The sequence below is a fragment of the Verrucomicrobiota bacterium genome, from assembly GCA_016871675.1.
Lineage (GTDB): Bacteria > Verrucomicrobiota > Verrucomicrobiia > Limisphaerales > VHCN01 > VHCN01.
Genome location: VHCN01000023.1, coordinates 1 through 44,589, shown reverse-complemented (window position 1 = coordinate 44,589; position 44,589 = coordinate 1). Strand labels below are relative to the sequence as shown.

Genomic DNA, 44,589 nt, shown 5'->3' with positions numbered 1-44,589 from the left:
GTGGTGTCGTTCACGAACTTGCCGTCGCGCAGCCGGATGTAGGGACCGCTCTTCTCGGTGCGCCCGCCCCAGCCGCCGACGCCGATCATCGTGTTGTATTCCGGCCACTCGGGGAAGGAGTTGTTCGCCGCGTGCACGGTCACAAATCCGCCGCCGCCGCGGACGTATGCCACGAATGCCTTTTGGGTCTCCTCACTCCACGGCTCACCATTGTAGTTGGACACCAGCACGTCGTTCCCCGCGAAGCGCGGCTTGAAGCCCGCCATGTCGCCGCCCTTCGCCGGGCTCGTCGCGACCTCGACCGTGAACCGGCCCGTCGTTTCCAGAATGCGCCGGATGACGGGCGTGGTGCTTTTCCAATCGTGATTGTTTTGTCCGTCAATGATGAGCGCCTTGAGCGGGGCGGCATGGGAAGTCGCGGCAGCGACGGCGGACACCACGAGCGCGGAGAGGAATCTGTTCATCCCCGCATCTGGCCACACTGCGCCAGCCGAAGCCAAGCAAATCTCCGGCTCCCGCGTCCGCGCAACCCGGACTTTTGAGTGGTGTTCTTTCCAACGTCGGCTACATTCGCCCCATGACACTCGCCCGCAACCTTCGCGGCCCCGGCGCCAGCGCGGCTCTCGCGCTCATGCTCGGCGTTGCGGCTTCGGGCGCGGACAACAAGGAGCAGTTCAAGGTCATCCTTGAACGCAATCCGTTTGGGCTTAAAGAGCCGGTGGCGCAACCGGTCGTCCCGACCCCATCCCCGGAGCCGCCAAAGACCGTGAAACTGAGCGGCATCGTGTCCATCATCGGCCCGCCGCGCGCGATGCTCGTGCGACAGGAACCCGGCCAGACCAAGCCTGATTACCTGACCTTGCGAGAAGGCGAAAAGGACGGCGCCGTCGAAATCATCCGCATTGATGCGGACGCCGGCGAAGTCGAGATCGTCAATGGCGGGGTGAAAAAGGTCCTTAACTTCAAGGACGACAAGCCCACGGGGCCTGCGCCGGCAGTTGCAGGGATTCCCGGCGCCACGAGCGGCGCACAGCCCCTCGGCGGCGTGGTTCGGAACACACCGCAGCCCACGGCGAGCTGGATACAGCCGGGATCCTCCGGCGCAACACCGGGCGTCGCACCCGCCGCGCCGGCAGGCGGCACTGCCGGCCCCGTCATGCAACCCGACCTTCGCCCCACTCCCTCACGCCAAATCCGCACGACGATCCAACCCCAGGCCAATGCGGTCCCGCCCGCCCCGCCGCAGATCGACCCGGTGAAGCAGGAACTTATGATGCGCGGGATGGAGATCTACCATAAGGACGCCATCGTCCGCGGCGACTTTCCCCCCTTCCCGACGTCCGCCCCGCCGCCCGCGCCGCCCGTGCCGCCCGTTCCGCCCGTTCCGCCCGTTCCCTGAGAAACGGCTCCGCTCGGGCCCGGCTCTAAAATCCCCGTCCGCGGTGAACCCGGTTCCCGCTTCGCGCTACTTCCGCGGGGCCAGCCTCTTCTCCACCGGATGCCGTTCCAGCACGGCGAACCTCGGCAAACCGCCCTCGATCGGCACCACCACTTCGCCCACCACCAGCGGGCGGACGTAATCCACGAACTTCCCGTTCACCATCATCCCGTCCGCGACAATCCACTCCCGCGGGACCAGGTGCTCGACGTTCGCAATGTCGCCCAGTGGCTGAAGCCCCGTCGTCCACTGGTAAGGCGCGTCGGCTGAGCGGACGATCTTGACCATGAACCCGCTCTGCCCGCCGACGGCGGCGCGGACGGCAGCCTGGCCGCAAGCCACGGCTTCCGTGGCATCCGTGAGACTCGCGAAATGCGCCGCTGCGCGCTGGGCGTAGCCGAGCTTCACCGTGCGCGTCTTGACCTTGAGCGCCCCCTGGACCAACTCGGCGAGCCGGTCAGCCGAGCCTCCGAGCGCCGCGTGCCCGAATGCGTCCACTCGTGACTTGTCCACGCCCACCTCCTCGCCGGAAGGATACTTGATGCCCTCGCCCGCGACGACGACGCAATGTCTCCGCGCATCGACCGACTCCCTTACCTTCGCGAGAAAGCCCTGCTCATCAAACGGAACCTCCGGCAGCAGGATGATGTGCGGCGCGTCGTCCAGTTCGCGCTTCGCGACGACGGTCCCGCCCGCGATCCAGCCCGCGGCCCGTCCCATCACCTCGATGATGCAGCAGAACCCATCATCCGTGGCCATGCTCTTCACGTCGGCAGCCACTTCCATCACCGTTGCCGCGACGTATTTCACCACCGAGCCGTAACCCGGACAGTGGTCGGTATGCGGCAGGTCATTGTCGATGGTCTTGGGCACGCCGATCACCCGCAACTCCCAGCCGCGCACCAGCGACTCCTCGTAAATCTTGTGTGCTGTGTCCTGCGAGTCGTTACCGCCCACATAGAAGAAATACCGGATGTCATGCGCCTGAAACACCTCGAACAGCCGGTTCATGTCTTGAGCGGCCCTCTCCGGGTCGCCCTTGAAGTTGATCTTGTAACGGCACGTTCCCAGCGCGGCCGCGGGCGTGTGCTTGAGCCCCTCGATGGTGCGGGCCTTCTCTTCGTTGAGGTCGATCAACTCCTCGTTGAGAATCCCGAGGATGCCGCTGAGACCACCGAGAATCTCCCCGATGCACCCGTGCCTTCCTGCCTCCTGGATGACGCCCGCCACGCTGGCATTGATCACCGCCGTTGGGCCGCCCGACTGCGCAACGAGGAGATTTCCGGCAAGTTCACTCATGGTGGAGGTGCGTTCGCGCCCGACGCGAAAAATCGGGCGCGACGATGCCAACCGGCCGGGGACGTGTCAAAGAGGGATTTGCCAGTCGTTCATTCCGTCCCGAAAGGACGGCGACCAGCAGCCACGGGGGAGGGCGAAATTCAGGAATCTGCCTTGCAGGGGCGGCGGTGGGTTCCGTCGCTCATCAAGCCCGCCCCCAGAAGAGTTGACTCTCCCAAAGGCGGGCTTGGGCGACAGAACCACAACCATCCAGTTGCGGCTCGAAATGCTCCGTCACTTCGCCAGTTCGATCTTGCTCGCGGTCACCAGCAGTCTGCCGTCTTTCTTCTCGCACGTGCCGGTCACTTTCACGGGCTTGATCTCCTTGCAAATCTCCTTGTGGAACGCGCTGCTCACGCTGTTCTCCACGAGGTAATACGTCGTCTTCTTGCCGTCCTTCTCCACGGTCACGGCGTTCTGGCACTTGTCCGTTTCCTTGAGGCAGCACTTGGCGCAGCAACCCTTGCCCGTGATCGTGATTTCCTTGCCCTTTCCCTCGGCAAGGACCGATGTGACGCCGAGCATGAGCGCGGCCGCGGTGAAGAGTGCGATGATTGGTATCTTCATGAGGTGATGGTCGTAGGAACGGTGGACAGGCTAAAACATCCGCGCGCGATGACTTCGCATTTCTTGCCAAGCCCCGGCTGTCTCTTGGCTTGCGCCGGCGCAAAAACTTCTTCCCTTTCCGTCGTTCACTTTTACAGTTCGCGCACGATTCATCGTTCGCGACAGAGCCCCCACCACAACCGCCACCCTCCCGACCATGGCCGCTGACACGTCCCCCGTTGCAAAAATCGAAGCCCCGCCACTCAAGCCCCTCGCGCTCAAGTCGCGCCTCGCCCCGACGCCGCGCAACCAACCGAAGTATTCCGTCACCATCAAGAACGCGGCCGGACAGGACGTTGTGCTCGCCGACCCGCGCGCGACCCGCGCGCTCGTGGCGCTGATGGACATCCACGCCGTGGTCGGCGGCGCGGCGTGTCATTGGGGCGGACCGGCGGCGTTCGCGGAAGTGATGGCCGCGATTCACGCGATCATGTTTGCGACCGGGGGACGCGAGTGGCACGAGGCGTTCAACTTCAGCAACGACGCCGGGCACACCGAGAACGGTGTCTATGCGTTGCGCGCGAACTATGGCTTCGACGGGATGACCTTCGACGATTTGCGCGGCTTCCGAAGCATCAAGTCCAAGCTCACCGGCCACGGCGAGTCGCACCTGAATCCCGGGGGCGTGCTGCTCAGCAACGGCCCGCTCGGGTCAAGCCTGCCGCAGGCGCAAGGACTCGCCATCGGCGACCGCGTCGCCGGGCGCGACCGAGTGACGATCTGCACCGTGAGCGACGGGGCGGCGATGGAAGGCGAAGCCAAAGAGGCCTTCGCCGCCATCCCCGGCCTCGCCGCGAAGGATCGCGTGAACCCGTTTGTGCTCGTGCTCTCCGACAACGACACGAAACTCTCCGGCCGCATCACAAAAGATTCCTTCTCGATGCAGCCCACGATGAACGCGATGACGACACTTGGCTGGAATGTCATCCGGGTGGACAAGGGCCACGATCTGCCCGCGGTTTACGACGCGGTCGAGAAGGCCGTCGCCGCGGCGCGGGCCAATCCGCGCCAACCCGTGTGCATCTGGCTCAAGACCGTGAAGGGTTACGGCATCAAGTCCACCGAGGAAAACGCCGCCGGCGGCCACGGCTTCCCGCTCGCGAACGCCGAGAAGATCGTGGACTGGATCCACGAGATTTACGGCGGCAATCCGCCGGAGGAATTCGCCGGGTGGGCGAAGTCGCAGCGCGCCGATTGGGAAAGGAAGGAAGCCGAGAAAAAGGCGAAGGCCGCCGCCGCGCCTGCTTCCGCCTCACCCGCTCCGAAGAAGGACAAGGTGCAGGCCGGCCTCGCGAAGGGCGCGATTCGCGCCGCGCAGGACGGTTTTCCAGTTTACTCGATTTCATCCGACGTGCAGGGCTCGACGGGAATCAGCACGTTCCAGAAGGCGTTGCCCGACCGGTTCGTCGAGGTCGGCATCGCGGAGGCGAACATGGTGAGCGTCGGCGCCGGGTTCTCCAAGGCCGGGTTCATTCCCATCGTGGACACGTTCGGCCAGTTCGGCGTCACGAAGGGCAATCTTCCGCTCACCATGGCCGCACTGTCGCAAGCGCCGGTCATCGCGATGTTTTCGCACGTGGGCTTTCAGGATGCCGCGGACGGTGCGAGCCACCAGGCCACGACCTACCTCGCGGCCGTCAGCGGCATTCCGCACACGACCGTCATCTGCCCGAGTTGCTCGGATGAAGCCGAGGCGTTCATGTATGAGGCCATCAAGCGGCAGGCCACCGACCGCGCCGCGGGCAAGGACGGCGAGACCTACATCTTCTTCGTCGGTCGTGAAAACTATCCCCTGCGCTGGGTGGACGGCCCGGTCTGCCCGTGGGGCCGCGCGCAAGTGCTCCAGACAGGCGCGGACGTGGTGCTCATCGGTTGCGGCGTGCTCGTGAACAAAGCCATCGAAGCCGGCCGGAAACTCGCCGGGCAAGGCGTGAAGGCGACGGTCATCAACAATCCCTTCGTGAACAAAGTGGACCTCGAAACCATCGGCGCAGCGGTGAAGGCCGCGGGCGGCCGGGTCGTGACCATCGAGGACCATCAAGCCGTCGGCGGCATGGGCGCGCAAGTGAGCCACGCGCTTTCACAAGCGGGCATCGCGCACCGCATCAAGACCCTCGGCATCCACGGCGAATTCGGCCAGTCCGCGTATCTGGCGGAGGAACTCTACGACCGGCACGGATTGACCTCGGACAAGATGGCCGCGGCGGCGATGGAGTGGGTGAAGTAACCGTTCTTGCGCACCACGTGGCCCTATCGAGACACGGGCGATTTGCTATCGCAGGCGCCACGTGATGCGGCCCTTGCTCAAGTCGTAAGGCGACATCTCCATCTTCACGCGGTCGCCGACCGTGAGGCGGACCCAGCGCTTGCGCATCTTGCCGCAGATGGTGGCGAGGACGAGATGTTTGTTGGTCAGTTCGACGCGGAACATGGTGCCGGGGAGCACCGATTGGATGCTGCCTTCGACTTCAATGTGCTCTTCCTTCGTGGGCAAGTGTGCGCTCATCAATGGCGGTGAATTGTGGTTGAGTGGGTCGTTTGACTGCTTGGCTTGAAAAAGACCGGGGCCCGGTTGAACCGGGCCCCGATCCGTGAATCCAGTGGGACTAGTAGCGGTTCGACCCGCCCCCGCCGCGGTAGCCACCACCGCCGGGGGGACGCTCCTCGCGCGGACGGGCGATGTTCACCGTCAGGGCGCGGCCGTCGAGTTCCTTCCCGTTCATCGCCGCAATGGCCTTCTGGGCTTCCTCGGCGGACGCCATGGTCACAAAGCCAAAACCGCGCGGGCGGTTCGTCATGCGGTCCATCATCAGGTTGGTTTCCGTGACCGTGCCGTGCGCGGCGAACGCGTCCTGCAGGTCGTTTTCAGTGGTGTTGAAGGAAAGATTTCCCACAAACAGTTTGTTACTCATGTGATGTCTTGCTGTCCGACAAACGAGCACTTTCCGAAGCTGTTCCCGACCATCGGGTTTCAAATCATCACTGAACCAGGTTCACCTGAAGATTCACCATGCACCGAAAGAGACAAGCCATCTAACAGACCCGCGTAGGGTGACGGGTCCAGGCCAAACCGCAACTAATATCGTCAACAATCTTCGGCCGGTCTCAGGGGATCTCCGCTTCAAACAAGCCCGTAAGCGGACGTCCCGACACTTTCACCTGCACCCAGATGCGGTAGCGGCCGGGTTGCGGGAACTCGTAGGGAAAGGTCACGGATTCCACGGAACCCTGCGCGTGGGGTTTGGCCATGGACAACGTGGCGGAGTTCGTGGACGAACCCGCGGGAGGGCGCGCCAACGCATCGCGTTGGTCGCGGCGCTCGAAGGCCTGTTGCGCCGCCATCGAGACGGTTCCCACGGGATGCAAGTGGGCGAAGACCTTTCCATCGGCGCGGCGCACGGCGGCGTGGCCGAACATCCCGATGTAAGGCTCGAGTTTCGCGGGCGAGCCATCAGGTGCGAGCACGCGGAAGCGCAGCGAAACCTCGCGTGTTGCCACGAGTGGCGCGGAGTCTTCCCAGACGAGCGTGAAGCCGCCGTCGAGCGGGCACCGGCGCTCGCCGCCTGCCGCTGGCTGACCGAGTCCCGCGCGATTCCCGACGTGCCACGAGTCGTCGGGGTCGGGCGTTTGATACCAATTCACGTTCGCAACATTCGCGACGGGCGTGGAGCAGAACGGGTCGGATGCGGTTCCCGGCGCGGTGGTGGCTGCGCCGGTGTTGGTTCGCGGGAGCGAGTAGGCGATCCGACTTCCCGTCTGCTTCACTTCGACATTCGCCGTGAGCGTTTGCGCGAAGCCGCTCTCGTGAGTCACGTCGGCGATCACAGCGTAACGACCCGGCGGGACTGGTGGCACCACGCATTCGAACGTCGTGCCGTTCCGTTGCACGGGATGCAGATGGGCGAAGACGTCCTGCTCCGGTTCTCGAAGCAGGAACAGATGCATCATCTTGCCGTGATCGGGTATCACGGGGGACCAGAAGCGCGCGTTGCGGCCGGTGTTGTCCACGCGCAGTCGCAGCACATCCACCTCGCGCTCGTTGCGGATGTCCGCCGTGACGGGCAATGGTTGGTAAAGGCGGTTGTTGCGGTAGTCGCGGTCCACGCGATCCCACCAGAGCTTTCCGCCGGTGACGCCGCCCGCGATGACCACAAAGGCAATACCGCTGCCCATCCACGCGGCGAGTCGCGCACCTTGCGCCGGCGCGCCACCCGGCTCCGTCAAGGCATCGCTGAAGGCGGCGCCGGTCAGGCGCACGGCGAGGACGAACAGCAGGGTCGCCATCGCTGAAAGCACGACGCCCATCACAGGCGGCATGTCGCGTCGCACGGTGGCCACGGCGTTCACGGGGACGATGAGTTCTCCGCCGCCATCGTCGGCTTCCACGTTCACAAGGACGCTGTAAGCGCCGGGCGCCATGAGCCAGAGTTCGGCGGAGTAACGGTTGGTTTCACCGGGAACGAGTTGTGCCACATCCGGCGGTGGCGCGCCCTTCTTGCCGGCCGCCCAGAACACGGGCAACGCCGTTACGCGGCGGACTCCGGCGCCCTCGACCTTGATGTTGATCTCCGCAATGCCAGGAATCACCGGCGGCGGCCGGATGACGACACGCACCGGGTGCGCGCCGCAACGGCCGTCGAGGATCACGTTCGGACTGCCGATATGCGCGGCTGCACCCAACGGGAAGAGGAAGGCCCCAACGGAGCACAAGACGCGGAAACGCAGAAGCAACCTTGTCACCGAAAAGGACCCGGCTGCCCGGCGACAACTTTGCTCCGGCCGCGTCGCGCCCCGGGATGCCTCGGATCGCGGCGCGTTCCGCCCCGGGCCCTGCGATGATTGTGCTTCCTCGTCGGCCATCATCGTCGCACGCGAACCATCCAGTGACCGAGCCAGAGCCCCCAGCGCGCGGCGAGCACCGCCACGCCGAATGCCAGCAGCAGTCGCGCGGGTGTGACCGGCACGGTGCCCCGCTTCCAGAACTCGTTGGTCCAACTCCCTTGCGGCACGAAGTAGGGCCATTTGCCGTCGCGCGCGAAGAACCAGTTGTCCGCGGCATCGCTCATCAAGAACGCCGCGAAGGGCCATTGCACAGCCAGCAGCACCCCAAGAAAAACGGCTCCGAGAGCCGCCGCGAGCACCCACTCCTTCCACCAGTCCGTGGCGAACGGACGCAGCAACGACGAACCTAGGTCGCGCCGAAGCGACGCAGGCCAGAACCGCATCACGAGATCGATCGCGAGCGCGGGAATCACCAGCAGAATCGGAAACGCAGGCGGCACCATGTGCGTGACCTGGCGATACACCGGCGCGAGCTTCGGCGTCGCCGCGAAAAGCGGCAGCACCCAGATCATCCCGCAGAGGATTCCCATGTAGGTAAGCGCCGCGACCGTTGCGGGCCAGCGGAGCGACGATGCGCGCGACACCAGCACGACGAGCGGCAGGAATTGCAACGTCGCGGCGATGTAGAAGACGAGTCCCCGATGTTGATTCGGAAAGCTCTCCTCCGTGATGAACACGGCGTTCATCGAGATCATCACGCCGGTCATGAGCGTAAACAGCAGAGCGAGCCGCGCTCGCTGTGCGCCCTCGCTCCGGTTCTGCCACGCCAGCACGAGCAGCAGGCAACCGAGCGCCACGCCGAACATCCCGACCGCGAGCAGCGAGTGCGGCGGGCTGATGATCTGCACATCGAGCCCGTAGGCGTTGTGCCACCAGTCGTCGAACGGCGCGCTCGTGACCATCGCCAGCGCGCCCCAGATGGTGGCCCACGCCCCGAGCGGCGCGTGCGCCCCGAAAATGCGCACCGACGACGCGCGCTCCTCCGCGGTGCCGAAGAAGGTCGTCTTGAACGCCAGCCAGCCGCACGCGAGGCCGGGCACGATCCCGCCAAGTTGAATCATGATATGCGCAGCCGTCCAGAACGTGTCGCGCCCGACCGTCGAGTGCCACGAAATGTCCCACAACACACCGATCGGGATGCACGCCGCGCCGAGCACCACGATCACGCAATGCCACGGGACGGCCGAAGCCGCGGCCCGTCGTTGCGCCGCCGCCTCGGCGGGCAGGATGGCGGAAGGAGTTTGCATGATGGATGCCGGCGAGGCGACGTGAAGTGTGTCGTGTCCTCCGCTCTGTCTCAACGCCATTCGTGCTTGGGATACTTGCGTTGAAGTTCCGACTTCAACCGCGGGTAGTGGGAACTCCAGAAACTCGCGAGGTCCTGGGTGACCTGCACGGGCTTGTTGCCGGGCGAAAGGATGTGCACAAGGACGGCCACGCGCCCCAGGGCGATGCGCGGCGTCTGATTCACATCGTAGAGATCCTGGATTCGCATCGAGACGTAGGGCGCGACGCCCGGTGCGTAGGTCACCTTCGGCGTGCGGCCGTTTGCAAGCGTGAGGCGTTCGGGCGCGTGCTTGTCGAGCGACTGGCGTTGCGCGTCGGAGAGCCACGAGACAACCGCGGGCTTCACCTCCTTGTCGCGCAGGTCGCGCGCGCTGGTCGCACCAAGGCAAATCTGCTCGATGATCGCCTGCCGGTTCTCGTCACTGATTGGCGGCAGGTTGAGTTCGGGACAGTGAGTGCAAAGAAGCTGCAGTCGCTGGAGCCACTGTTCGACCGAGTGATCCCACCGTTCGAGCTGCACGCGCCCGGCGACGACCTCGGCGGCAAGAAGCCGGGCCGCCGCCTCCGGAGGCGGGGTGCCGAGCCGTCTGGCGGACAACGCGAGGCCTCGGAATTTGACAATCTCGGCGGCCTGCACACGGCGCTCCCGCGAATCGTATGCCACGTGCTGCGTGGCCTCGAAGTCGCCGGGGAACACCTCGCGAAGCCATGGCTCCTCGACCGCCGTCGCGAGCGAGAGCAGCGTCCGCACCTCGTCATCCCGTCCCTCGATTTCGCGGACTTCGGCGGCCACGAAAAGCGCCGTGTGGGTCACGCAACTCTCACGGGCGAGCACGCCCCGCCGTCCGTGAACCAGCTCGCAGCGCAGGGTGCCCTGGTCCACACGGCGCGCCACACGATCGCTGAAGCCGATGAGAATGCACTTCTGCAGCGCGTCGTCCGGCACGTCGCGCGGGGCGGTATCGAGTCCCTCGTCCTTCGCGATGCGCAGAAACTGATCGAGCAGCGGGCCGACCTGCCGGGCCGTCACCATGTGGATGCCGAGCCGGCGGCACGGTTCGGGCCGGAAGTTGTGCTTCACCGCGTAGGTCCACGCGCGCATCAGGATCCAGAAATCCGAGGACGCCTTCTCGCCGAGCAGGTCTTCCCGATAGTCGCGCACGTCCTTGCCCACGTTGCGCTGGAGCAGGTCGCGCCCCTGGGTGAGTGCCGCGACCAGACAGGCTTGGTGGACACATCCATGGTCCTGCGCGGCGAGCAACATGCGCGAGTAGCGCGGGTGAACCGGGAACGCGAGCATGCGGCGGCCGAGTTCGGAGATGTGTCCGTCATGGCCGAGCGCACCGAGGTCGGTGAGCAGTTCCTCCGCGTGGGCGAGTGCGATTTCATCGGGCTTCTCGAGCCAGCGAAACTTCCGCAGGTCCCCGACGCCCGCCGCTTTGAGCGTGAGGACGATCTCCGCGAGATCGAGCCGCTTGATCTCGGGGAGCTCGTGCGGGGCGCGTTCGTCGTGCTCCGGACGCGACCACAGGCGGACGCATTTGCCCGGCGAGGTGCGTCCCGCGCGGCCGGCGCGCTGGTCGGAGCTTGATTGGGAAATCTTCTCGATGAGCAGCGTGTTGATGCCGCGGTTGGCGTCATAGCGCGCGAGGCGGGCGAGCCCGCTGTCGATGACAAGTTTCACGCCGTCAATCGTCACGGACGTCTCGGCGACGTTGGTGGCCACGACGACTTTCGGCTGGTCGTAGCGCGCGACGGCAGCGTCCTGGTCGCGTGGAGGCAGTTCGCCGTGAAGCGGGAGCAGGATGTAACCGCGTGATTCGGCCGAGTTGCGGAGAGCTTCGAGGGTCTGGCTGATTTCGTAGCCGCCGGGCATGAACACAAGCACGTCGCCGCTCCCGCCGGAGCGCACGTGCGCGATGAAAGCGTCCGCGGCAAGTTCCCACGGCGGCGGGGCGTTCTCACCGAGCCTGTGCGGCAGATACTCGACGTGCACGGGGAAAACGCGGCCCTGCGATGCAAGCATCGTGCACGGCCACATAAAGTCCTCGAGCGCCCCGGCGTCGAGCGTCGCCGACATCACGAGGATGAGCAGGTCGGGGCGCAGCGTTTCCTGAAGTTCGAGAGCGCGGGCGAGCGTGATGTCCCCGTAGAGGTGCCGCTCGTGAAACTCGTCGAAGATCAGCGCCTGCACGCCCTGCAGCTTCGGGTCGTTGAGAAGCCGGCGCAGAAGAATGCCTTCCGTCTCGAACTTGATCCGCGTGACGTCACTGGTGAAGTTCTCGAACCGGACCTGATAGCCCACTTCCCGGCCGGCTTGCACACCCATCTCGAATGCGACGCGATGCGCGAGCAGGCGGGCCGCGAGCCGGCGCGGTTGCAGGATCACAACCTGGCCGTCGCCGAGCAGGCCGTGCTTGAGGAGCATCTGCGGGACTTGCGTGGACTTTCCCGAGCCGGTGGGAGCCTGCAACACGAGGCGCTTGGTCGCCTTGAGCGCCGAGAGAATGTCGGACTCGATGTCGTAGATGGGAAGGCGGTCGGCCATCGGCCGGGCGTTGTATCGCGGTGGAGATGCTGACGCGAAGGCAAAATCGCGAACTCAAGTCCGCTATGGCGACGCGGGCTTCGTCTCGTTCGAAGCCGGTGGCGAGTCCTTGAACAGCACCGCGAAGACGACGATCAGCGCGCCCGACATTGCCGCGGGCACAAACCAGATGTGCTGCCACAAGTGCGCGTGCCCGTCGGGAACAGCGGGATACGTCAACGCACCCGCCGTGACGCCGGCGAGCCATGAGCCGACGAACATCCCCGCGCCAAGCGTGACGAACGCGTGGAACCCCTGCGTCGCCGCGCGGATATCCTCCGTCGCCCGCTGGTCCACATACATGCGGCCCATCACGAAGATGTAGTCGTAGCACATCCCGTGCACGGCGATCGCGATGTAGAGCATCCACGTCGCGTCGCGCGCGGCGTCGAATTGCGTCAACAGGCCGAATCGCACCGTCCACGCGACCATGCCGAGGATGAGGATGCCTTTGACGCCGAGGTGCCGCAGCAGAAATGGCAGCAGCAGCAGGAACACCACGTCCGACACTTGCGCGCCCGTGAGCTTCATCGCGGCGTTGGTGATCTTGAGCTCGCCCATGAATGCGTGCATCCAGTTGAAGTAGAAACTCAGCGGGATGCAGATCAGGAACGAGCACAGGATGAACGTGCAGAAGGAGCGGTCGCGCATGAGCTTGAGCGCGTCCAGGCCGAGCATCGTCCGCACACTCACCGGCGCGCTGGCGCCCTTCGGCGGCGTGTGCGGCAGCGTGAACGAGTAGAGGCCCATCACCAGCGCCGCTCCCGACGCCAGTCGGAACATGCCCGCGTTGTCCTCCAGCTTGAACGCGCTCAACGCAAACCCCGCCGCGATCCAGCCCACGCTCCCCATGAACATGACCAGCGGGAATTCCTTCGAGGGGTTCTTCGAATGATGCAGCGTCAGCGCGTTCGTGAGCCCGTGCCCCGCCATGTAAGTGATCGTGTAGGCGATGAGCGCCGGATAGAACGCGCCAAATGACCGCGTGGTGGAGACGTAATAGAGCAGTGCCGCCCCCGCGAGGTGCAGGCAGCCGAGCAACCGTTGCGTGGCGAAGAACCGGTCGGCGATGATCCCCGCGAAAAACGGCGACACCATCGCGCCGATCGCGGTCGTCCCGTAGGCCAGCCCGATCTGCCCGCCGGGGAACTTGAGTTCGTTGTTCAGGTAGGTGCTCAGCGTGACATACCACGAGCCCCACACGAAGTAGTGCAGGAACACCATGAACCAAAGGCGCAGGAAGAGCGTGAAGGACATGCGTCGGAGTGTTGGAGGACGCGCGTGTTCTACGGGTTCGAGGCGGCGCGGTCAATGAATTCGACGGGCCGGATGGAGTGCGCGACGCGAAGCTCTGAAGTATTCAGTGTTCAGTGTCCGGTATTCAGTGTTCAGTTTCGGGCGTTCATCGCGCGGCACGAGGCCTCGCGGGCTGAACACTGAACACTGATTACTGAACACGTCCGGTGACCGCCTCCGAGCCGCCAACTTCTTCGCGCTGGCCTGTCGTCCTCTTCTCCCTTGCCGCCTTCTTCCTCCTGCTCGGCACGCGCGGGTTGAACGAGCCCGACGAGGGACGCTACGCCGAAATCGCGCGTGAGATGATCGAGCGCGGCGACTGGCTCGTGCCGCATCTCTGGTATGTGCCGCACCTCGACAAACCGCCGGTGACCTACTGGCTTGTCGCGGCGTCGCTGAAGCTGTTCGGCTTGAACGCCTGGGCCGTGCGGCTGCCGCTCGCGCTCGCCGGCTTGAGCGGCGTGTGGGCGGCGTTTCTTCTCGCGCGCAGCATCGCCGGCGCGGGCGCGGGCCGGACGGCCGCGCTCGTGCTCGCAAGTTCCATGCTCTTTTGGGCGATGGCGCGGATGCTCACCACCGACATTTTCCTCACGCAGTTCATCACGTGGTCGCTCTATTTCTTCTGGCGAAGCTGGCGCGAACTCGACGCGCTGAGCGACGAGGATGAGGACGCCCGCGGCCGCGCGGGTCGCAAGTCATTCCTCTGGCAAGTCGCCGCGTGGGCCGCGCTCGCGGGGGGCTTTCTCACGAAAGGTCCCGTCGCCGTGGCGATCCCATTCGCCGCGGTTGTTGCGCTGCTGGTGTTCCGGCGGGCGGACAAGGTCCGCTTGAACATCCTCGTCATCGGCGCGGTGGGCGGCACGCTCATCTTTTCCCTGCTCGCGCTGCCGTGGTATTTCGCCGTGTTCAAGGCCGTGCCCGGCTCGTTCGATTTCATGGTGAAAGGGCAGGCCATCGGCCATTCGCTTGGCGGCATCGACAACCGCGGCAAGCCGTTCTACTTCTTCATCGGCGTGCTGGCGGCGGGCTTCCTGCCGTGGACGCCGCTGCTCGGCTGGCTGTGGCGCCGCGCGCACTGGCGCCTGCTCGGCAAGGCGCACAGGGACGCGTGGGTGCTTCTGACCGCCTGGGCCGCATTCACGTTCGTGCTGTTCTCCCTCACGCGCGCGAAGCTGCCGGCTTACATCGTGCCGATGTTCCCCGCGCTCGCGGTGCTGGTGGCGATGAGGTGGAGGGAGGGGTTCGAGGAATGGGGACAGGAAGCACTCGCCTCGAGGCTGCGCACCGCGACGGCGTGTTGTGCATGGCTGCCGTTGATCACCCTGCCGCTCGTGTTCAAGTTCGCGTTCAAGTTGGATGATCAACCGTGGATGCGGACCGGGATGGGTTTGGGCTGCTTCATGGTGGTTGCGGTCGCGTTCTTTGCTTCTCGCCATTGGAACGTGCGGGGTTTCCCACTGCAACCCGCGGCCATGAGCGCAGTCGCGCTCCTCACCGTGCTGTTTTGGACTCCAGAAATCGAAACCCGCCTTCGCAGCAACCAGACCCTCGCGCCGCTGGGCGCCGCGCTCCGCGCCGAAGTCAGGCCGGGCGATGCCATCCTCTGCATGACGCGCATTCCGCAGGGCCTGCCCTTCCACGCTTTCCCCGCCATCAACGCCACGAACCGTCCGTTCATCCACGGCTTCCCCATGCACCGCGTGCCCTTTGCGTTTCCCGGCAACGCCGACCGCATGAAGCCCCTGCTCATCCCGGATGAGCCCTCGCTCTCGACGTTCCTCGGCGGCGACCGCCGCGTGCTCGTCGTGGGATTCAAGGGGGATGTCGAGAAAGTCCGCCGGCTGCTTCCGGATTCGACACCGAGGCTGGTTCTCGCATCCGGCGAGTGGGAACTGTTCAGCAACCGTTGAAGCGCACCGGGGCGCTGAAGCACGGCGCGGTGACTTCCATGGTGTGCGCCGGCAGAGCGCAGCGGCGACCGCGCTTGGGGACGCATCGGCGAAAGCGGCGACGCGACGGACTTGCCGGCGCACTCCAAAGCACCCGCGCGATTCACCTGCCGCTTTTCTGAGTGAATTCACCGGCGCGACCTGTAATCTCCTGCGCACCTATGAAGCGACTTCTTCTCCTCCTTTCCGCCGTGGTCGCACTCGCGATCCCCGCTACCGCCGCCGCGCCCTTCGAGCTGAAGGACGGCGACCGCGTCGTGTTCCTCGGCGACACGCTGATGGAGCGCGAGCAGCATCACGGCTGGATCGAGCTGATGCTCACCACGCGCTTCCCCGACCGGCGCGTGACCTTCCGCAACCTCGGCTGGAGCGCGGACCTCCCGGACGGCGAGTCGCGCCTAGGACTCTCGCTCGGGCAGGCCGGCAACGAGCCGCCGGGCGAAGCGTGGAAGCTCATTCAAAAACAAATCGAGGAGACCAAACCGACAGTCGCGTTCATCGGCTACGGCATGGCCGCGTCGTTCGCGGGCGAAGCGGGGTTGGAGAAGTTCAAGGCGGACTACAACCGGCTGCTCGATGCGATTGAGAAGATTTCGCCGGGGTGCCGGTTTGTGTTGCTGTCACCCATCAAGCACGAGCAAGTGCCGTGGATGTCGCTAGACCCGACGAAGCACAATGAACAACTGAAACTTTATGTTGATGCCTGCCGTTTGATTGCGAAGGAACGCAGTGCATTCTTCGTGTCGCTTTTTGACCGGGGGCCGATGCACTTCTCTTTATATGAGGCAACGCGAGAGTCGACTGGAAATGTCAGCCGAAGTGAAATCTTTCAGACAGAGAACGGAATTCATCTGGGGGAACTCGGCTATCACCAGACAGCTCGGTCTTTGGAACTGGCTCTCTTCGGAACGCGTCACACACTGAATCCTGGATTTTCTGCGCACATGCAGCATTTGCGGCAGTTAATCCTCCGCAAAAACGAGTTCTTCTTCCACCGCTCCCGCCCGGCGAACATGGCTTACATCTTCGGCTTCCGGAAACGCGAGCAGGGCAAAAACGCCGTCGAGATGCCGCAGTTCGACCCGCTCATCGCCGCCGAGGAGAAGAAGATTCGCGAGCTGTGCAAGCACTTGAACGACGCGAGCTTCAAGCCCGGCCCCGAACTCCAGCCCGCCGCGCTGCTCGGCAAGGCCGCCGCCGCCAAGCACACGCCGCAGCCCACGCCCGAGTTCACCGTGGCGGAAGGTCTCGAAGTCACGCTCTGGGCCGAGAACCCGCACCTCGCCAAGCCCATCCAAATCAACTTCGATCCGCAGGGCCGCCTCTGGGTCGCCAGCAGCGAGGTCTATCCGCAAATCGAACCCGGCCAGGCCGCGCACGACAAAATCGTCGTCCTCGAAGACACCAAGGGCGCGGGCAAGGCCGACAAGGCCACAGTCTTCGCCGACGGCTTGCTCATCCCCACCGGCCTCGCGCCCGGCGATGGCGGCGTGTATGTCGCGCAGAGCACCGAGCTGCTGCACTTGAAGGACACCAACGGCGACGGCAAGGCCGACGTGCGCCGGGTCGTTCTCTCCAGCTTCGGCACCGAGGACACGCACCACAACCTTCACACGCTGCGCTGGGGGCCGGACGGCCGGCTGTGGATGAGCCAGTCCATCTACACGCGCAGCGAGGTCGAGACGCCCCACGGCGTCGTGCGCCTGCGTTCGGGCGGCGTGTTCCGCTTCGAGCCGTCGTCGCTGAAATTGGAAGTCGTCTTCAAGGGCTGGGTGAACAGTTGGGGCCACCAGTTCGACGAGTTCGGCCAGAGCTTCATGACCGACGGCGCGGGCGGCGGCGGCATCAACTGGGGTCTCCCCGGCGGCATGTATGTGACTTACGCCCGCGCGCGCCGCATCCTCCCGAGCGTCAGCCCGGGCGGCTACCCGAAGTTCGCCAGCCTCGAAATCATCCGCAGCCAGCACTTCCCCGCCGACTGGCAGGGCCGCCTGGTGACGTGCGACTTCCGCGCGAACCGCGTGACGAGTTTCAGCATCACCGAGCAGGGCGCGGCCTACATCACCAAGCAGGAGACCGACATCTGCCGCACCTCGAACAACACCTTCCGGCCGATTGACGTGAAGCTCGGCCCCGACGGTGCGCTCTACATCGCCGACTGGAGCAACCCGATCATCCAGCACGGCGAGGTGGACTTCCGCGACCCGCGCCGCGACCACGAGCACGGCCGCATCTGGCGCGTGGCGATGAAGGGCAAGCCGGTCCTGAAAAAACCGGAGCTGGTGAAAGCCGGCACGAGCGCATTGCTCAACGAACTGATTTCGCCCAACCACTTCAACGCCTCCCAAGCCACGCGCCTCCTCGTGGAGAAAGGCGCCGACGCCGTCGCGCCCGAGCTGAAGACCTGGACCGCGAAGCTCAAGACCGAGAAGGAGCAGCTCGCTGCACTGTGGATTCACCAGTCCCTGAACATCCCCGCGCCGGAGCTGGTCACCAAGCTGCTCGCCGCGCAGGACGGCCGCATCCGCGCCGCCGCGGTGCGGGCGTTGAGCTTCGCCACGGCTGCGCCCACCAAACCAGTGCTGGTCGCCGACGCGAACGGGACCGCGAGCACGTATCTCGCGGACGCCAGCGCGAGCTTCGCCGAGAGCGACACCGTCGCGCGACTCACCAAGCTTGTCGCTGACCCGCACTCGCGCGTGCGCGTCGAGGCCGTCCGCGCGCTGGCGAAGTTCCCGTCCGCCAAGTCCGCTGAGCTCGTGCTCTCCGCCGTGGACACCATCGGCACGGACCCGTTCCTCGACTACGCGGTGTGGCTTTCCATCAACGAGCTGGCGCAGCCGTTCCTCGCCGCGCTGGAGTCCGGCGCGTGGGGGCCCAACTCACCGGCGAAACAAGCGCAGCTTGAGTATGCGATGAAGGCGCTCGACCCCGCGCTGGCGTCATCCAGCGTCGCGAAGATTCTCGCCGCCAAGCCGCTCACCAAGGATGGCTCCGGCCCGTGGATTGAACTCATCGGTGCCGCCGGCGGTCCGGCGGAAATCAACCGCCTCTGGGAGCAGGTCGTGAAGCGCGACTTCACCGACGCCGCGCTCAACCGTGCGCTCGCCGCGCTCACCTCCGCCGCTCGCCTCCGCAATGTGAAGCCCGCGGGCGACGCCTCGCGCGGCCTCGCGCTGCTCTCCTACGCGAACCTCGCCACGCGCGTCGCCTTCGTGAACTTGCAGGGTGCGTGGAAGAATCCCGGCGCGGCTTTCGCCGAGATGGTGAAGCTCGCCGGCACAGAGAACACGCCCGCCGAGGTCCGCACCGCGCTCTTTGGTGCGTTCCGTGAGTTGGGCGCGATTGGCCCCGTGCTGGGCGCGCTGCAACCGCTGGCAGCGAAGACTTCGCCCGCGCCCGTGCGCCGCGCCGCCGCCGTCACGCTCGCGTCGCTCCAGCCCGCGAAGTTCGCCGACCTCGCGCTCGACGAACTGGCCGAGACGAAGACCGAAGCCGAGGCGCTCGACCTCTGGCGCAGCGTGCTCGCCACCAAGGGCGCGGCCAAATCGTTCGGCGAAAAAGTCGGCAGCCGCACCGCGCTGCCCCCGCACGTCGCCAGCTCCGGCCTCCGCGCCGCCCGCGAAGGCGCGCAGCCGGACGCCACGCTCGTCGCCTCGCTCACCAAGCTCGCGAACATCACCGCACTTTCGCCCGACAAGCTCACGCCCGCGAAGCTTAAGGAACTGGCCGACCTCGCCGTGAAATCCGGCGACCCCGCGCGCGGCGAGCGCGTGTATCGCCGTGCGGAACTCGGCTGCGTGCTCTGCCACAGCATCGGCGGCGCGGGCGGCAAGGTCGGTCCCGACATGACGAGTATCGGCGCAAGCGCGCCGGTGGATTACCTCGTCGAGTCCGTGCTGTTGCCGAACGCGAAGATCAAGGAGGGCTTCCACTCGACCGTCATCACGACGAAGGACGACCAGGAGTTCAGCGGCTTGCTCGTGCGCGAGACGGGGCAGGAGGTCGTCGTCCGAAACGCGCAGAACGTGGAAGTCTCCGTGGCGAAGAACAACATCGCCCGGCGCGGGAACTCCCAGTTTTCGCTCATGCCCGCCGGCCTGCTCGACACGATGCCGGAGGCCGAGCAGCTCGACCTCATCGCGTTCCTCTCGAAGCTCGGCAAGCCCGGCAACTTCGACGCGGGCAAGGGCGGCGTGGCGCGCGTGTGGCGCGTGCTGCCGGTCACGCACCGCATGAGCCAGGACGGCATCGAGCCGTTCACGAAAGGCGATTTCACCGGCAAGTGGGACCAGTTCCACAGCGGCTTTGCTGGCGGGCTCGCTTGGGGCACGACGACAACCCTCGTGAACGGCGCGCTGTCGAAGCCCGAGTTCGAGGAACTCGCGAAGGCGCCGCTGCACGTGACGGTGAATCACCTCGTCGCCGGCACAACCTTCACAGCCTCGAAGCCCGGCCCCGTGACGCTCGTCCTCGAAGGCGGGGACAAGCCCGATGTGTGGCTTGACGGCAAGCCCGTCAAGCCCTCGCCGAGCGGCGAAATCAAGACGACTGTCACCGCTGGCGCGCACACGATCGTGCTGCGCTTCGACGCTCAGAAGCCGCCCGCCTCGACACGAGTGCGGTCGGCGGACGTGACGTTCAGCCTGAACTGACATCGCCTCCATTTGCACCCCGATGCAGCGCGTGAGAGTCTCACGCCTCGAAAGCAGCCGGCATCGTTGGCATCGGCCACATCGCCTCTGGCATCGCGCTCGTGGCGCTGCACGATGCTGCGGGCAAGGGCCCGCGTGCCGGAGGCATCGAAGAGTTTTGACGGGAGGGGACCTGGCTCCGGCGCAGGAATGGCGCGAGTCAAGAGCGCGCCGTTGCGCCGCGCCGAGTTTCTTGTTTTCACCCTTTGGACCAGGTGTATCATCGCCGCGCCGCCGGACCATCGGCGGAGCGATTTTGTCCGTTCGCGCCGCGTCCACTCCGCCCCAGATGAGCCAGAAGAAGCAAATGAAAGCGGTGGGCGTGATGCCCACCCGCCGCCAAGTCGCGCTGCTCGACCACGACGAACCCGCCCTGACGGGCCCGAGCCAGTTGAAGGTCCGCACGCTCGACGTCGGCATCTGCGGCACGGACCGCGAGATTTGCACGTTCGTCTACGGCGCGCCGCCCGCCGGTTCGGAGTATCTCGTGCTCGGCCACGAATCGCTCGGCCAGGTCATCGAGGTCGGCTCCCGCGTCAAGCGCATCCAGGTGGGCGACCTGGTGGTGCCTTCCGTGCGCCGGCCCTGTGACGACGCGCACTGCCGCCCCTGCCGCGCCGACCTTCAGGACTTCTGCGCCACGCACAAGTTCGTCGAGCGCGGCATCAACCAGACGCACGGTTACATGACGGAGTTTTACGTGGACGACGAGAAGCACTTCACGCTCGTCCCGCCCACGTTGCGTGACTTCGCAGTGCTCGCCGAACCGCTGACCATCGCCGAGAAAGGACTCGCGCAGGTGTGGCGCATCCAAAGCCGGCTGCCGTGGGCTTCTGCCAAGCCGGGCAGGCCGGGCAATGGGCTCCGCGCGGTCGTGCTCGGCGCCGGGCCCATCGGCATCCTCGGCGCGATGACGCTCGTCTTGAACGGATTTGAAACGTGGGTTTACTCGCGGTCGCCAAAGCCAAATGACAAAGCCGCGCTCGTCGAGAGCTTCGGCGCGAGATACATCTCCGCGCAGGAGAAGACGCCGCAGGAACTCGCCGCGATGGTCGGCAACATCGACCTCGTCTACGAGGCGCTCGGCGTGTCGCACGTCGCCTTCGGCGTGATGGAAGTGCTCGGCCTCAACGGCGTGTTTGTCTTCACCGGCATCCCCGCACCCGAGGGCCACATCTCAGTGCCTGGCAACGTGCTCATGCGCAATCTCGTGCTGAAGAACCAAGTCGTCGTCGGGACGGTCAACGCGGACAAGGCCGCATTCGAGAACGCCATCCGCGACCTCGGCGAGTTCAAGAAGCGCTGGCCCAAGGCGCTCGCAAACGTCATCAGCGCGCGCCATCCCGTCGAGAACTTCCGGGACCTCCTCGTCGCCAAGCCCACCGGCATCAAACACGTCATCACCTTCAGCAAGTAGCTGGAGCCATCGCCCTTTTCGCATGAGCACATCCAGCCCCTGGCTCGACATCACCGTCACCTTGCGCGACGGCATGGTGCACTGGCCGAATGACCCCGAGTGCCGCGTCTCACTGCACGTCAAGCTCGGCGACCCTGTGCCCGACCAGCCCGGGAAAACCATCCCGTGCAATCTGACGAAGCTCTCGCTCTGCGCGCACACCGGCACCCACATGGACGCCCCGCGGCATTTCATCCGCGACGGCCGCACGATGGAGTCCATGCCGCTCGACGCCGTCATCGGCCCGTGCCGGGTCATCGCACTCAAACACAAGTCCGCGATCACGGTGGAGGAATTGAAGCCGCACAAGCTCAAGCGCGGCGAGCGCGTGCTGTTCAGGACGCGCAACTCCACCCGCTCGTGGCGGCTCGCGAAGACCTCAACCTTCGATGAGCAGTTCATCTACATCCCGGCCGACACAGCGAGCTACCTCGTCGAGCGCGGCGTGATGACGGTGGGCGTGGATTACCTGAGCGTCGGCGGGTGGCAGAAGGACGGCGTCGAGTGCCACCAAATCATGCTCGGCGCGGAAATCTGGATCATCGAAGGCCTCGACCTTTCGAAGATCAAGCCCGGCCACTACGATCTCGTCTGCCTCCCGCTGAAAATCCTCGGGGCCGACGGCGCACCGGCGAGGGCGGTGTTGCGGGCGAGGAAGTGAAGCCCCGCGACGCGCGGCGGCGCGTCACGCGAGGATGTCGCGGATCACCTCGCCGTGCTCGATGTCGAGGCGCTTTCGACCTGGGATTTCCAGCCGGCGCGAGTCGAGCCCGAGCTGCTTGAGCAGCGTCGCGTGCACATCCGTCACATAGTGCGCGGGCTCCACGGCGTGAAACCCGAGTTCATCCGTCGCGCCGTGCACGACCCCGCCCTTGATCCCGCCGCCCGCCATCCACACGCTGAAGCCGTAGGGATGATGGTCGCGCCCGTCCGAGCCTTGCGACCCCGGCGTGCGGCCGAACTCCGTCGCGAAGACCACGATCGTCTCGTCGAACAGGCCGCGCGACTTCAGGTCGCGCAACAGCGCCGCGCACGGCTGGTCCACCTGCCGCGCGAGGTTGGTGTGATTCGCCTTCAACCCGCCGTGCGCGTCCCACGCGCCCGCCGCGCCGTCGCCGTGCTGGATTTGCACGAACCGCACGCCACGCTCGATCATCCGCCGCGCCGCGAGCAATTGCGTGCCGAACGCCCGCGTCGGTTCGCTCTCCGTCCCGTAGAGTTTCTTCGTCTCCGCGGATTCCTTCCCCAGATCCATCACCTCGGGCACCGCCATCTGCATGCGGTAGGCGAGTTCGTAGGATTTGATGCGCGCGGCGAGGCTCGCGTCGAGCGGATGCCGTTGCGCCGCGAGGCGATCGAGCTTGTTGACGAGGTTGAACTGGATTTCCTGCTCCGCCGCGCTCACGTCCGCCTCGGGCTTGGCGTAAGCCAGTGGCTCGCGAGGGTCGATCTTCAATGGCACCGCATCGTAGGCCGGACCGAGATAGTGGCCGTCGCGCGTGTCGAAGAACCGCGGGCCCATGTTCACGAACTGCGGGAGGTTTTCGTTCAGGGTGCCGAGCCCGTAGTTCACCCACGCGCCGATCGTCGGCACCGGCGGCTCGAGCATGTGGCGGCCGGAATGGAACTGCACCTGCGCGCCGTGGTTGTCGTCCGTCGTCCACATCGAGCGCACGATCGCGATGTCGTCCACGCATTCGCGGATGTGCGGGAAGAAGTCGCTCACCTCGATGCCGCTGCGCCCGGCCTTTTGGTAGCCGACTTGCAGCGGGTAAATCTTGTTCCGTTGCTGGCCGTTGGCGTCGTTCACCACCACCACGCGCACGCGTTTGCGCTTCTCCGGGTCGTTGATGCCCTTGAACGGCGTCTCCTCGAAGGTCTTCCCCGCGTAGTGGTTCAGCGCCGGCTTCGGGTCAAAGCTCTCCATGTGGCTCACGCCCCCGCGCATGAACAGCCAGATCACGCTCTTGGCCCGCGGCGCAAAGTGCGCGGTGCCGGTCGGCGCCTGCCACGCCGCGTCCGAACCACGGGCCTCGCGCGCAAGCATCGTGCCGAGCGCGAGCCCGCCGAAGCCAAGCGCGGTGCCGTGGAGGAACCCGCGACGGGAAACGACATCCCGCCGTTTCACGAAACACTCGCGCTGGTTGTTCATCGGGGCCTTTGGCGGCACGGGACTTGGACGCGCCGGCGGCTGCCCGCCCATCAAACGGAATTCGAACCGGCCCGTCGCAGCACAGCGGGGCGACTTTGATCGCAGCGAGTCATCGCCCGTCTTCACAACTCGCGCCGGGAAACTTGAACACCCGCGTCCAAAACCCGGGACTAGATCATGTGGCAACACATCGCGTCGCGGAGCTTCGGCTCAAACCACGTGCTCTTCGGTGGCATCAAGCCGCCGGCGTCCGAAATGGCCATCAAGTCCTCGATGCTCGTCGGGAACATCGAGAACGCGCACGCGGCGTCGCCCGAGTTGACGAGCCGTTCAAGCTCGGCCGTGCCACGGATGCCGCCGACGAACTGGATTCGCGTGCTCGTGCGCGGGTCCTCGACGCCGAACAAGGGCGCGAGCACGACCTTTTGAAGCAGCGTCACGTCGAGCTTCTCGACCGGGTCGCTCGTCGCGGTGAACTGCGGCCGGAAGTGCAGCGTGCGCCATGAGCCGCCCAGGTAGAATCCCAGCTCGTGCTTGCGCGAAGGCTTCGCCGCGCCCGCGTCCTTGATCACAAAGACGGAGTCGAGCGTCGCGAGCAACTCCCCCGGCGAGCGGCCGTTGAGATCCTTGAGCACGCGGTTGTAGGGCAGGATTTGCAACTGGTCATGCGGAAAGATCACCGTGAGGAAACGATCGCTGTGACCCGCAGCCTTGCGCGCTGCCGACACGCGCGCGGCCGCGGCGCTGCGATGATGACCGTCCGCGATGTAGAGGCACGGCACACGCGCGAACTCGTCCTCAATGCGGCGCAGGTCGGCGGCGCCCGCAAAAACCCACGCGGAATGGCGAACGCCATCGGGCGCGGTGAAATCAATCTCCGGCGCCGCCGCGGTGCGCGTCGTCACAATCTCGTTGAGCGCAGCGGTCGCCCGGTAGGTGAGGAAGACCGGACCGGTCTGCGCGTCGAGCGCTTCCATGTGGCGGACGCGGTCGTCTTCTTTGTCGGGCCGCGTGAGTTCGTGCTTTTTGACGATGCCGCGCTGGTATTCGTCGCAACTCGCGACCGCGACGATGCCGGTCTGCGAGTGCGCCCCCATCACCTGCCGATACGCGTAGAAGCACGGCTGCGCGTCCTGCCGCAGCGCGCCTTGAGCGATGAGGCGCCGGAAGTTCTCGCGACCCTTCGCATACACCCCGGGCGCGTGCACGTCGGTGCCGGCGGGCAGGTCGATCTCCGGCTTGCTGACGTGCAGGAAGCTGAGAGGGTTGCCGGCGGCCATGGCGCGCGCCTCGTCGGACGACATCACGTCGTAAGGCAGCTCGCAGATGCGCGCCGCGAGCGCGGGAACGGGCCGGAGCGCGGCAAAGGGTTTCACGGTCGCCATAAAGCGCGGCGACGATAGGAACCGTCCGCGGCGGTTGCACGTCAAAAGCGCACGCCGCGCGCCTCGTCGCGATCGAAGTGCCCGTTCACGAGAAAGTGGACCGTTTGATGGCGTGCGGCCGGGTTCCGCATCATGAAGGTGTGGGACGAGTGCACCACCACGTGGTCCTTCATGCCGGCGATGCGGGTCGCATTGACCGTCACCTTGCTGTCATTCGGCCTCTCGTCGAGCAGGAATCCGCCGAACAGCGGGCGGTCCCCCGCGATGACACCGAGCTCAAAGTTCGCCGGACCAAGCCGCGCGGGCAGGTCATCGGGGCCGGTGCCGAGCCGCGGCAGATTCGGCCCCACCACCCACCGCACGACGTCGCAGCACTTGAACCAATCCGCGAGGGTGCTGCCGCGGTTCGGCGGGCCGAGCATCACCACGCGGCCGAGGTTGGTGAAGGTGTGCGTGGCGAGGTGTTGCCGGAGAAGAATGCCTCCAAGCGAGTGCGAGACGAAGTGGACCTTCGCCGTCCCGGCGGGAATGCGACGTGCGAGTTCCCGCGGAAGGTAATCGTCTGCGATGCGCTCGACCGGCACGCGCCACGAAGGGTAGCTGAGGTTTACCACGTGATAGCCCGCGCGGCGGAGGTCGCGCTCGATGGGTTTCATTGAGACCGGAAACCGCCCCAGCCCGTGCAGGAGGACGACACATTCGCGGCGTTCCGAATTCGTGGGGGCGCCGTGCGCCGGCCCGGTTGCGGCGAAGCAGAGCAGCGTGAACGAGATGAGCATGAGCAGCGGCATGGCGTCACATCAGCTTCTGCAACTCGCGATGGTTCACCTTTCCCGTGCCCAGTTTCGGAATTTCCCGGACAACCCTGATCTCTCGCGGGACGCAGAGGTTTGACAGGCCTTTCGCCTTCACCGCTTCGCGGATTTCACCAAGCTGGAGCCGTGATTCGTTTGACACGGCGATGAGCCGCTCGCCCTTGTCTTCGTCCGGCACGGCGATGACGGCCACGGCGCAGCGCAGGCCGTATTGCGGGAACGCGCCGGCCAGCGCGTCCTCGACGGCGGTGAGGCTGACCATTTCGCCGCTGACCTTGGCAAAGCGCTTCATGCGTCCGCGGATGGTGAGCGAGCCGAGCGCGTCCACGCTCACGATGTCGCCGGTGTCATACCAGCCGCCGTGCGATTGGAAGACCGCGTTCGCGTCGGAGTTGATGTAGCCGCGCATGACATTGGGCCCGCTCACGAAGAGCCGCCCCGCTCTCAGCCCGGCCGCCGCGAGCGCAGGGTCGTCGCTCACGCCCTCGACCGGTTCAAGCTTCATTTCCATTCCGGGCAACAGTCGTCCCACGGTTCCCCAACGCGGCGCCAGCGGCGTGTTCAAGCTCACGCACGGCGCGCACTCGGTCGCCCCGTAGCCTTCGAGAATGCGGATGCCGAACTTTTGCGCCCACGTGGTCGCCGTCGCCTCCTGCAGCTTTTCCGCCGCGGCGAACAAGTAGCGCAAGCTGCGAAAGTCGTAGGGATGCGCCTTGCGCGCATAGCCGTTGAGGAAGGTGTTGGTGCTGATGAAGACGGTGCAGTTGGACTCATACACCGCGGCCGGCACCACGCGATAGTGCAGCGGCGACGGATACAGAAACACGTGCATCCCGCGCACGAGCGGCAGGAACGTGCCGACCACGAGCCCGAAGCTGTGGAAGAGCGGCAGGCAGTTGAAGATGCGGTCGCCGTCGTGAAGGTCCGTGATGGCAAGCATCTGGCGGATGTTGGCGAGGATGTTCCGGTGCGAAAGCTCGACGCCCTTCGGCACACCCTCGGAACCGGAAGTGAAGAGCACGACCGCGGCGTCCGCGGGCGAGTGAGAAGCGTCCGGTGCGGGGTGCGGAGTGAAGTAGCTGCGGGCGAGCGCGGCGAGTTTGCCTGCGCTCGTGATGTCGGCGCGGACGTCTTCAAGGTAGATGAGCTCGATGCCGGCTTGCGTGAAGGGCTCGGGCTTGAGCCGCGCGCGCTCGAAGAAGAGCCGCGACGTGACGACTTGCTTCAATCCCGCGAGTTCGCAGCACGTGAGCATCACGGTCGGGCCGGTGGAGAAGTTCAGGATGGCTGGCACTTTGCCGAGGCTCCACAACGCAAGCACCGTGACAGGGAAGCTGTTCACATTCGGCAGCAAGATGCCGACACGCGAAACTGAAGCTCCCCGCTCCACCCGCCCCGCAAGCGCCTTCGACAGGACGCGCACGCCGACCATCAGCTTGCGATACGTCAACTCCGTGCCGCTCGCGTCCTCCATCACCACGTGGTTGGGCACTTGCGACGCGGTCTCGGCCACCGCGGACAGCACGTCGCCTGCTCCGAACGCCATCTCCACACGGAACTGCTGCTCGACCATGCGGTCGCGCAGCCAGGTGGTGAGCGTTTCGCGGGCTTGCGCGGTGCCCACGTGGTCGAGCTTCGGCGGTGTGAGCAACTCGCTGTAATGCGCCGTCACGCGCGGACAGCACTTGGTCCAGCCGGGGTGCCGCGAGAACGGCAGCCGGTGCGCGTCGCGCAAATACGCGGTGATGACCTTCGCGTTCGTCTTGTGCATGAGGAAGCCCGTGCCATCGAACAGCTTCATCAGCGCGCCGGTGAGCGAGAGCCGGCCCTCGGGGAACAGCACGAGCCGGCCGCCGCCCTGCAGGAACTCCGCCATGCGCTTGACGGCGTAAGGCGACGCGGGATCCACGGGGAACGTGTGGCGGTTGACCATGATCGCGCGGTGCAGCGGGCTCACGCGGGACGCGGGCTCGCTCGTGACGAACCGCCAGTCATCGTCGAGACAGACGAACAGCAGCAGCCAGTCGAACCACGAAACGTGGTTGGGCAGCAGCAGCACAGGACCGGGCGACTTGAGCGCGTCGGTATCGTAGGCGCGGAAGCGCAGCAGCAGACGCAACAGCAGGCGGAAGATGAGCTTGATCATGGCCCGTCGTTGCGCCGCCGCCTCGGCGGGCAGGATGGCGGTTGCTTCTCCGGGATTTTCAGCAGCGTCACCGTGACAAACACCAGCGCGGCGAGGCCGAGGAACACCTCAGGCGCGCTCGCGCCGCGGCTGGTGGCGAAAGCGACGAGCCCGCCGCTCAGCGTCATCGCCACGTTCTCCTGGAAATTCTGGCACGCGATGGTCTTGCCGAGCTTCCAGGGATCTCCCTCGGCCTGCAGCGCGGCGTTGAGCGGGATGAGAAACAGGCCCGCGAACAACCCGACCCCGATGAGTCCCGCGACGGCGAGCTTGCGTTGCGTGTGCGCGTCGAGGCCGAGGTGGTTTATGAGTCCGAGCGACGCGATGACCGCGGCGAGCATCCAGCCGTAGCGCTGCGTCCAGCGCAGTTCGCCGACGCGGTGCAACTGCCCCGCGAGCATGCTGCCGATCATGACACCGACGGCGAGCCAGAGTCCGAGCAGCGCGATGTCCGTGTTCACGGTGCGCGAGTCCTTGTAGTTGAGCGTCTCGGCGCCCCACGGGTTGAAGTTCATCTTGAACACCGCGCCGCAAATCCAGAAGACGGCTGTGCCAAGCAGCACGCGCCCGAGCCGCTGCTGCGCGAACAGCCCGCGGAAGTGCCCGAAGAATGCGCCGACGGAATTCTGCCAGCGCACGTCCGGGTTGCTCGGGGTGACGGTCATGCAGGCGTTGAGCACCGCGGCGGTGCCGAACAGCACGAGCAGCACGCCATAGCACGCGACCGGCGGGTAATGGTCGATCATCTTCGCGCCGCCGAGCCCGCCGAGCAGGATGGCCAGCAGCGTCAGCATTTCGACCGTGCCGTTGGCCTTCACGAGCCGCTCGAGGGGGAGGATTTCGGGAAGGATGCCGTATTTGGCCGGCCCGTAGATGCACGCGCCGATGCCGACAATGAAGTAGCCCACGCCCTGCCACGCCATCGCACCGGGCCCGGACGAGAGGCTGGCCATGGCGATGAGCGTGCCGACGAGCTTGATGATGTTTCCGCCGAGCAGCCAGCGGGTCTTTGAGAAGCGGTCGTTCAGATAGCCTGTGAGCGGGGCGCCGAGCACGTAGGGGATGAACAACAGCATCGGATACACCGCGTTTGCGAGCTGGTAGTCGGCCTCCGGAATCTCGCCGCGGACCTTCATGAAAGTGAACTGCCCGAGAATGACCGCGAGCACAAACTGGTCACCGAACGCGCCGAGTGTCTGCGCCGCGAGCAGGAGAGGATAATTGCGTGAACCAGCCATGTGCCGCGGCATTACACGCGAAGCCCGCAATGAACGCAACGCGCCGGAGCATCGAAATTTTTCAGCGCCCGTTCGAGGAAGGGACCTGTCGCGCGGGTGCCGCGTCGCGACCGGAGTCCGGGGGTGGAGGGCGGCCTACGGATTCGCCGGCAGCGCGTTGGTCTTGCGATACTCCGCGTGGCCGTCGAAGAAGTTGTAATTGCGCCCAAAGTTGTGCGGGGGCGGGACGTTCGGTGGCACGTAAAGCGTGGTGCTGCCGCTGTTGGCCGAGCTGTAGTTCACGCCGTCGATGTCGCCGATCATCCAGATGTCCGAGGGCGATGTGACGCTGAGCCCGTTCGCCGCGGTCTGCCCGGCGGCGCGCAATTCGTCGAGCCGTTTCGACGGCGTGAAAGGCAAGCCGCCCGCCGGCAGGTTCGGGTCGCCGAACATCAACCCCGGCAGCGTGCCGGTGGCGGCCAGGCCGCGGTTGTTGAGCAGGAAACAGAGCCGGGTCGGGTTGAGCGTGGAACCGGTGATCACCGACTCCATCGCGCCTCGATTGGCCGGGCAGGTCCACACGGTGTTGTTCGTGTCCGGCGAGCTGAGGTAACGCGAGAAGACATTCGTGCGGTTGCTGATGTAGTTCGTGCTTGGATTGGCGACAGGATGGCGGATGCCGCGGTTGACCGGGCCGAAGAGAAACCCATCGCTGTCATCCACATAAACCATCATTGCCAAGCCGATCTGCTTGAGGTTGTTCAGGCACTTGATGGATTTGCTCTTGTCCTTGGCCTTGGCCAGCGCCGGCAATAACAGCCCGGCAAGGATCGCGATGATCGCGATGACAACGAGAAGTTCGATCAACGTAAACCCGAATCGACGGCACCTTTGAACAGGCGGGAGCATGGATCGTGGATAGCAGTTTCGGTGCGAATTGAAATCCTATTTTCCCGGGGCTTTCCCCTTCGCCTCACCCTTCTTCGCTTTCCCCGCGCCGGGGCGGATGGCGGTTTCCTCCGGATCGGGGTCGGGCACTTTGAGTTCCTTGCGGAGGTGGTCGAGTTCGGCGTGGAGTTCCTTCTGCGTCGCAGCGTAGTCGGGCGCGCCGTAAACGCTCTTCATTTCGCGCGGGTCCTTTTGCAGGTCGAACAGCTCCCAGTAGTTCATGCTCGCCTCGTAGAAGCGCACGAGCTTGTAGCGCCCGGTCACCACGCCGTAGTGGCGCGCGACGCTGTGCGGGCCGGGGAACTCGTAATAATGGTAGTAGAAGCTCTTGCGCCAGTCGGCGGGCGTCTGGCCGCGCAGCACCGGCACGAGGCTGCGGCCCTGGAGGTCCGCAGGCACGGCCACGCCCGCCGCATCGAGGAAGGTGCTGGCGAAGTCGAGATTGCTCACGATGTCGCGATTCACGCCGCCGGGCTTGGTCACGCCCGGCCAGCGCGCGACGAGCGGCGTGCGCAGCGATTCCTCGAAAATCCAGCGCTTGTCGAACCACCCGTGCTCGCCGAGATAGAACCCCTGGTCGCTCGAATAGACCACGAGCGTGTCCTTCGCGAGCCCCTCGTCGTCGAGGAACTTGAGCAGTCGTCCCACGCTCTCGTCCACGGCGAGGATGCACCCGAGGTAATCGTGCATGTAACGCTGGTAGCGCCAGCGGACGAGGTCCCTGCCTGTGAGATTCGCGTTCGTGAAGGCCGCGTTGCGCGGGCCGTAATACTCATTCCACTTCACCCGCTGTTCCTCGTTGAGGCTGCCGGGGGTGGTGAGCTTCGCATCGAGCAGCGTAAATGTTTTCTCGATCGTCATGTCCTGCGCGCGCTCCGCCTTGCCGCGGCCGGAATAATCATCGAACAGCGTCTCCGGCTCGGCAAACTTGCGGTCGCCGTTCCAGCCGAGGTGGCGCAGCGCCGGCGACCACTCGCGATGCGGCGCCTTCTGCTGGCACATCATCACGAACGGACGGGCCTTGTCGCGGTTCTTGAGCCACGCGAGGGCGAGGTCGGTGATGATGTCGGTGGTGTAACCGCTGTGGCGGACCTGCTGGCCCATGCGGTTCATCGGCGGGTTGTAATACACGCCCTGACCCGGGAGGATTTCCCAGTAATCAAACCCCGTCGGATCACTCACGAGATGCCACTTGCCGACGATGGCCGTCTGGTAGCCCGCCGCCTTGAGCAGCTTCGGAAACGTCTGCTGCGCGCCGTCGAAGCGAGAGTTGGTGTTGTTGTAGAATCCGTTCGCATGGCTGTATTTGCCCGTGAGCACCGTCGCGCGGCTCGGCCCGCAAATGGAGTTGGGCACCACCGCGCGGTGGAAGATCATCCCCTCGCGGGCGATGCGGTCGATGTTCGGCGTCTCCACGAGCTTGCGCGGATCGTTGTAGGCGCTGATGGCCTGATACGCGTGGTCATCGGTGAAGATGAACAGGATGTTGGGCTGCCTCGCGGCGAAGGCCGCCGCCGCCGAGAGCCAGGTCGCAACGATGAGAGCCCCGGCGTTTCGAAGTTTGTTTGCGCGCATAGGTCAGTGAAAGCTGGCTGTCCGGCATGGATTCGAACCATGACAAAGGGCTCCAAAGACCCTTGTGCTACCGTTACACCACCGGACAGGCCGCGACGAAAGTAATGCGGCCCCGCGGTGCTGCAAATCGAAAATTGGCCGCGCCGCCGCCGCTTGCTACGTTCCGCGCGTGCCGTCCGCCGAATACCAGATTGTCCAGCTCCGCAATGGCTCGTTCAGCCTGCGATCGCTGGCGGCCGGCGAGACGTTCCATCCCGTGATCGGGCCGGCGGCGGAAGCCGACACGCTTTACGTGCGCCAACTGCGGCTCGTCGAGCGCGTGCGTGAAGCCGCCGGAAGCGAGTTCGTGGTCTGGGATGTCGGGCTCGGCGGCGCGGCGAACGCACTCGCAGCCCTGCACGCGACACAAGCGCTCGACTGCTCGCTGCGCCTTCTCAGCTTCGATCGCACACTGGAGCCGCTTCGCTTCGCGCTCGAAAACTCCGCCGCGCTCGGCTATTTCGCCGGCTACGAAGCGCTCGTGCGTGACCTGCACTCGGCGAACGAGGCGAGTTCCACCCGGGGCACGCAACGCATCCGCTGGACCGCGCTGGTCACGGATTTCCCGACGTTCATCACTGAGTCCCCAATCGGAGCCGATGACGGCCACCCGCCGCCGCATGCGATTCTGTTCGACCCGTTCTCTCCCGCGGCGAATCCCGCAATGTGGACACTGCCGGTGCTTGGCGCCCTCCACGCTTGGCTCGACCCGGCGCGTCCATGCGCGCTCGCGACTTACTCGCGCGCGACAATGATCCGCGTCGCGCTGCTGCTCGCCGGGTTCTTCGTCGGACGGGGACTTGCCACCGGTGAGAAGGAAGAGACGACGCTCGCGGCGAATTCAACCGCGCTGCTGGACGCGCCGCTCGACCGTCGCTGGCTCGACCGCGCGCGACGCTCGGGTGCCGCCGAACCCCTGGCCGGGCCCCATTATCAGCGCGCGCCGCTGCGCGACGAGACTTGGGAGAAACTCCGCGGCCACCCGCAATTCGCTTGAGCCGCGCGACGACATGGCTCTTCGCCGCGACGCTCTGCCTGAGCGCGGCGCTGCTGTTCTGCGTGCAGCCGATGGTGGCGAAGATGCTCGCGCCGCAACTCGGCGGCACGCCCGCGGTGTGGAACACGTGCATGCTGTTCTTCCAAGCCGCGCTGCTGGCCGGCTACGGTTACGCGCACTGGCTCTCGCGATGGCCGGTGAAACCGCAGCTCGCGATCCACTTCGCCCTGCTTGTCGCGGCCGCAGTGCTGCCGATCCAACTGCGCGCGGACACCGAGCCGCCCGCGGAAACCACGCCGGTTTTCTGGCTGCTGGCCACGCTCGCGGCGACGGTCGGGCTTCCGTTCTTCATCGTCGCGAGCACGTCGCCGCTGCTGCAACGGTGGTTCTCCAAGTCCGAAGCGAAGGGCGCGGGCGATCCCTATTTCCTCTACAGCGCGAGCAATGTTGGAAGCCTCGTCGCGCTGGTCGCGTATCCGGCGCTCATCGAGCCGATGCTGCGCATCCGTGAACAGTCGGCGGCATGGTCGGCGGGCTTCGGGGTGCTGGTGGCGATGACGGCGTTGTGCGCTTTGCGGCTCCGAGGGACCGCCAGTGTCCAGACCGGCGTGACAAGCAACGGTGAAACAAGTCAGGCCGATCGAGAGGCCGGCGCTCCGGTCACGGCGAAGCGACGAGCCGCTTGGGTGCTGTTCGCCTTGATCCCGTCGAGCCTGATGCTCGGGGTCACCACGCACATCACCACGGACATCGCAAGCATCCCGCTGCTGTGGGTCATCCCGCTGGCCTTGTATCTGGTCTCGTTCGTATTCGTGTTCGCGCGCCGCGAAGTGCTCCCGCTGCGCGTCGTCAACCAGCTCCTGCCCTACGGCGTGATGTGCCTCGTGTTCCTGCTCTGCACTGAGGCGACGCAGCCCGTGTGGATGCTCCTCGCGCTGCACCTCGCCACGTTCTTCGGCGCCGCGATGGTCTGCCACGGCAAGCTCGCGGCCGACCGGCCCGCGGCGGGGCACCTCACGGAGTATTACCTGTGGATGTCCGTGGGCGGCGTGCTCGGCGGCGGGTTCAACGCGCTGCTCGCGCCCGTGCTGTTCAACGGCATCGTCGAATACCCGCTCGCGCTCGCGCTCGCGTGCATGGTCCGCACACAACCGGAGCTTAAACGCCCGCGAACGCCCCGGCCGCAACTCGATGCGCCGCTCGCGCTCGCGTGCGGCCTGCTGGCGGCGGGACTCGCGCTCGCGGCGGCTCACTTTGGCTGGGAGCCGGCCCGCCTTCGCAACGCCATCGTCTTCGGCGCGCCGGCGATCCTCGGGCTGGCGTTCATGCACCATCCGCGGCGCTTCGCGCTCGCGGTCGCGGCGATCTTTCTTGCAGCGGCCCTGCTCCCGGGCGCGCACGGGCGGCCACTGCATCGCGAGCGGCATTTCTTCGGCGTGACGCGGGTGACGCTGGATGCGACCGGCGCGTTCCACCAAGTCGTGCATGGGAACACGGTGCACGGGCGCCAGTTCATCGCGGCGGACCGGCGCTGCGAGCCGCTTGCGTATTATCACGGCACGGGACCGCTCGGGGATTTGTTTGCGGAAGTCAATTCGCGGCCGGCCGTGCGCGTCGGCGTCATCGGCCTTGGCGCGGGGTCCATGGCCAGCTACTCGCTGCCGGGGCAGGACTGGACGTATTACGAGATCGACCCTGCCGTCATCCGCCTCGCGCGCGGCACAAACTACTTCACCTACCTCTCGGCCTGCGCCCGCGCCCCGGTGCGGATTGTGCCGGGTGATGCCCGGCTTCGCCTGCGAACAGCGGCGGACGGACAGTTCGGATTCCTCGTGCTGGATGCGTTCAGCTCGGACTCAATTCCGCTGCACCTGCTCACGCGCGAGGCGTTCGAGCTTTACGTGCGCAAGCTCGCGCCCGGGGGCTTGCTCGCGGTGCACATCTCGAATCGCTACCTGAATCTCGCGCCGGTGATCGCCGACATCGCCGGTGAACTCAAACTCACGTGCCGCTCCGCAGAGGACATGCAGGATGACCCAGCGAACGGAAAGGAGGAGTCGCACTGGATGCTGCTCGCCCGTGGCGAAGAGGATCTCGGGAAATTGCGCCGCTCCAGCCGCTTCATCCCGATCCCGCCGCAACCTGGCCGGCGAGTGTGGACGGATGACTACTCGGACATTCTCAGCGTGTTCGAATGGAGATGAAGGGGACTTTCAATCGCCGATTGCCGGTTGCCGGCTGTTCAGCGCGCGAGTCACTCACACCTTCCCCTTTTTCTTCGCCGCCTTCGGCTGCGGGTCAGCGGCAACGGTCGAGGCGAATAGATTTCGGGGGATGCTGGCTGCGATCATGGTGCGGGGAGGATTGGGATTGGGATTCGGATTGGGAAACGGTGCGTGGCAGGCAGCGTCAGAACTTTGCGTGGACGACTACGCCGATCCAGCCGAACACGGCCCGGACCGGCGAGAACTCAACCCGCCGGCTGTAGAGCTTGGCCGCCCAGCACAGCGCAGCGGCGATGCACACGCCGAAGACCGACGACCAAATCGCGACCCGCCTGCGAGGCCCATCAGTGCGAAAAGCACAAACTTGTTCTTCCGCACCAGCGCAAGCCCGGGCACGACTGCACCCGCAGGCTTCGCGCCGGGCTGGAGGTCGTCATTCATGCGGATTCGCGCGTGACGATGGCACAAACAGCCCTTGGGCTGAACCGTTTTCTTGGCCGCCCGTTTGCGCTCGGGAAATTGGCCATTGCCGCGAGGGGAAGCGTCGGCTACACAGCGCCCGTGCGTTTCATCGGCGGGGTCATCGAGAAGTTGCAGCGGCACCCGAAGCGGATCGTGTTCCCCGAGGGCACCGAGCCGCGTGTGTTGCAGGCCGCCCGGCAGTTCTACTCGCTGCGGCTCGGCGCGCCGATCCTGCTTGGCGACCGCACGCGCATCAAGGATGCCGCGGAACGCCTCAACGTCCCGCTCGAGGGCGTGCGCATCATCAACCCGGCCGAGAGCGAGGAGCTTGAGAATTTTGCGCGACGCTTCGAGGCGGTCCGTCGGTCGAAGGGCATCCAGGAGCGCGAGGCGGTGGAGGCGATGCTCAAGCCGAACTATTTCGGCTCGATGATGGTGGCGATGCACCAGGCCGACGGGCTCGTGTCGGGCGTGAGTGAATCCGGCGGGAGCGTCCTGCGACCGCTTTTTCAAATCATCCGCGTGGCGCCAAACATCACCACGGCCTCGAGTTGCATGCTGCTCGAAGTCGAGGACACGCGCTTCGGGCATTCCGGCGCGATGATCTTCGCGGACTGCGGCGTCATCCCCGACCCGACGGTGGAGCAACTCGCCGACATCGCGTTCTCGACGGCGCAGCTTGCGCGGCATCTGCTTGGTGTGCGGCCGCGCGTCGCGCTGCTGAGTTTTTCCACGCGCGGCAGCGCGGCGCATCCCTCCGTCGCGAAGGTGCAGGCGGCGACGGCGCTCGTGCAGCAGCACGCGCGCGACCGCGGGCTCGAGGCGGACTTCGACGGCGAGTTGCAGGTGGACGCCGCGCTGGTGCCGGACGTGGCCGAGCGGAAGGTCCCCGAAAGCCCCGTGGCCGGGCGGGCGAACGTGCTGATTTTTCCCAACCTCAATTCCGGCAACATCTCCAGCAAGCTCATCCAGCACATCGCCCGCGCGAATGCCTACGGACAAATCCTGCTCGGCCTCGACCGGCCCGCGGCCGAGGTTTCCCGGGGCGCGAGCGCGCACGACGTGCTCGGCGTGGCGGCGATCGTGGGGCTGCAGGCCATCGCGTACCGGTTGCTCTACCCCGAGGCCGGCACGCGGCTGCCGGGAGAGTGACGTGGCGGTCGCATGTCCCTCCGCAATACCAGCACGCCGCGCGTGTTCATCGCCGCCACGCGGCAGAACGACGGCAAGACGACGACCTCGCTCGGCTTGATGGCGGCGTTGCAAAGGCACCACCGTCGCATCGGCTACATCAAGCCCGTCGGCCAGCGCTTCGTCGAAGTCGCCGAGCACAAGATCGACGAGGACACCGTGCTGATGGACTCGGTTTACAAGCTCAACTGCCCGCTTGCGGACATGAGCCCGATCGCCATCGAGCCGGACTTCACGCGCCGCTACCTGCAAAGCTCCAACTACGACGCGCTCGTCCGGCGCATCCATGACGCCTTCGACCGCGTGGCGTGGGAAAAGGACTTCGTGCTCTGCGAAGGCTCCGGGCACGCCGGCGTCGGCGCGGTGTTCGACCTGTCCAATGCGCGGGTCGCGAAACTCCTCGGCGCGAAGGTCGTAATCGTGTCGCGCGGCGGCATTGGCAAGCCGGTGGACGAGGTCGCGCTCAACCAGGCGCTCTTCGAGAAGGAAGGCGTCGAGATCATCGGCGTGATCGTGAACAAGGTGCTTCCCGACAAGCTCGGCTACGTGGAGGACTTCACGCGGCGCGGGCTCAAGCGCAAGGGGCTTGAACTGCTCGGCGTGCTGCCGCACCTCCCGACGCTCAGCAACCCGACGCTTGCGAGCATCCAGGAGGAGTTGAACGCCGAGCTCCTTTCGGGTGCCGCGCACCGGCAGAACATTGTCGAGGACGTCATTGTCGGCGCGATGGCCGCGCACAACGCGGCGCAGTTTTTCAAGCAGGGTGTGCTGCTCATCACGCCGGGCGATCGCGAAGACATCCTCCTTGCCGCGGCAGCCGCGGCTGCGGATCCGGGCCAACGCGTCGCGGGGATCGTGCTGACCGGAGGGCTGCGGCCGGGACCGTCCACGACCGAGCAGGTGCGCGCGCTCCCCTGCCCCGTGCTGCTGGCGCGCGACGACAGTTACGACACGGCATCGAAGGTCCACGACATGATCGTGAAGACCCGGCCCGACGACACGGAGAAGATCGCGCTCATCCGCGACCTCATCGCCAAGCACGTGGATGTGCAACGGATCCTCAATTCGCTGTGAGCGTTGGAGCGGCGGGATCCACGTTGATGATGCCGCGATTGACGGCCCCGAATCCTGAAACGAGGATGCCGCGGCGATGGCCACCCAGCCTTTGAACCTGCTCAAGCAAGGCGACCCCGCGCCCGGCTTCACAGCGGCGGCGCAAGGCGGCGCAAGCGTTTCACTCGCGGGTTTCCGCGGCAAACCCGTCGTGCTGTTCTTCTATCCGCGCGACGACACGCCGGGGTGAACGACCGAGGCGTGCGCCTTTGCCGCGCTGCATCGCGAGTTCGCGAATCGCGGCGCGGTCGTCCTCGGGGTGAGCGTGGACAGCGTGAAATCCCACGACAAGTTTTCGGCGAAACACAAACTTCCGTTTCCGCTCCTGTCGGATGAGGAGAAGCGCATCGTCACCGCATACCGGGTTTGGGGTGAGAAGTCCTTCATGGGCCGGAAGTATCTGGGCGTTCACCGCGTCACGTATCTCATCGGCGCCGATGGAGTCATCCGCGCCGTGTGGCCGAAGGTGACGCCCGAGGGCCACGCGGCCGAGGTGCTCGCGGCTCTTTGACCCGCCGTGAATCGAGCGGAAAGGCGCGTCCCGGCCGCGGGCAAATCCTCCGTTTGACACTCCCCCGACCCGCCCCTATAACCGCACGCGCGACAGACAAACCCAAACCTGAAACAAACCATGCCCATCTCCGTTGGAACCAAAGCCCCTGATTTCAACCTCAAGTCCAAGTCCGCCTCCGGCCTCGCCGATGTGAAGCTTTCGGACAACTTCGGCAAGAAACACACCGTGTTGCTCTTCTTCCCGCTTGCCTTCACCGGCGTCTGCACGCAGGAGATGTGCGACATCACCGCGGGTCTCGGCCAGTATGCGGGCCTGAATGCCGACGTCATCGCGTGCAGCGTGGACAGCCCGTTCGCGCAGGAAGCGTGGGCGACGCAGAACAAGATCGGAATCAAGATCGTCAGCGACCTCGACAAGAAGACCGCCGCAGCCTACGGCGTGCTTGTCAGCGGCCTCGGCGGGTTGATCCCGGATTTCCCCTCCACCAGCGCGCGCGCGGCGTTCGTCGTGGACAAGGCCGGCGTCGTCCAATACAGCGAGCAGACCGCGACGGTGAAGGATCTGCCCAATTTCGACGCCATCAAGGCGACGCTTTCGAAGCTGCGGTAGGCGCAACTCCCCACTCCATTCGCGACGGGCGGAAGGCAACTTCCGCCCGTCTCGCTTTTTCACCGCGACCGCCGGGCGAAACCCTCACGCCGCCTCGCCTCGTCGCGGGGCTTGCCTTGCCGCGGGACGGATGCTACCGATAGCCCACTTCCGCGGGCACGGCGCAGTCGTCGGCAGTTCGCGGCGCAACCAACAACCCGATTCCTCACCATGAAAACCACCTGCTGGATTTCCCTCGCTCTGGCCGCCACCGCCGCCTCGGCACTCGTCATCGCCGCGCCCCAAGACAAGAAGGTCGAGCGCAAAGGCGTGGGCTACATCAACACGCCATCCATCCCCGGCACCAAGTGGGTCGTGCACGACGGCGACCGCCCGCAACCGCGCATCATCAAGCCCGGCGAGAGCTTCAGCCACCTGGCCAAACCGCCGTCCGACGCCACGGTCCTTTTCGACGGCACCGACCTCAGCCAGTGGACCGGCGGCAAGACCGGCACGCCCGGCTGGAAGGTTGAGAACGGCCACATGGAAGTCGTCGGCGGCACCGGCAGCATCCAGACCAAGGGCAAGTTCGCCGATTTCCAGCTCCACCTCGAATTCGCCACACCCGTCGAGGTGAAGGGCGAGGGCCAGCAGCGGGGCAACAGCGGCGTGCTCTTCAACGGCATCTACGAAGTGCAGGTGCTCGACTCGTTCGGGAACCAAACCTACCCCGACGGCCAGTGCGCCGCGCTCTACGGCCAGTCACCGCCGCTCGTCAACGCGAGCAAAGGCCCCGGCCAGTGGCAGAGCTACGACATCATTTTCGAGTCACCGCGATGGGACGAGAACAAGCAGAATATCAAGAAGGCCGCGGTGACCGTCATCCACAACGGCGTGGTCGTGCATCACCGCCGCGAATACCTCGGCAACACGCCGCACCTGCGCACCGGCAACTACAACTCGCCGCACGCGCCGGAGGTGTTCATCCAGTTGCAGGACCACGGCAATCCGATGCGCTTCCGCAACATCTGGCTCCGCAAGCTCGGCGAATACGACGACAACGCGGGCAAGTAAGTCGGCAGCAAGACCGCCATCTCATCCTCACGGCGGGTTGCCGCCCCTGATGCGACGCGGATTTCCAGCAAACCCCAACCCAAGGACCCCATGAACAAAACCCTGATGACCCTCGCCGCCTGCTTCGCGCTCGCGGGCGCGTCGCGCGCGGCCGAGGCCGCGTGGCTGACCGACCTGCCCAAGGCGCTCGCGCAGGCCAAGGCGGACAAGAAACAAGTGCTCGTGGACTTCACCGGTTCGGACTGGTGAGGCGCGTGCATCAAGTTGAACAAGGACGTCTTCGCCAAGAAGGAGTTCAAGGACTGGGCCAGACAGAAGCTCGTGCTCGTCGAGGTGGATTTCCCCGACAAGAAGAAGCAGACCGAGGCCCAAAACCGGCACAACGTGGAAGTGAAGGACAAATACGAGATCGAAGGCTTCCCCACGCTGCTCGTGCTCGATGCCGACGGCAAGAAGCTCGGCACCATCGTCGGCTACGACGGGAAGGGTGTGAAGTCCGTGATCGCCAAACTTGAGGAGCTGCTCAAGAAGAAGTAGCTCCCGGCGACATCCTGTTCAACAGCGCGGCTGGTTCAGCCGCGCTTTTTTGGGGCCGTCGGCCGAGTTTCGAATTGTCGAAACCGGGGCTGCGGCTATGCTGATCGCCACGATGGCTCTTCGCTTGGCACTCGCCGCGATCTCGTTCCTGGTCGTAGCAGCCATGCCATTCACGGCGAAGTCCGCCGGGGTCTCACATTCCTTCCTCGCGCTCGGCGCCGAGACACGCATCGTGGCGGCGGACGGCGCCGTGGCGTGGAATTATCCGCGCCCGACGCGCGATGGCTTCGTGCTGCCGAACGGCAACATCCTGCTCGCAGTGTCGAGGGGGCGGGACTTCCCCGGCGGCGGCGTGGTCGAGCTCACTCGCGCAGGCGCCACGGTATTCGAATGGAAGGGCACGCAGTCCGAAGTGAACACGGTGCAGGCACTCCCCGGCGGCAACTACATGCTCACGGAGGCCGGGCCGAAACCACGCATCCTCGAGATCAACCGCGAAGGCAAGACGGTCGTCGAGGTGCCGCTGCTCTGCCAGACGACAAACATCCACCTGCAGAGCCGCATGGCGCGCAAGCTCGCCAATGGCAACTACCTCGTGCCGCAACTGCTCGACCGCGTCGTGCGCGAATACACGCCGGAGGGCACCATCGTGTGGGAGTTCAAGACGCCCGACGCACCCAAGGAGAGTTGGCCGTTCACCGCCATCCGCCTCACAGGCGGCAACACGCTCATCACCTGCACGCACGGCAATATGGTCATCGAGGTGGACCGCGAAGGAAAGATCGTGTGGACGTTGGCGAACGACGACCTGCCCGCAAAGCTCCTCAACGACCCGTGCGGCGCGCAACGGCTCCCGAATGGCAACACGGTGATTTGCAGCTACGCCATCGGCGCGAACCGCACCAAGCTCGTCGAGGTCACGCGGGACAAGAAAGTTGTGTGGACCTTCACCGACGAGGGCAAACCCGGCATCCACGAGGTGCAGGTGCTCGAAACGAATGGGAAACCGCTTGAAGGCCCTCCGTTGAAGTAACCGCCGTGAATTCGCCACCTCCTCGCCCGGTCATTCATCCTTGCAACCGCAGCCGACTGACGCCTTCAAAATGACGCGCACCCTCCGCACAACCGCAGCCTTGGCCATCGCCGCGGGCAGCGCGAGCGCCGCCGCGCCCGACACGAAGAGCATCGCGTTCTTCGAGTCCAAAATCCGCCCGGTGCTCGCGGACAAGTGTTACCAGTGCCACAGCACGCAAGCCGAGAAGCTCAAGGGCAAGTTCTTCGCTGACACGCGCGACGGCCTGCGGCGCGGCGGCGAGTCCGGCAAACCCGCGGTCGTGCCGGGCTATCCCGACAAGAGCCTGCTCATCGAGGCGCTGCGGCACTCGCATGAAGACCTCAAGATGCCGCCCAAGGAGAAGTTGAGCGATGCCGTGGTCGCCGACTTCGTGGCGTGGATCAAGATGGGCGCGGCCGACCCGCGCGAGGGCAAAGCACCCGCCGTCGTCTTGAAGAAGAAGGCCGCGACGCCCGAGGAGGGCAAGAACTTCTGGTCGTTCAAGCCGCTCGCGTCCGTGACGCCGCCCATGGTGAAATCAACCACGACCGCCCGCACCCCGGTGGACCAGTTCATTCTAGCGAAGCTCGAGGCCGCGAAGCTTCAGATGAACCCGCCCATCCAGAAGCGGAAGCTCATTCGCCGCGCCTACTTCGACCTGATCGGCCTGCCGCCCAAACCCGAGGACATCGAAGCGTTCGTGAACGACAAATCCCCGCGCGCCTACGAGACGTTGATTGACCGTCTCCTTGACTCGCCTCATCACGGCGAGCGCTGGGGACGCCACTGGCTCGACCTCGCCCGCTTCGGCGAGAGCCACGGCTACGAGCAGGACTACGACCGGCCCTTCGCGTATCACTATCGCGACTTCGTGATTCGTGCGCTCAACGACGACCTGCCCTACGACAAGTTTGTGAAGTGGCAGATCGCCGGCGACGAACTCGCGCCCGACGATCCGGAGGCATGGCTCGCCACGGGCTTCCTCGGGGCCGGCACCCACGCGACGCAGATCACTGCGAACCAGGCCGAAAAGGAGCGTTACGACGAACTCGACGACAAGATTTCCACCATCGGCACCGCGATGCTCGGGCTCACGATCGGCTGCGCGCGCTGTCACGATCACAAATTCGACCCCATCCCGACGGCCGACTACTACCGGCTCCTCTCGACATTCACGACGACGGTCCGCAGCGACCACGACGTGGATTTGAACCCCGCCGAGACACGCCGCTTGCAAGCCGACTTCGACGCGAGGATGAAACCGCTCAAGGCCGCGCGCGAAGCGTTCGAGAAGGCGAAGTTGCCCGCGCGATTCGACGCGTGGCTCGACGGCTCTCCTGCCCTTCCGCAGCCCGCATGGCTCACGCTCGACCTCGAGAAATTCAGCGTCAGCGGCGGCTACTACGGCATCAACAAGTCCACACGCCAGGAGGACGCCTCGTGGGTCGTGAGCATCAGCGCGGGCTCGCCGGACACGATCACGTTCACCGCGAAGACGGCGCTCACGAATCTCACCGCGCTGCGACTGGAGGCGCTCACGCACAGTTCGCTGCCCAACGGCGGCCCCGGCTGGTCAAAGGACGGCGGCTTCAACCTGCAAACGCTCACCGTCACCGCCAAACCGCAGAAAGGCCCCGCGCAACCCGTCACGCTCAAGTTCACGAGGCGCCGCTCGCCCGATGACGCGCAGCCGGGCGCGACGCCGATCCCGTGGCAGGCGAAGTCGAAGCAGAATCGCGACCACCTCGCCGTGTTCGAGACCGACAAGCCGTTTGGCTTCGCGGAGGGCACGGAAATGGCCTTCACGATGAAGTTCCCGACGGGCTTCGACCGCAACCTCATCGGCCGGCTGCGCGTTGGCGTGACACGCGACGCGGGTTCCGCAGCGGACGCGCCCGCGCTCGTGCTCGCGAAGGATTTCGAAGCCGCGCAGTCGGCGTTCGGCGTCGACGCCGCGAAACGATCGGGCGCGCACAAGGAATCGCTCTCGAGGATGTATCGCACCACGGAGCCCGAGTGGCTCACGCTCAACGCCGCGGTGATGGAGCATCTTCGCAACGAGCCGCGCCCCAGGATGGTGAAGGCGCTCGTGTGCAGCGAGGGACTGCCCGCGATCCGGCTTCACACGCAGGGGCCGGATTTCTATGAGAAGACGTTCATGCTCAAGCGCGGCGACCTCGCGCAGAAAGTCGGCGAGGCTCGGCCGAGCTTCCTGCAAGTGCTCATGCGCGCGGCGGAGAACGACAAACGCTGGCTCGCCGATCCTCCGAAGGACTCGCGCACGCCGCGCCGCCGCGCCGCCCTTGCGCACTGGATCACCGACCCCCAGCACGGCGCGGGCAACCTGCTCGCGCGCGTCATCGTGAACCGCTTGTGGCAGCACCATCTCGGGCGCGGCATCGTCGCGACACCGAGCGACTTCGGCGCAACCGGCGCTGCCCCCACGCATCCCGAATTGCTCGACTGGCTCGCGGGCGAACTCATCCGCAACGGCTGGCGGCTCAAGCCGCTTCACAAGCTCATCATGATGAGCGCGGTTTATCAGCAAGACACCGCGACGGATCCGAAGCGTCTAAAGTCCGATCCGGACAACCAGCTTTGGTGGCACCGCCTGCCGCAGCGCCTCGAAGCCGAGATCATCCGCGACAACGTGCTCGCCGTGAGCGGCCGGCTCGACCCGACGATGTTCGGCGCGGGCACGCTCGACGAGGGCATGAAGCGCCGCAGCGTTTACTTCTTCATCAAGCGCAGCAAGCTCATCCCGATGATGGTGCAGTTCGACGCGCCCGACAGCCTGCAGGGGCTCGGCTTGCGCGTGAACACCACCGTCGCCCCGCAGGCGCTCTACATGATGAACAATCCGCACGTGCGCGCCAGCGCGGTGGACTTCGCGAAGAAACTCAAGCCGCTCGCGGAGCAGTCGCCCGAGGACGCCGTGAAGGCCGCCTACGCAACCGCGCTCGGCCGCGCGCCCTCGAAATCGGAACTCGCGGACGCCACGGGCTTCATCCACCTAGCCTGCACA

Annotated in this window: 31 protein-coding genes and 1 tRNA gene; 15 read left to right on the top strand and 17 right to left on the bottom strand. The window is 65.7% G+C overall.

Annotated features, from left to right (window positions below; translation table 11 throughout):
• Positions 1-464: ThuA domain-containing protein (locus FJ386_07210; GenBank protein MBM3876491.1), on the bottom strand; the 464-nt coding region annotated here is incomplete at its 3' end.
• A 113-nt stretch (positions 465-577) separates the two neighbouring features.
• Between FJ386_07210 and FJ386_07205 the strand changes: the two genes are divergently transcribed.
• On the top strand, positions 578-1,399 hold the full coding sequence (locus FJ386_07205) for a hypothetical protein (GenBank protein ID MBM3876490.1): 822 nt from the start codon (positions 578-580) through the stop codon (positions 1,397-1,399).
• A 66-nt stretch (positions 1,400-1,465) separates the two neighbouring features.
• On the opposite strand, the gene FJ386_07200 is transcribed toward FJ386_07205, so the two are convergent.
• Together FJ386_07200 and FJ386_07195 are read right to left on the bottom strand one after the other, a co-directional pair.
• Entirely contained in the window at positions 1,466-2,737 is a 1,272-nt protein-coding gene (locus FJ386_07200; GenBank protein MBM3876489.1) for a 6-phosphofructokinase, read from the bottom strand.
• A 273-nt stretch (positions 2,738-3,010) separates the two neighbouring features.
• Entirely contained in the window at positions 3,011-3,343 is a 333-nt protein-coding gene (locus FJ386_07195; protein MBM3876488.1) for a hypothetical protein, read from the bottom strand.
• Between the two features lie 196 nt (positions 3,344-3,539).
• On the opposite strand from FJ386_07195, the gene FJ386_07190 reads away from it, so the two are divergent.
• Positions 3,540-5,609, top strand: a complete 2,070-nt coding sequence (locus tag FJ386_07190; protein ID MBM3876487.1) for a transketolase — start codon at positions 3,540-3,542, stop codon at positions 5,607-5,609.
• Positions 5,610-5,654: 45 nt separating this feature from the next.
• On the opposite strand, the gene infA is transcribed toward FJ386_07190, so the two are convergent.
• The 6 genes from infA to FJ386_07160 form a co-directional block, all read right to left on the bottom strand.
• Positions 5,655-5,888 (bottom strand): translation initiation factor IF-1, encoded by a 234-nt coding sequence (gene infA, locus FJ386_07185; protein ID MBM3876486.1) that lies wholly within the window; start codon positions 5,886-5,888, stop codon positions 5,655-5,657.
• A gap of 100 nt (positions 5,889-5,988) precedes the next feature.
• Positions 5,989-6,294 (bottom strand): RNA-binding protein, encoded by a 306-nt coding sequence (locus tag FJ386_07180; protein ID MBM3876485.1) that lies wholly within the window; start codon positions 6,292-6,294, stop codon positions 5,989-5,991.
• A 193-nt stretch (positions 6,295-6,487) separates the two neighbouring features.
• A complete protein-coding gene (locus FJ386_07175) occupies positions 6,488-8,029 on the bottom strand; it encodes a hypothetical protein (protein ID MBM3876484.1) in 1,542 nt (513 codons plus the stop codon).
• Between the two features lie 212 nt (positions 8,030-8,241).
• On the bottom strand, positions 8,242-9,471 hold the full coding sequence (locus FJ386_07170; protein ID MBM3876483.1) for a hypothetical protein: 1,230 nt from the start codon (positions 9,469-9,471) through the stop codon (positions 8,242-8,244).
• Between the two features lie 50 nt (positions 9,472-9,521).
• Positions 9,522-12,059 (bottom strand): ATP-dependent helicase HrpB, encoded by a 2,538-nt coding sequence (gene hrpB / locus FJ386_07165; GenBank protein ID MBM3876482.1) that lies wholly within the window; start codon positions 12,057-12,059, stop codon positions 9,522-9,524.
• Positions 12,060-12,122: 63 nt separating this feature from the next.
• Positions 12,123-13,355, bottom strand: coding sequence for an MFS transporter (locus FJ386_07160; GenBank protein MBM3876481.1), 1,233 nt, complete (start codon positions 13,353-13,355; stop codon positions 12,123-12,125).
• 206 nt (positions 13,356-13,561) lie between these two features.
• Between FJ386_07160 and FJ386_07155 the strand changes: the two genes are divergently transcribed.
• The 4 genes from FJ386_07155 to FJ386_07140 all read left to right on the top strand — a co-directional run bounded on the left by FJ386_07155 (position 13,562) and on the right by FJ386_07140 (position 22,154).
• Entirely contained in the window at positions 13,562-15,304 is a 1,743-nt protein-coding gene (locus FJ386_07155; protein MBM3876480.1) for a glycosyltransferase family 39 protein, read from the top strand.
• Positions 15,305-15,504: 200 nt separating this feature from the next.
• Positions 15,505-19,998: a c-type cytochrome gene (locus FJ386_07150; protein MBM3876479.1), complete on the top strand. Its 4,494-nt coding sequence runs from the start codon at positions 15,505-15,507 to the stop codon at positions 19,996-19,998.
• 346 nt (positions 19,999-20,344) lie between these two features.
• Positions 20,345-21,454, top strand: a complete 1,110-nt coding sequence (locus FJ386_07145) for a hypothetical protein (GenBank protein ID MBM3876478.1) — start codon at positions 20,345-20,347, stop codon at positions 21,452-21,454.
• 22 nt (positions 21,455-21,476) lie between these two features.
• Positions 21,477-22,154, top strand: a complete 678-nt coding sequence (locus FJ386_07140) for a cyclase family protein (protein ID MBM3876477.1) — start codon at positions 21,477-21,479, stop codon at positions 22,152-22,154.
• Positions 22,155-22,178: 24 nt separating this feature from the next.
• Here FJ386_07140 and FJ386_07135 read toward each other — a convergent pair whose 3' ends face one another.
• The 8 genes from FJ386_07135 to FJ386_07100 form a co-directional block, all read right to left on the bottom strand.
• The gene (locus tag FJ386_07135) at positions 22,179-23,645 is read right to left on the bottom strand and encodes a DUF1501 domain-containing protein (GenBank protein ID MBM3876476.1); all 1,467 of its coding nucleotides are present in this window, start codon (positions 23,643-23,645) and stop codon (positions 22,179-22,181) included.
• 170 nt (positions 23,646-23,815) lie between these two features.
• Positions 23,816-25,030 carry a DUF1015 domain-containing protein gene (locus FJ386_07130; protein MBM3876475.1) on the bottom strand — a complete coding sequence of 405 codons (1,215 nt, stop codon included), beginning with the start codon at positions 25,028-25,030 and terminating at the stop codon, positions 23,816-23,818.
• Between the two features lie 41 nt (positions 25,031-25,071).
• Positions 25,072-25,809: an alpha/beta fold hydrolase gene (locus FJ386_07125; protein MBM3876474.1), complete on the bottom strand. Its 738-nt coding sequence runs from the start codon at positions 25,807-25,809 to the stop codon at positions 25,072-25,074.
• Positions 25,810-25,825: 16 nt separating this feature from the next.
• On the bottom strand, positions 25,826-27,988 hold the full coding sequence (locus tag FJ386_07120) for an AMP-binding protein (protein MBM3876473.1): 2,163 nt from the start codon (positions 27,986-27,988) through the stop codon (positions 25,826-25,828).
• Positions 27,988-29,280, bottom strand: a complete 1,293-nt coding sequence (locus tag FJ386_07115; protein ID MBM3876472.1) for an MFS transporter — start codon at positions 29,278-29,280, stop codon at positions 27,988-27,990. The genes FJ386_07120 and FJ386_07115 overlap by 1 nt, the downstream gene beginning before the upstream one ends.
• A gap of 123 nt (positions 29,281-29,403) precedes the next feature.
• Positions 29,404-30,156 carry a type II secretion system protein gene (locus tag FJ386_07110; protein ID MBM3876471.1) on the bottom strand — a complete coding sequence of 251 codons (753 nt, stop codon included), beginning with the start codon at positions 30,154-30,156 and terminating at the stop codon, positions 29,404-29,406.
• Between the two features lie 36 nt (positions 30,157-30,192).
• Positions 30,193-31,770 carry a sulfatase gene (locus FJ386_07105; protein MBM3876470.1) on the bottom strand — a complete coding sequence of 526 codons (1,578 nt, stop codon included), beginning with the start codon at positions 31,768-31,770 and terminating at the stop codon, positions 30,193-30,195.
• A gap of 14 nt (positions 31,771-31,784) precedes the next feature.
• Positions 31,785-31,858, bottom strand: a tRNA-Gln gene (locus FJ386_07100).
• Between the two features lie 81 nt (positions 31,859-31,939).
• On the opposite strand from FJ386_07100, the gene FJ386_07095 reads away from it, so the two are divergent.
• The 9 genes from FJ386_07095 to FJ386_07055 all read left to right on the top strand — a co-directional run.
• Complete coding sequence (locus FJ386_07095; GenBank protein ID MBM3876469.1) at positions 31,940-32,806, top strand: methyltransferase; 867 nt, start codon at positions 31,940-31,942, stop codon at positions 32,804-32,806.
• Between the two features lie 2,684 nt (positions 32,807-35,490).
• Entirely contained in the window at positions 35,491-36,645 is a 1,155-nt protein-coding gene (locus FJ386_07090) for a phosphotransacetylase (GenBank protein MBM3876468.1), read from the top strand.
• Between the two features lie 12 nt (positions 36,646-36,657).
• Complete coding sequence (locus tag FJ386_07085; GenBank protein ID MBM3876467.1) at positions 36,658-37,758, top strand: hypothetical protein; 1,101 nt, start codon at positions 36,658-36,660, stop codon at positions 37,756-37,758.
• 76 nt (positions 37,759-37,834) lie between these two features.
• Complete coding sequence (locus tag FJ386_07080; protein ID MBM3876466.1) at positions 37,835-38,308, top strand: thioredoxin-dependent thiol peroxidase; 474 nt, start codon at positions 37,835-37,837, stop codon at positions 38,306-38,308.
• A gap of 120 nt (positions 38,309-38,428) precedes the next feature.
• A complete protein-coding gene (locus tag FJ386_07075) occupies positions 38,429-38,920 on the top strand; it encodes a redoxin domain-containing protein (protein ID MBM3876465.1) in 492 nt (163 codons plus the stop codon).
• A 210-nt stretch (positions 38,921-39,130) separates the two neighbouring features.
• Positions 39,131-39,973: a DUF1080 domain-containing protein gene (locus FJ386_07070; protein ID MBM3876464.1), complete on the top strand. Its 843-nt coding sequence runs from the start codon at positions 39,131-39,133 to the stop codon at positions 39,971-39,973.
• 258 nt (positions 39,974-40,231) lie between these two features.
• Positions 40,232-40,510 carry a hypothetical protein gene (locus tag FJ386_07065; protein MBM3876463.1) on the top strand — a complete coding sequence of 93 codons (279 nt, stop codon included), beginning with the start codon at positions 40,232-40,234 and terminating at the stop codon, positions 40,508-40,510.
• A gap of 163 nt (positions 40,511-40,673) precedes the next feature.
• Positions 40,674-41,543, top strand: coding sequence for a hypothetical protein (locus FJ386_07060; protein MBM3876462.1), 870 nt, complete (start codon positions 40,674-40,676; stop codon positions 41,541-41,543).
• Between the two features lie 70 nt (positions 41,544-41,613).
• Positions 41,614-44,589, top strand: a 2,976-nt coding sequence (locus tag FJ386_07055) for a DUF1549 domain-containing protein (protein ID MBM3876461.1), incomplete at its 3' end; no start/stop codon positions are given.

Bases quoted from the DNA above. Each gene is read 5' to 3' on its own strand.
- FJ386_07205 (MBM3876490.1), top strand. From the start codon at position 578: ATGACACTCGCCCGCAACCTTCGCGGCCCCGGCGCCAGCGCGGCTCTC.
- FJ386_07200 (MBM3876489.1), bottom strand. From the start codon at position 2,737: ATGAGTGAACTTGCCGGAAATCTCCTCGTTGCGCAGTCGGGCGGCCCA.
- FJ386_07195 (MBM3876488.1), bottom strand. From the start codon at position 3,343: ATGAAGATACCAATCATCGCACTCTTCACCGCGGCCGCGCTCATGCTC.
- FJ386_07190 (MBM3876487.1), top strand. From the start codon at position 3,540: ATGGCCGCTGACACGTCCCCCGTTGCAAAAATCGAAGCCCCGCCACTC.
- infA (MBM3876486.1), bottom strand. From the start codon at position 5,888: ATGAGCGCACACTTGCCCACGAAGGAAGAGCACATTGAAGTCGAAGGC.
- FJ386_07180 (MBM3876485.1), bottom strand. From the start codon at position 6,294: ATGAGTAACAAACTGTTTGTGGGAAATCTTTCCTTCAACACCACTGAA.
- FJ386_07170 (MBM3876483.1), bottom strand. From the start codon at position 9,471: ATGCAAACTCCTTCCGCCATCCTGCCCGCCGAGGCGGCGGCGCAACGA.
- hrpB (MBM3876482.1), bottom strand. From the start codon at position 12,059: ATGGCCGACCGCCTTCCCATCTACGACATCGAGTCCGACATTCTCTCG.
- FJ386_07160 (MBM3876481.1), bottom strand. From the start codon at position 13,355: ATGTCCTTCACGCTCTTCCTGCGCCTTTGGTTCATGGTGTTCCTGCAC.
- FJ386_07150 (MBM3876479.1), top strand. From the start codon at position 15,505: ATGAAGCGACTTCTTCTCCTCCTTTCCGCCGTGGTCGCACTCGCGATC.
- FJ386_07145 (MBM3876478.1), top strand. From the start codon at position 20,345: ATGAAAGCGGTGGGCGTGATGCCCACCCGCCGCCAAGTCGCGCTGCTC.
- FJ386_07140 (MBM3876477.1), top strand. From the start codon at position 21,477: ATGAGCACATCCAGCCCCTGGCTCGACATCACCGTCACCTTGCGCGAC.
- FJ386_07135 (MBM3876476.1), bottom strand. From the start codon at position 23,645: ATGAACAACCAGCGCGAGTGTTTCGTGAAACGGCGGGATGTCGTTTCC.
- FJ386_07130 (MBM3876475.1), bottom strand. From the start codon at position 25,030: ATGGCGACCGTGAAACCCTTTGCCGCGCTCCGGCCCGTTCCCGCGCTC.
- FJ386_07125 (MBM3876474.1), bottom strand. From the start codon at position 25,809: ATGCTCATCTCGTTCACGCTGCTCTGCTTCGCCGCAACCGGGCCGGCG.
- FJ386_07115 (MBM3876472.1), bottom strand. From the start codon at position 29,280: ATGCCGCGGCACATGGCTGGTTCACGCAATTATCCTCTCCTGCTCGCG.
- FJ386_07110 (MBM3876471.1), bottom strand. From the start codon at position 30,156: ATGCTCCCGCCTGTTCAAAGGTGCCGTCGATTCGGGTTTACGTTGATC.
- FJ386_07105 (MBM3876470.1), bottom strand. From the start codon at position 31,770: ATGCGCGCAAACAAACTTCGAAACGCCGGGGCTCTCATCGTTGCGACC.
- FJ386_07090 (MBM3876468.1), top strand. From the start codon at position 35,491: ATGGCACAAACAGCCCTTGGGCTGAACCGTTTTCTTGGCCGCCCGTTT.
- FJ386_07085 (MBM3876467.1), top strand. From the start codon at position 36,658: ATGTCCCTCCGCAATACCAGCACGCCGCGCGTGTTCATCGCCGCCACG.
- FJ386_07075 (MBM3876465.1), top strand. From the start codon at position 38,429: ATGCCCATCTCCGTTGGAACCAAAGCCCCTGATTTCAACCTCAAGTCC.
- FJ386_07070 (MBM3876464.1), top strand. From the start codon at position 39,131: ATGAAAACCACCTGCTGGATTTCCCTCGCTCTGGCCGCCACCGCCGCC.
- FJ386_07060 (MBM3876462.1), top strand. From the start codon at position 40,674: ATGCCATTCACGGCGAAGTCCGCCGGGGTCTCACATTCCTTCCTCGCG.